This window comes from Trebonia kvetii, assembly GCF_007827045.1.
Classification (GTDB): Bacteria; Actinomycetota; Actinomycetes; order Streptosporangiales; family Streptosporangiaceae; genus Trebonia; species Trebonia kvetii.
On sequence record NZ_RPFW01000008.1, the window covers coordinates 171,261 to 228,792 of the forward strand.

47 protein-coding genes and 2 pseudogenes (2 of these 49 only partly in view) are annotated in these 57,532 nt (G+C 70.0%); 34 read left to right on the top strand and 15 right to left on the bottom strand.

Annotated features, from left to right (window positions below; all coding sequences use genetic code 11):
• The 3 genes from EAS64_RS35505 to EAS64_RS35520 form a co-directional block, all read right to left on the bottom strand.
• Positions 1-332, bottom strand: the 5' end (the start) of a protein-coding gene (locus tag EAS64_RS35505; RefSeq protein ID WP_145860301.1) for an ACP S-malonyltransferase. The gene continues 697 nt to the left of window position 1, outside the view; the window shows 332 of its 1,029 coding nt (coding positions 1-332); it begins with the start codon at positions 330-332; its stop codon lies off the left edge, out of view.
• A 230-nt stretch (positions 333-562) separates the two neighbouring features.
• On the bottom strand, positions 563-1,780 hold the full coding sequence (locus EAS64_RS35515) for a PucR family transcriptional regulator (protein ID WP_145860305.1): 1,218 nt from the start codon (positions 1,778-1,780) through the stop codon (positions 563-565).
• Between the two features lie 51 nt (positions 1,781-1,831).
• Positions 1,832-2,452, bottom strand: coding sequence for a TetR/AcrR family transcriptional regulator (locus tag EAS64_RS35520; RefSeq protein WP_145860307.1), 621 nt, complete (start codon positions 2,450-2,452; stop codon positions 1,832-1,834).
• Positions 2,453-2,537: 85 nt separating this feature from the next.
• Between EAS64_RS35520 and EAS64_RS35525 the strand changes: the two genes are divergently transcribed.
• Entirely contained in the window at positions 2,538-3,224 is a 687-nt protein-coding gene (locus EAS64_RS35525; RefSeq protein WP_145860309.1) for an SDR family oxidoreductase, read from the top strand.
• A gap of 90 nt (positions 3,225-3,314) precedes the next feature.
• Here the strand turns inward: EAS64_RS35525 and aceE are convergent, their stop codons facing one another.
• Positions 3,315-6,068, bottom strand: a complete 2,754-nt coding sequence (gene aceE / locus EAS64_RS35530) for a pyruvate dehydrogenase (acetyl-transferring), homodimeric type (RefSeq protein WP_145860311.1) — start codon at positions 6,066-6,068, stop codon at positions 3,315-3,317.
• Positions 6,069-6,491: 423 nt separating this feature from the next.
• Between aceE and EAS64_RS35535 the strand changes: the two genes are divergently transcribed.
• The 3 genes from EAS64_RS35535 to EAS64_RS35545 all read left to right on the top strand — a co-directional run bounded on the left by EAS64_RS35535 (position 6,492) and on the right by EAS64_RS35545 (position 8,551).
• Positions 6,492-6,923: a DUF3052 domain-containing protein gene (locus tag EAS64_RS35535; protein ID WP_145860313.1), complete on the top strand. Its 432-nt coding sequence runs from the start codon at positions 6,492-6,494 to the stop codon at positions 6,921-6,923.
• A 201-nt stretch (positions 6,924-7,124) separates the two neighbouring features.
• Entirely contained in the window at positions 7,125-7,586 is a 462-nt protein-coding gene (locus EAS64_RS35540; RefSeq protein ID WP_145860315.1) for a peroxiredoxin, read from the top strand.
• A 674-nt stretch (positions 7,587-8,260) separates the two neighbouring features.
• Positions 8,261-8,551, top strand: coding sequence for a hypothetical protein (locus EAS64_RS35545; protein ID WP_246116019.1), 291 nt, complete (start codon positions 8,261-8,263; stop codon positions 8,549-8,551).
• 31 nt (positions 8,552-8,582) lie between these two features.
• Here the strand turns inward: EAS64_RS35545 and EAS64_RS35550 are convergent, their stop codons facing one another.
• A complete protein-coding gene (locus EAS64_RS35550; RefSeq protein ID WP_145860327.1) occupies positions 8,583-10,025 on the bottom strand; it encodes a GH1 family beta-glucosidase in 1,443 nt (480 codons plus the stop codon).
• A gap of 89 nt (positions 10,026-10,114) precedes the next feature.
• Between EAS64_RS35550 and EAS64_RS35555 the strand changes: the two genes are divergently transcribed.
• The 5 genes from EAS64_RS35555 to EAS64_RS35575 all read left to right on the top strand — a co-directional run bounded on the left by EAS64_RS35555 (position 10,115) and on the right by EAS64_RS35575 (position 15,639).
• Positions 10,115-11,377, top strand: coding sequence for a LacI family DNA-binding transcriptional regulator (locus EAS64_RS35555; protein WP_145860329.1), 1,263 nt, complete (start codon positions 10,115-10,117; stop codon positions 11,375-11,377).
• A gap of 9 nt (positions 11,378-11,386) precedes the next feature.
• A complete protein-coding gene (locus EAS64_RS35560) occupies positions 11,387-12,379 on the top strand; it encodes an ABC transporter permease (RefSeq protein WP_145860331.1) in 993 nt (330 codons plus the stop codon).
• Positions 12,376-13,383 (top strand): ABC transporter permease, encoded by a 1,008-nt coding sequence (locus tag EAS64_RS35565; protein WP_145860333.1) that lies wholly within the window; start codon positions 12,376-12,378, stop codon positions 13,381-13,383. The genes EAS64_RS35560 and EAS64_RS35565 overlap by 4 nt, the downstream gene beginning before the upstream one ends.
• Complete coding sequence (locus EAS64_RS35570) at positions 13,383-14,411, top strand: ABC transporter ATP-binding protein (protein WP_145860335.1); 1,029 nt, start codon at positions 13,383-13,385, stop codon at positions 14,409-14,411. The genes EAS64_RS35565 and EAS64_RS35570 overlap by 1 nt, the downstream gene beginning before the upstream one ends.
• A 73-nt stretch (positions 14,412-14,484) precedes the next feature.
• The gene (locus EAS64_RS35575; RefSeq protein ID WP_222849851.1) at positions 14,485-15,639 is read left to right on the top strand and encodes an ABC transporter ATP-binding protein; all 1,155 of its coding nucleotides are present in this window, start codon (positions 14,485-14,487) and stop codon (positions 15,637-15,639) included.
• 37 nt (positions 15,640-15,676) lie between these two features.
• Here EAS64_RS35575 and EAS64_RS44150 read toward each other — a convergent pair whose 3' ends face one another.
• Entirely contained in the window at positions 15,677-15,910 is a 234-nt protein-coding gene (locus EAS64_RS44150; protein ID WP_187366415.1) for a hypothetical protein, read from the bottom strand.
• Here EAS64_RS44150 and EAS64_RS35580 point away from each other — a divergent pair.
• From EAS64_RS35580 to EAS64_RS35590, 3 genes are all read left to right on the top strand, one after another.
• Entirely contained in the window at positions 15,909-17,462 is a 1,554-nt protein-coding gene (locus EAS64_RS35580) for an ABC transporter substrate-binding protein (RefSeq protein WP_187366416.1), read from the top strand. The genes EAS64_RS44150 and EAS64_RS35580 overlap by 2 nt on opposite strands.
• 180 nt (positions 17,463-17,642) lie before the next feature.
• Positions 17,643-17,939, top strand: coding sequence for a GlsB/YeaQ/YmgE family stress response membrane protein (locus tag EAS64_RS35585; RefSeq protein WP_246116020.1), 297 nt, complete (start codon positions 17,643-17,645; stop codon positions 17,937-17,939).
• A 158-nt stretch (positions 17,940-18,097) separates the two neighbouring features.
• Positions 18,098-18,622 carry a CBS domain-containing protein gene (locus EAS64_RS35590; protein WP_246116021.1) on the top strand — a complete coding sequence of 175 codons (525 nt, stop codon included), beginning with the start codon at positions 18,098-18,100 and terminating at the stop codon, positions 18,620-18,622.
• A 45-nt stretch (positions 18,623-18,667) separates the two neighbouring features.
• On the opposite strand, the gene EAS64_RS44155 is transcribed toward EAS64_RS35590, so the two are convergent.
• The gene (locus EAS64_RS44155; RefSeq protein WP_187366417.1) at positions 18,668-18,829 is read right to left on the bottom strand and encodes a hypothetical protein; all 162 of its coding nucleotides are present in this window, start codon (positions 18,827-18,829) and stop codon (positions 18,668-18,670) included.
• Positions 18,830-18,966: 137 nt separating this feature from the next.
• Between EAS64_RS44155 and EAS64_RS35595 the strand changes: the two genes are divergently transcribed.
• The 3 genes from EAS64_RS35595 (at position 18,967) to EAS64_RS35605 (ending at position 22,307) form a co-directional block, all read left to right on the top strand.
• Positions 18,967-21,033, top strand: coding sequence for a transketolase (locus EAS64_RS35595; RefSeq protein ID WP_145860339.1), 2,067 nt, complete (start codon positions 18,967-18,969; stop codon positions 21,031-21,033).
• Positions 21,034-21,097: 64 nt separating this feature from the next.
• On the top strand, positions 21,098-21,829 hold the full coding sequence (locus EAS64_RS35600) for a GAF and ANTAR domain-containing protein (protein WP_145860341.1): 732 nt from the start codon (positions 21,098-21,100) through the stop codon (positions 21,827-21,829).
• Between the two features lie 4 nt (positions 21,830-21,833).
• Positions 21,834-22,307, top strand: a complete 474-nt coding sequence (locus EAS64_RS35605; protein WP_145860343.1) for an ATP-binding protein — start codon at positions 21,834-21,836, stop codon at positions 22,305-22,307.
• Here the strand turns inward: EAS64_RS35605 and EAS64_RS35610 are convergent.
• On the bottom strand, positions 22,240-22,623 hold the full coding sequence (locus EAS64_RS35610; RefSeq protein WP_187366418.1) for an STAS domain-containing protein: 384 nt from the start codon (positions 22,621-22,623) through the stop codon (positions 22,240-22,242). The genes EAS64_RS35605 and EAS64_RS35610 overlap by 68 nt on opposite strands.
• Before the next feature lie 247 nt (positions 22,624-22,870).
• Here EAS64_RS35610 and EAS64_RS35615 point away from each other — a divergent pair, with 247 nt between their 5' ends.
• From EAS64_RS35615 to EAS64_RS35625, 3 genes are all read left to right on the top strand, one after another.
• Entirely contained in the window at positions 22,871-23,149 is a 279-nt protein-coding gene (locus EAS64_RS35615) for a hypothetical protein (RefSeq protein WP_145860347.1), read from the top strand.
• A 430-nt stretch (positions 23,150-23,579) separates the two neighbouring features.
• Complete coding sequence (locus EAS64_RS35620; protein ID WP_145860349.1) at positions 23,580-24,101, top strand: hypothetical protein; 522 nt, start codon at positions 23,580-23,582, stop codon at positions 24,099-24,101.
• Between the two features lie 15 nt (positions 24,102-24,116).
• Complete coding sequence (locus EAS64_RS35625) at positions 24,117-24,824, top strand: GAF and ANTAR domain-containing protein (protein ID WP_145860351.1); 708 nt, start codon at positions 24,117-24,119, stop codon at positions 24,822-24,824.
• Positions 24,825-24,831: 7 nt separating this feature from the next.
• On the opposite strand, the gene EAS64_RS35630 is transcribed toward EAS64_RS35625, so the two are convergent.
• Positions 24,832-25,122, bottom strand: a complete 291-nt coding sequence (locus tag EAS64_RS35630; RefSeq protein ID WP_145860352.1) for a WhiB family transcriptional regulator — start codon at positions 25,120-25,122, stop codon at positions 24,832-24,834.
• 194 nt (positions 25,123-25,316) lie between these two features.
• Between EAS64_RS35630 and EAS64_RS35635 the strand changes: the two genes are divergently transcribed.
• From EAS64_RS35635 to EAS64_RS35655, 5 genes and pseudogenes are all read left to right on the top strand, one after another.
• Positions 25,317-25,892: a hemerythrin domain-containing protein gene (locus EAS64_RS35635; RefSeq protein ID WP_187366419.1), complete on the top strand. Its 576-nt coding sequence runs from the start codon at positions 25,317-25,319 to the stop codon at positions 25,890-25,892.
• Between the two features lie 10 nt (positions 25,893-25,902).
• A pseudogene (locus EAS64_RS48090) lies at positions 25,903-26,123 on the top strand (catalase); the annotation flags it as partial.
• Positions 26,123-26,209 (top strand): annotated as a pseudogene (locus EAS64_RS48015) (catalase); the annotation flags it as partial. The pseudogenes EAS64_RS48090 and EAS64_RS48015, both read left to right, overlap by 1 nt.
• Positions 26,210-26,313: 104 nt before the next feature.
• Positions 26,314-27,750 (top strand): SigB/SigF/SigG family RNA polymerase sigma factor, encoded by a 1,437-nt coding sequence (locus EAS64_RS45230; protein WP_222849852.1) that lies wholly within the window; start codon positions 26,314-26,316, stop codon positions 27,748-27,750.
• 67 nt (positions 27,751-27,817) lie between these two features.
• Entirely contained in the window at positions 27,818-28,225 is a 408-nt protein-coding gene (locus tag EAS64_RS35655; protein WP_145860356.1) for a hypothetical protein, read from the top strand.
• A 92-nt stretch (positions 28,226-28,317) separates the two neighbouring features.
• Here the strand turns inward: EAS64_RS35655 and EAS64_RS35660 are convergent, their stop codons facing one another.
• The 3 genes from EAS64_RS35660 to EAS64_RS35670 form a co-directional block, all read right to left on the bottom strand.
• Positions 28,318-30,318 (bottom strand): SpoIIE family protein phosphatase, encoded by a 2,001-nt coding sequence (locus EAS64_RS35660; RefSeq protein ID WP_145860358.1) that lies wholly within the window; start codon positions 30,316-30,318, stop codon positions 28,318-28,320.
• Between the two features lie 405 nt (positions 30,319-30,723).
• Positions 30,724-31,200 carry a hypothetical protein gene (locus EAS64_RS35665; protein ID WP_145860360.1) on the bottom strand — a complete coding sequence of 159 codons (477 nt, stop codon included), beginning with the start codon at positions 31,198-31,200 and terminating at the stop codon, positions 30,724-30,726.
• 131 nt (positions 31,201-31,331) lie between these two features.
• Positions 31,332-34,970 carry a hybrid sensor histidine kinase/response regulator gene (locus tag EAS64_RS35670; RefSeq protein WP_145860362.1) on the bottom strand — a complete coding sequence of 1,213 codons (3,639 nt, stop codon included), beginning with the start codon at positions 34,968-34,970 and terminating at the stop codon, positions 31,332-31,334.
• 365 nt (positions 34,971-35,335) lie between these two features.
• Here EAS64_RS35670 and EAS64_RS35675 point away from each other — a divergent pair, with 365 nt between their 5' ends.
• Positions 35,336-37,810, top strand: coding sequence for a PP2C family protein-serine/threonine phosphatase (locus EAS64_RS35675; RefSeq protein ID WP_145860363.1), 2,475 nt, complete (start codon positions 35,336-35,338; stop codon positions 37,808-37,810).
• Positions 37,811-38,239: 429 nt separating this feature from the next.
• On the opposite strand, the gene EAS64_RS35680 is transcribed toward EAS64_RS35675, so the two are convergent.
• Positions 38,240-39,274: an NAD-dependent epimerase/dehydratase family protein gene (locus EAS64_RS35680; protein ID WP_145860366.1), complete on the bottom strand. Its 1,035-nt coding sequence runs from the start codon at positions 39,272-39,274 to the stop codon at positions 38,240-38,242.
• A 348-nt stretch (positions 39,275-39,622) separates the two neighbouring features.
• Positions 39,623-40,375, bottom strand: coding sequence for a dienelactone hydrolase family protein (locus EAS64_RS35685; protein WP_246116023.1), 753 nt, complete (start codon positions 40,373-40,375; stop codon positions 39,623-39,625).
• A 340-nt stretch (positions 40,376-40,715) separates the two neighbouring features.
• On the opposite strand from EAS64_RS35685, the gene araA reads away from it, so the two are divergent.
• The 9 genes from araA to EAS64_RS35730 all read left to right on the top strand — a co-directional run bounded on the left by araA (position 40,716) and on the right by EAS64_RS35730 (position 56,054).
• Positions 40,716-42,230: an L-arabinose isomerase gene (gene araA, locus EAS64_RS35690; RefSeq protein WP_145860368.1), complete on the top strand. Its 1,515-nt coding sequence runs from the start codon at positions 40,716-40,718 to the stop codon at positions 42,228-42,230.
• A gap of 264 nt (positions 42,231-42,494) precedes the next feature.
• The gene (locus tag EAS64_RS35695; RefSeq protein WP_145860370.1) at positions 42,495-43,496 is read left to right on the top strand and encodes a LacI family DNA-binding transcriptional regulator; all 1,002 of its coding nucleotides are present in this window, start codon (positions 42,495-42,497) and stop codon (positions 43,494-43,496) included.
• Between the two features lie 253 nt (positions 43,497-43,749).
• The gene (locus tag EAS64_RS35700; RefSeq protein ID WP_187366420.1) at positions 43,750-45,045 is read left to right on the top strand and encodes a sugar ABC transporter substrate-binding protein; all 1,296 of its coding nucleotides are present in this window, start codon (positions 43,750-43,752) and stop codon (positions 45,043-45,045) included.
• 37 nt (positions 45,046-45,082) lie between these two features.
• Positions 45,083-46,063, top strand: a complete 981-nt coding sequence (locus EAS64_RS35705; protein WP_145860372.1) for a carbohydrate ABC transporter permease — start codon at positions 45,083-45,085, stop codon at positions 46,061-46,063.
• Complete coding sequence (locus EAS64_RS35710) at positions 46,060-46,902, top strand: carbohydrate ABC transporter permease (protein WP_145860373.1); 843 nt, start codon at positions 46,060-46,062, stop codon at positions 46,900-46,902. Before EAS64_RS35705 ends, EAS64_RS35710 begins: the two co-directional genes overlap by 4 nt.
• Positions 46,903-46,910: 8 nt before the next feature.
• Complete coding sequence (locus tag EAS64_RS35715; protein WP_145860376.1) at positions 46,911-48,932, top strand: glycoside hydrolase family 31 protein; 2,022 nt, start codon at positions 46,911-46,913, stop codon at positions 48,930-48,932.
• The gene (locus EAS64_RS35720; protein WP_222849853.1) at positions 48,919-51,261 is read left to right on the top strand and encodes a glycoside hydrolase family 127 protein; all 2,343 of its coding nucleotides are present in this window, start codon (positions 48,919-48,921) and stop codon (positions 51,259-51,261) included. The genes EAS64_RS35715 and EAS64_RS35720 overlap by 14 nt, the downstream gene beginning before the upstream one ends.
• 1,057 nt (positions 51,262-52,318) lie before the next feature.
• Entirely contained in the window at positions 52,319-52,798 is a 480-nt protein-coding gene (locus EAS64_RS46420) for an RICIN domain-containing protein (RefSeq protein WP_246116046.1), read from the top strand.
• 97 nt (positions 52,799-52,895) lie between these two features.
• Positions 52,896-56,054, top strand: coding sequence for an FAD-binding and (Fe-S)-binding domain-containing protein (locus EAS64_RS35730; RefSeq protein ID WP_145860378.1), 3,159 nt, complete (start codon positions 52,896-52,898; stop codon positions 56,052-56,054).
• Between the two features lie 303 nt (positions 56,055-56,357).
• Here the strand turns inward: EAS64_RS35730 and ku are convergent, their stop codons facing one another.
• On the bottom strand, positions 56,358-57,296 hold the full coding sequence (gene ku, locus EAS64_RS35735; RefSeq protein ID WP_145860380.1) for a non-homologous end joining protein Ku: 939 nt from the start codon (positions 57,294-57,296) through the stop codon (positions 56,358-56,360).
• Between the two features lie 87 nt (positions 57,297-57,383).
• Between ku and EAS64_RS35740 the strand changes: the two genes are divergently transcribed.
• Positions 57,384-57,532, top strand: partial view of a Rho termination factor gene (locus EAS64_RS35740; protein WP_145860382.1) — the 5' portion only. Its footprint extends 121 nt past the window's final position; the window shows 149 of its 270 coding nt (coding positions 1-149); its start codon is at positions 57,384-57,386; the stop codon falls past the right edge of the window.

Genomic DNA, 57,532 nt, shown 5'->3' on the forward strand with positions numbered 1-57,532 from the left:
AGTTCGCCCACGCTGTGCCCGGCGGCGGCGTCCGCGAACCCTCTTCTTTTTGGCGGTTCCGCCCCCATGGAACCTTGGGTGTCAGGGCAAAAAAAAGAGGGTTCGTCGCCCAGAAGGCCTGCGACCGCGATCGCGGCAGCGACGAGCAGCGGCTGCGCCACGGAGGTGTCGGTGATTTCTTCCGCGCTGCCGGTCGTGCCAAGCCTGATCAGGTCGCGTCCGGCGAGCTCCGACCAGCCGCCGAGTCGCTCGGCGAAACCGGGCAGCTCAAGCCAGGGAGCCAGGAAACCGGGGGTCTGCGCGCCCTGACCGGGCGCGGTAAAGATGAGCACACTGTCAACCTTGCCCTGTAGACACCCGCCAGCCGGATATCGAACTTCACGAACTTCCGCGTCGAACTATTGTAGCTACCCTCCAAAGAGGGTTCACCATCCAGTCACCGCCCGGTCACCATCGATGGTCCCTCAGTCCGGACCGTACCAGCGCAGGTACTGGCCGGTCACGCTGGCGATGGTGGCGAAGTCGCGATCGTGGTGCAGCAGCGTCAGGGGATTGCGGTTGGCTACGCCCGCCTGGCGGCGAGCCTGCCGAGGATGATGGCGGTCCACAGCGTGAACCCGTCCCGGCCGTCGGCCGGGGTATACCCGGTCAGCTCGGTGACCCGGCGCAGCCGGTAGCGGACCGTGTTCGGGTGGACGAAGAGCATCCGCCGCGTCGCCTCGAGGGACGACCCCTGCTCCAGGTACGTGGTGAGCGTGTCGAGCAGCGCCGTGCCGCCGGCCAGCAGCGGCTGGTAGGCGTGCGTCACGAGTATCTCCACCGCGTCCGCGTCGCCGTCCAGCGCGCGCTCGGGCAGCAGTTCGTCAGAGCTTGCCGGGCGCGGCGCGTCCGGCCAGGCGGGTGCCACCCGCAGCCCCGCCAGGGCCGCCCGGGCGGACATGTGCGCCGAGCGCAGGTCGCGCACGGACGGGCCGACGACGATCGGACCGGGCCCGAACAGCCCGGCGAGCTTCTCCGCCGAGGTCATCGGGTCGTCGGTGCCGCCGAGCACCACGATGAGGCGCCCGCCCTGCACCCCCGCGATCAGGTCGAGCCGTGTCCGCCTTGCCGCGGCGCGCAGCTCGTCGATGACCGGCTCGGCGTCGTCGCCGTCGATCGTGCCGGCGAGCACCGAGACGGGGGAGGAGGACCAGTTCAGCGCCGAGGCCCAGGAGTTCAGCGACTCCTGCTGCTCGCCGCGCACCAGCGAGTCGACGACGAGGGCCTCGAGCCGCGCGTCCCACGCGCCGCGCGCCTCCGCGGTCCTGGCGTACACCTGGGCGGCGCTGAACGCGATCTCCCGCGCGTACACCAGGACCGCCTCGCGCAGGTCGGTCTCGGCGCCGGGAGCCGCCAGGGTGTCGACCTGGCTCTCCACGACGTCGATGATGACCCGGACCATCTCCACGGCCTGCTGCAGCCGCACCGCACGGGCCAGCTCACGGGGGGCGGTGCCGAACACCTCGGTGGCGGCGGGACGAATCCGTTCCGGATGCTTGATCCAGTCGACGAACGACGCGATGCCCGCCTGCGCCACAAGACCGAGCCACGAGCGGTTTTCCGCGGTCATCTTCCGGAACCAGGGCAGGCGCTCGTCCATGGCGGTGATCGCCGCGGTGCCGAGCGGGCCCATGGACCGCTCGATCCGCGCCACCGTCTCCGGGTGCACCGGCACTCGCGCGTGCGTGCCGCGCGCCTCCCGGCGCCTGCTGCCCGGCCTGGCGGGCACTTCCTCCTGCATCCCACCAGCGTGCCATGGGCCGGCACCTGGTTGGCCGCATTCGCGGCCCGGTTAGCGCGGTGCCCCGTGCTCGCCGCCCGGCGCCCCTGCCGGTTCCGCGTCCGGCGCGAGCACGCCGATCAGGTCATCGGCCCAGGCCTCGTCGAGCGGCCGCGTGGTGGCGAGGATCCGGTACCAGATGGTGCCGAACACGATGTCGGCCACGGTGGCCGGATCTGGGCGCGCGGTAAGGTCGCCCCGCTCCCGTGCCCGCTGGGTGATGACCGCGAGCGCGTCCCTGCGGCGCTCGAGGAAGGAAACGCGGAACCGCTCGCCGAACTCGGCGTCGAGCTGCGCCTCCGCCATCAGCGCGCGCAGCAGGTCGGCGAACTGCGGATGGCCCGCCACCACGTAACTGGCCCGGAGGAAGGCGCGCAGGTCGGCGCGGTAGCTGCCCAGATCGTCGACGGGCACGTACATGTCTGCCTTGACCGCGCCGGCCTCGAGCAGCACGTCGGCCTTGGACGGCCACCAGCGGTAGATGGTCTGCTTGCCGACCCCCGCGCGGGCGGCGATGCCCTCGATGGTCAGCCCCGCGTAGCCGACCTCCACGGCCAGCTCCATCGCGGCGGCCAGGATCGCCTGCCGCGACGCCTCGCTGCGCGGCCGCCCCGGCGAGCGTGTGCTTGTCATGACCCGAATATACAAGACGTAGCGTCTCGTATAGTATCGAGACGTACCGCACCGAAATTAAGCGCCGCAGTGAAAGGGGAAGCACATGCGTGCAGTGGTCATGGGTGGCACTTCGGGAATCGGGCTGGCCGTCGCCGAGGCGCTTACGGAAGACGGCATCAAGGTGACGGTCACCGGCCGCGATCCGGAAAAGCTCGCCGCCGTCGACGGGCGTTTCGCGGCCGCCGAGCGGCTCGATAGCGGTGACCGCGAGGCGGTGACCTCGTTCTTCGACTCCCGCGGGCAGTTCGAGCACCTGGTGCTCGCCTTCAGCCCAGGCCCGGTGGGCCTCGGCCCGATCCGCGAGGTCAGCCTCGGCGACGTGGAGACGGCCTTCAGCGGCAAGCTGTTCGGCTACCTGCACGCGATCCGCCAGGCGCCGGTCACCGAGACCATCACGATGATCTCGGCCGCGAGCGCTAGGGCCGCTCTGCCGGGCACGGTCGCGCTCGCCGCGGTAAACGGCGCGATCGAGCGCATCGTCCCGCCGCTCGCGGCAGAACTCGCGCCGGTCCGGGTAAACGCGGTCTCACCGGGCGTCGTCGACACCCCGTGGTGGTCCTTCCTCCCGGACGACCAGCGGCAGGCGCAGTACGCCGCCGTGGCGGGCAGCGTTCCCGCCGGGCGCATCGGCACGGTCGACGACGTCGCGGCCGCGGTGTCCTACCTGGTCGGGTCGACCCTGGTGACCGGCTCTATCATGCCGGTCGACGGCGGCTTCACGGTCGCCTGACGCGAAAGCAGGAAGAGAGAAGATGGTGGATCGTTAGGAGCATCCCGGTGCTCCTAACGATCCACCATCGTTGACGCCATCGTTGACGTTCTAGCGCAGCGCCTCCGACACCGGCAGGTTGAGCTTGTACTTCTCGATCGCCTGCGCGGGCAGCGAGGGGTCCACCGCGCCGGTCCTGGCCAGCTGCGAAAGCACCGCGAGCACGATCGACTCGGCGTCCACATGGAAGAACCGCCTGGCGGCCGGCCGGGTGTCGGAGAAGCCGAACCCGTCGGTGCCGAGCGAGGTGTACGCCGGCGACGGCACCCAGCGGGCGATCTGGTCGGGCACCGCGCGCATCCAGTCGGAGACCGCGACGACCGGCCCGGGCGCCTCGGCGAGCGCCGTCGTCACGTACGGGACCCGGACCGGATCCGATGGGTGCAGCAGGTTGTGCGACTCGGCGGCAAGGGCGTCACGGCGCAGCTCGGTCCACGAGGTGACCGACCAGACGTCCGCCGCGACCCTCCATTCCTCGGCGAGCAGCCGCTGCGCGTTCAGCGCCCACGGCATCGCCACGCCAGAGGCGAGTATCTGCGCGCGGGGAGTGGACTCCGCGGCAGGGGCGAGCGAAACCGCCGCGTAGCGGTACATGCCGCGCAGGATCCCCTCCTCGAGACCCTCGACGGCGGGCGCGGGCGGCTGCGGGTACGGCTCGTTGTAGACGGTGAGGTAGTAGAAGATGTCCTCGCCGTCCGGGTGCTCTCGGGTCGAGTCGTACATGCGGCGCAGCGCGTCCTTGGTGATTACCGCGATCTCATACGCCCATGCGGGGTCGTAGGACACGCACGCGGGGGAGACGGACGCGAGCAGCTGCGAGTGCCCGTCGTTGTGCTGCAGCCCCTCGCCGGTCAGCGTGGTGCGGCCCGCGGTCGCGCCGAGCAGGAACCCGCGACCCAGCTGGTCGCCGAACGCCCACATGGCGTCGCCCGTGCGCTGCCAGCCGAACATCGAGTAGAACACGTACACCGGGATCATGTGCGTGCCGTGCGTGGCGTATGAGGAGCCTGCCGCGATCACCGAGCCCATCGCGCCCGCCTCCGAGATGCCCTCGTGCAGCAACTGGCCGCGCTCGGACTCCTTGTAGGACAGCATGAGGTTGCGGTCCACGGCCTCGTAGGTCTGGCCGAACGGGGAGTAGATCTTCGCGGTCGGGAACAGCGAGTCCATGCCGAACGTCCGCGCCTCGTCCGGGATGATCGGCACGAACCGCTCGCCGATCACCGGGTCCTTCATCAGGTCCTTGAGTATCCGGACGAAGGCCATCGTGGTGGCAACCGATTGCTTGCCAGAGCCGCGCTGGAAGTCCTCGAACACCGACGCCGGCGGCTGCGGCAGCGGCTTGGCGCGCACCACCCGGCGCGGCAGCACGCCGCCGAGCGCCGCCCGCCGCTCCTGCATGTACTTGATCTCGTCGGAGTCCGGGCCCGGGTGGTAGTACGGCGGCAGGTCCGCCTCGAGGGCCGCGTCCGAGATCGGCAGGTACAGCCGGTCCCTGAACTCCTTCAGCTCGTCCTTGGTGAGCTTCTTCATCTGGTGCGTCGCGTTGCGCGCCTCGAAGTCCTTGCCGAGCGTCCAGCCCTTGATGGTGTGGGTCAGGATCACCGTCGGCTGGCCGACGTGCTCGCGGGCCGCCTTGAACGCCGCGTACACCTTCCGGTAGTCGTGGCCGCCGCGGGACAGGCCGCGGATCTGATCGTCCGACAGGTGCTCGACCATCTTCCGCAGCCGCGGGTCGCCGCCGAAGAAGTGCTCGCGGATGTAGCCGCCGGACTCGACGCTGTAGGTCTGGAACTGCCCGTCCGGTGTGGTGTTCATCTTGTTGACGAGCACGCCGTCGGTGTCCTGCGCGAGGATCGGGTCCCAGTCGCGGCCCCAGATGACCTTGATCACGTTCCAGCCCGCGCCGCGGAAGAACGACTCGAGCTCCTGGATGATCTTGCCGTTGCCGCGCACCGGGCCATCGAGCCGCTGCAGGTTGCAGTTGATGACGAACGTGAGGTTGTCGAGCTCCTCGCGCGCCGCGAGGCCGATCGCGCCGAGCGCCTCCGGCTCGTCCATCTCACCGTCGCCGAGGAACGCCCACACGTGTGACCGCGACGTGTCGTGCAGCTCGCGGGCCAGCAGGTAGCGGTTGAACCGCGCCTGGTAGATCGCGTTCAGCGGGCCGAGGCCCATGGAGACGGTGGGGAACTCCCAGAAGTCCGGCATCAGCCGCGGGTGCGGGTAGGACGGCAGCCCGCCGCCCGGGTGCGATCGCTCCTGGCGGAACCCGTCGAGCTGGCTCTCGGTCAGCCGCCCCTCGAGGAAGGCACGGGCGTAGATGCCAGGCGCGGCGTGCCCCTGGAAGAAGACCTGGTCGCCGGATTCCCCGTGGTCCTTGCCGCGGAAGAAGTGGTTGAATCCCACCTCGTACAGCGAGGCCGCTGACGCATAAGTGGCGATATGTCCGCCAACACCCGCGCCGCCAGGCCGGTTCGCCCGCGACACCATGATCGCGGCGTTCCACCTGATGTACGCGCGGATCCGCCGCTCGACGTACTCGTCGCCCGGGAACCAGGGCTCGCGCTCGGGCGGGATGGTGTTGATGTAGTCCGTCGAGCGCAGGCCTGGCACGCCCACCTGCTGCTCGCGCGCCCGTTCCAGAAGGCGCAGCATGAGATACCTGGCCCGCCCGCGGCCGCGGGTGCGCGTGACCGAATCGAACGAGTCGACCCACTCCCGCGTCTCGTCCGGGTCGATGTCAGGCAGCTGCGTGGGCAGTCCGTCGCTGATGATGGAGTAACGCTGACGTCCGGAAGTCACGCCGCTACCCTCGCCTTCCGTAATCGGCGGCTGGTGGCCGCTTGTAGATCTCCTAGCTTGTACAAGTCAATCGTCGTACGTCTTGGCCTGTTTTTCATCTCTACCAAACGGTAACCGCTCGGGCCGGGTGGCAACGGCCCGCCCGCCACGCGGCCGGGGCCGCCGGCTCGCTGTCGACCGGCCCGTGGTCGCGCATCGCGACCGTACCGGTTACGGTACGTTGCAGAGCACGCCGCTGGGACGACTGCCGGCGCGCCTGGTGGAAGGTCAACAAAAGGGAGCGGATTCCTGCTCCAGGCAGATTGCCACTTGCGCACAGGCCCGACCCAGTGTGAACTGTCCCAACAAGAAGTACTGACGCGGCCCGCCGGCGCCCGAACGACGACCGGAGGGACCGCGGGGAAGGATTGGGGAGGAACGTCAGTGAGCGCGACCGCGCGCCAGGCGCAGGATGAACGCGGCCAGGCCGAGCGGCTCGGCATCAAACCGGGCCAGGTAGTTCAGGAACTCGGCTATGACACGGATTGCGATGAGCAGCTGCGCCAGGCGATCACGGCTGTCGAGGGCGTTGAGCTCGTCGATGAGGACTACGACGAGGATGTTGTCGACGTGGTCCTGATGTGGTTCAGGGAGGACGACGGCGACCTTGTGGACGCACTCGTCGACGCCCTGGCGCCGCTGGGAGACGGTGGCTACATCTGGCTGCTCACGCCGAAGGCGGGCAGACCAGGCCACGTCGAGCCAAGCGATATCGGTGAGGCGGCCCCCACGGCCGGGCTCGCCCAGACATCTAGCGTGAGCGCCGCCAAGGACTGGTCGGGCTCGCGCCTCGTCGCGCCGAAGGCGCGCAGATAGGCCCGGCGCTGAAGGCCCGCCGCCAGCGGGGTCTCGATAACCAGATACGGAACGGGTTCGGCTGACTCCCGTCGCGCCCGCGTTCGCCCCTGTGCGGGGAGAGCACGGGTGGTCGCCGCTGTCACGGCCTCCGGTGGCAGACTTAGCCGAGCAGGACGCGCGGGCCCTCCCCGCGCGACCATCCGTTGAAGGGATTCAGGCATGGCAGTTGAGATCGGCGACGAGGCCCCCGACTTCGAGCTCCCCGACCAGCACGGTACGCCGGTGAAGCTGTCCAGCTTCCGCGGCACCAAGAACGTGGTCCTGGTGTTCTACCCGCTCGCGTTCAGCCCGGTCTGCAGTGGCGAGCTGTGCGCGCTGCGCGAGGAGTTCCCCGAGGTCAACCGGGACGACGTGGAACTGCTCACCGTGTCTGTCGACTCGATGTTCAGCCACCGCGCCTGGGCAGACGCGGAGAACTTCCAGTTCTCCCTGCTTGCGGACTTCTGGCCGCACGGCGCGGTGGCGAAGCAGTACGGCGTCTTCGACGAGGCCAGGGGCCTGGCGACGCGCGGCACCTTCGTCATCGACAAGACCGGCGTGGTCCGCTGGTCCGTGGTCAACCCCATCCCGCAGGCCAGGGACATCGCCGACTACCAAAAGGCCCTGTCAGAACTGGCCTGACAACCAGCTAGTACGTCGGCGCGGAGACTTCCCGCGCAGGGAAATCTCCCCGCCGACGTCATGTCTCTTCTCGCGGCCAAGGGCCGGTACCACTTTCTTACTCGGCCAGAGCCGGTACCACGGCGGGCGCCTCCGATGGCCTCGCACCCGCGCACCCCGCCCCGCCACCCTCGCCAGCCACCGACTCCAGCACTCCCCTTCTCGATTTTCCCAAGTCGTACCGACCCAGACGGGGGACCGTGCCCGTTCAGGGCGCCGGCACCGTAAGCCCACACCCAGACGCACCACCGCCGCCCGCGCACCGCCGCCAGGAGCCTCGCCGCCGCCACCAGCACCCCACCGAGATCACAAATCGCGCCTGTCACAGCAAGGCGCGTGGCAGCCGGGATGATCACGGAACTTTTATTACAACGGAAATTCTCTACCCGGATCGGGTAGAGAATTTCCGCCAGGATCAGAAGTTCCGTGATCATCGCCCGTTTGGCGCCGGATTTTGCCGGTTTCCGGGAACGCTGCCCAGCCGCGCTGCTGGAAGGTAAGCGTTCTGTCACGAAGCCGGTAACGGGTGGTAACAGTTTGCTCCCGGGGGCAGACGGCCCGCGCGACCGTGGGTCATGCTTGAGGCGTGAACGAAAGGGCGAGCCGTGCCCTGCTATAAGTGCGGCACACGCCAAATGGACCCCGAGCCGGGTAAGCCGAGCCCATGGCACCAGGGAGTCGTCCGCGAGCAGCAGGTGCTGATCTGCCCGGACTGTTATTCAGCCGTGGCCGGCGACCTCGCCCGCTGCCCGCGCTGCGGCAGCGCGCGGCTGATTAAGCGCCTCGGCCAGGTCGAGTGCCTGGAGTGCCGAGCGACCAGGGACGCGGACGCCGGTCCCGCCGTCGCGGCGGCACCGTGCAGCGCGGACTCTGACCTGTCCGCCGAGGTGGCCAGGGCGCTGGAACGCATACTCGGCTCCCGCTAGCCGGCCCGGGGCGAGCCGGGCCGGCCCCAGGTCACACCGGCCAGGCGGCGGGCAGCGGCGGGACAGCGTTGTCGCTGGCCACGCGCGCGAAGAAGGCGGAACTCGCCTTGGGGATCCTGCGCTGGGTGGCGAAGTCGACGTACACGATGCCGAACCGCTTCTGGTACCCGTATGACCACTCGAAGTTGTCGAGCAGGGACCACACGTAGTAGCCGGCCAGCCGGGCGCCGTCGCTGGCCGCCCTGGCCACGGCCGCCAGGTGCAGGTGCAGGAACTTGATCCGCTCCAGGTCGTTGACCTCGCCGTTCGGGTCAACGTAGTCCTCGGCGGCGCAGCCGTTCTCCGTGATGTACAGCGGCAGGCCAGGCGCGTCAGCCGACAGCCGCATCAGCAGTTCATACAGGCCGTCCGGGTCGATCAGCCAGCCCATCGGGGTGCGCTCCATGCCCTCGGGTGAGTAGTTCACCACGTGGCCGTCGATGCCGGCCATCGGCCGTTCCTCGTTGCGCAGCAGGTTGTCCGGGTCGCCCGCCCGCAGGTGCTCGGGCTGGTAGTAATTCACGCCCAGGAAGTCGATCGGGGCGGAGATGGTCTCGAGGTCGCCGTCCTTGATCAGCTCGGCGGGCGGCACGATCGCGGCGGGCGCGTGCTCCGGGTAGCTGCCGAAGAGCACGGGCTCGAGGAAGATCCCGTTGTGGGTGGCGTCCGCGACAAGCCGGGCGCGCTCCAGTGCCTGCGCAGAGCCGTTGAGCGCGGAGCCGTCGGCGGCGACCCGCACCGGGGTCAGGTTGAGCGTGATGCCCACCTCGGCGCCCGGCGCCGCGGCGCGCACGGCGGCGGCGCCGAGGCCGTGGCCGAGCAGCAGGTGATGGGTGACCGCCGCGGCCACCGCGTCGTCGGTGAGGCCAGGCGCGTGCACCCCGATGCGGTGCCCGTTGTGCGCGACGACCAGCGGCTCGTTCAGCGTGATCCAGCGGATGATCCGGTCACCGAGCGCCTCAGCGACGACGCCGGCGTAGTCGGCGAAGCGGTACGCGGTGTCCCTGGACGCCCAGCCGCCGCGGTCCTGCAGTGCCTGCGGCAGGTCCCAGTGGAACAGCGTCGCCGCGGCCGAGATCCCGCGCTCGCCGAGGGTGTCGAGCAGCGACTTGTAGTAGTCGAGACCCGCCTGGTTGAGCTGCCCGGCGCCGTCAGGGAAGATTCGCGGCCAGGAGATCGAGAACCGGTACCCGGACAGGCCGAGCGAGCGCAGCAGGTCGGCGTCTTCGGGATAGCGGTGGTAGGAGTCGCAGGCAATGTCGCCGGTGTCGCCGCCGCGCACCTTGCCTGGCGTGCGGCTGAACGTGTCCCAGACCGAGGGACCGCGACCGTCGGCGTTGACGGCCCCCTCGATCTGATAGGCAGCCGTCGCGGCCCCCCAGGTGAACCCCGCCGGGAAGGCGAGCGGTTCGCCGGACGACGTGACATTGCTCATGTTTCCTCCTTGACGCGACCCTTTGCGGGGTTTAGCGTAAGCGCTTACATCGCAGGTTGTAAACGCTTACATTTGGGACAGGTTACGCCGTGGTAACGCTCTATGACGTCGCGCGACGAGCGGGGGTGTCTATCGCCACCGTCTCCCGTGTGCTGCACGGGAAGGAGCCGGTGCGCGAAACGACTCGTGCCCGGGTGCGCGCGGCCATCGAGGAGCTCGGTTACGTACCGGACGGCGCGGCGCAGTCACTAGCCCGCAGCCGCAAGGACGTGATCGGCCTCGTCTGCGTGGAGCACACCGGGCTCAAGCCGAATCAGTACGACATCGAGTCGATGAGTCTGCTCTTCTACGACGAGGTGATGCGCGGCGTTGAGGCGCGTATCAGGGAGCTGTCCTGGTCGCTGCTGATCACCTTCCTGCGGGAGGACGAGAACAGCGGCGCCACCCTCCCCGAGGACGAGCCGGTGGCCCCGCGGCTGCTCGCGCTCTCCGGCAAGGTCGACGGCCTGCTCATCGGCGAGGGCGTCGTGCCGCAGCCGGTGCTCGCCAGGCTGGCCAAGCGGGTTCCCGTCGTCGTCGTCGCCGGCGACACGGCGCAGCGCGGTGTGGACGTGGTGTCCGCGGACAACCTGTCCGGTGCGCACGCGCTGGTCGAGCATCTGGTCGCCGATCACGGCAGGCGGCGGCTGTTCCACGTCGACGGCCCGGCGACCGCGCCGGACGCCGCGGCCCGGCGGGTCGCGATGCAGGCGGTCATCGAGGCGCATCCGGGCACCCTGCTCACCGGCTCCTATAGCGGCAGGTTCACCGTGCACAGCGGCCAGGAGGCCGCCGAGCGGCTGCTGGCGGACACCCAGGCCGTGGGCAGGCCGCTGCCCGACGCGATCATCTGCGCGAACGACCAGATGGCCATCGGCGTGGTGCGCGCGCTCACCGCCCGCGGCGTCCGGATCCCCGAGGAGGTGGCGGTGGTCGGCTTCGACGACATCTTCCCCGCCAGCCTCACCGATCCGCCGCTGACCACCGTCCACCAGCCGATGCGCAAGATCGGCGAGCGCGGCTGCGACCGGCTGATCGAGCGGATCACCGATCCCTCGCTGCGCCCGAGGATTGAGCTGCTGCCCGCGGAACTGGTGCTCAGGTCGAGCTGCGGCTGCCCGTCGGGAACCGTGACGCGGCGCCAGGTAGCGCCCATTATCCGGCGAAAGCCCACAAACACGGTTAAGCTGCCGTCTCCGACGCAACGTGTGGCGCCGGTCACACTCCCCGACTATCCAGCCAGCTCGACCCGCCTGCCGGACTACGCCGGCCGGGCTGGGGACCTGACCAACGACGAGATCCTAGAAAGGTAGGTGGAAGGCATGCCGTTTATTGTTCGCCGCCTGGCCTTCTACTTCGTGGCGGCGTGGGTGGCGATAACACTCAACTTTTTCATCCCCCGCGCTATGCCGGGCAACCCGGTGCAGTCCATCATCGCGAAGTTCCCCAACCTGACGCCCGACGCGGAGAAGGCGCTCGCAATCATGCTCGGCGGCAGCCTGGCGAAGGGTTCGCTGTGGTCTCAGTACGTGACGTACCTGGGCCACGTGTTCACGTTCAACTTCGGCACTGACATCGCGAACTTCCCGACGCCGGTGACCACGCTGATCGGCCAGAGCCTCCCGTGGACGCTGACGCTGGTCGGCGTCGCCACGATCATCGCCTTCTTGCTCGGCACCGGGCTCGGCATCCTCGCCGGGTGGCGGCACGGCGGCTGGCTCGACCGCTCGCTGCCCGGCCTGATGTTCCTCCAGGCCATCCCGTACTTCTTTCTCGCGCTCGTGCTGGTGGACGTGGTGGCCGTCACACTGCACTGGCTGCCGCCCGGCCAGGGCTTCGACGGTAGGACAACCACGCCCGGCTGGCACTGGAACTTCATCGGCAGCGCCGTACAGCACGCCATCCTCCCCGCGTTCACCATCGTGGTTACCTCGGTGGCCGGCTGGATGCTGCAGATGCGCAACGTCATGATCACCACGATCAGCGAGGACTACGTGGTGGCCGCGCAGGCCAAGGGCCTGCCGAACCACCGGGTCATCTACACCTACGCCGCCCGCAACGCGCTCCTTCCCCAATTGCAGGGCTTCGGTCTCGCGCTCGGCTTCGTCGTCTCCGGCGCGCTTGTCATGGAGATCGTCTTCGCCTACCCGGGCATCGGCCTGCTGCTGCTGAACGCGGTCTCCTCCGACGACTTCCCGCTGATGCAGGCGATCTTCCTGGTGATCACCTTCGCGGTGCTCATCGCCAACCTGATCGTCGACCTGATCATCGTGTTCTTCGATCCGCGAGTGCGGGCAAGGGAGGTAGGGCGATGAGCGCAGTGGCCAATGTATGGCGCAACCTGCCGCTCAAGGCGAAGATCGGCGTCTGGCTCTTCGGCTTCTTCGTCCTCGCGGCGATCATCGGCCCCCAGGTTGCTCCGTACGACCCCTCGTACGCCAACCCGGACCCGGCCCTGCTGCAGGCGCACCCCTCGGCGCAGCACCTGCTCGGCACCACGCAGACCGGCCAGGACGTGCTCTCCCAGCTGCTCGTCGGCATCCGGATGACGATGGAGCTCGCACTCCTCGTCGGCGTGATCGCCACCGCCCTGTCGGTGATCGTCGGAGTCACCTCCGCGTTCCTCGGCGGAGTCTGGGACGAGGTCTTGTCACTGCTCAGCAACGTGTTCCTGGTGATCCCCGCGCTGCCGCTGCTGATCCTGCTGCTCGGCTACCTGCCAGGCAGGGGGCAGCTGCCTACGATCCTCGTGCTCAGCGGGCTCGGCTGGCCGTGGGGCGCGCGGGTGATCAGGGCGCAGACACTGATGATCCGCAACCGCGACTTCGTCGCCGCCGCGCGTGAGTCGGGCGAGAAGAGCTGGCGGATCATCGTGCTCGACATCATCCCGAACGAGATCAGCCTGATCGCGGCCAGCTTCGTCAACACCGTCCTCTACGCGATCGGCGCCTCGGTGGCGCTTGCCTTCGTCGGCCTCAGCGACCTCAACACCTGGTCGCTCGGCACCATCCTGTACTGGGCGCAGAGCCAGCAGGCGCTGCAACTCGGCGCGTGGTGGTGGTTCGCGCCGCCCGGCCTCGCGGTCGCGCTGATCGGCATCTCTCTGGTGCTGCTCAACACCGGGATCGACGAGCTCGGCAGCCCGCGGCTGCGTGCCTCGCGCGGCGCGGCGAAGATCGCCGGCCAGCGCATCTGGCCCACCGACCCCACCCCGGTGTACGCGCAGCTCACGGCCAGCCGCAGCCGGGTCGGTGCCTTCCTGCACTCCTTCTCGCGCGGGTCACTGCTCGACGAGACCCCCGCCGGAGGTGAGCTCTGATGAGCCCGATCCTCGAGATTCAGGACCTGTCCGTGGCGTACCGGACGCCGGGCGGCGACGTGCGCGCGGTCGAGCACGTGGACCTCACGCTGAATGCGGGCGAGGTGGTCGGCCTGTGCGGCGAGAGCGGCTCGGGCAAGTCGACGCTCGCCTATGGCGCCACCCGGCTGCTGCGCCCGCCGGCCCTGGTGACTAGCGGCAAGGTGCTCTATGGCGGCCGCCGGATCACCTCGGGCGGGCATCAAGCCGACCTGCTCACGATGAACCACAGGGAACTGAAGGCGATGCGCTGGCGGGAGATCGCGATCGTCTTCCAGAGCGCGATGAACGCGCTCAACCCGGTGCTCCGGGTTCAGGACCAGCTCCTGGACGCGGCCCAGTCGCACCTGCGGCTGCCGCGGGGCGAGGCGCGGGACAAGGCGGCGACCCTGCTGGACCTGGTCGGCATCCCGCGCGACCGACTCCGTGCCTACCCGCACGAGCTGTCGGGCGGCATGCGGCAGCGGGTGATGATCGCCATGGCGCTCGCCGCCGACCCCGAGGTCGTCATCATGGACGAGCCCACCACCGCGCTCGACGTGGTGGTGCAGCGGGACATTCTGGCGCAGATCGTGGAGCTCAAGGAGACGCTCGGCTTCGCGATCCTGTTCATCACCCACGACCTGTCGCTGCTGCTCGAACTCGCCGACAGGATCGCGGTCATGTACGCGGGTCGGCTGCTCGAGACGGGCACTGCTCACGCCATCATGCGCGAGCCTGCCCACCCCTACACCCGGGGCCTGCTCAACTCCTTCCCCTCGCTGCACGGCCCGCGCCGGGACCTGGCAGGCATCCCGGGCTCGCCGCCCGACCTCCGCGACCCGCTGCCCGGCTGCCCGTTCGTGCCGCGCTGTGCGCACGCCATCGATGCCTGCACCAGCGTGGACATGTCGCTGGCCCCGCTGCCGGGCATCCCCGGCATGGTCAGCCACCTCACAGCCTGCCCCATCGTGACCCCGGAAGTGAGCCAGGAAGGGGTGCTGTCATGAGCGAGCTTGCGAGCGAATCGGCAAGTACAGCGTGTCCGCGAATGCGGACTCCGGGCGCCAGCGAGGTGTCCTCATGAGTGAACCGATCATCAGCGGCGTGCCCGCTGCCGGCCTGGCCGGCGGGGAGGTGCCGGCCATCGGCTCCTCAGCCGCGCCGGCCATCAACGCGAGCGCCGAGCAGGTGGGGGAGCCGGCCGTCGTCCAGCCAGCCGCGGCCGGCCGCGGGCCGCTCGTCATGGAGGCAACCGACCTGAACAAGGTCTTCAGGCTCGGGCCCGGCGCCTCGCTGCACGCGGTGCGGAACGTCTCCTTCGGCCTCTACAAGGGCGCGGTCGTCGCGCTGGTGGGGGAGAGCGGTTCCGGCAAGTCCACGGTGGCCAAGCTGCTGGCCGGCCAGGAGCGGCCGACGAGCGGGCGGATCACGCTGGACGGCAAGCCCATCGACGTGCACGCCGGCCGCGCGTTCCGCCACTACAAGAGCCAGGTGCAGTACGTCTTCCAGGACCCGTTCAGCTCACTCAACCCGGTGCACACGGTCGGCTACCACCTGATCCGCCCGGTGAAGCTGCACCAGCCGGGGGTGAAGAACGTCAAGAACGCGGTGACCGCCCTGCTCGAGCAGGTCAGGCTGACGCCAGCTGCGCAGTTCATCGAGAAGTACCCGCACGAGCTGTCCGGCGGGCAGCGGCAGCGCGTCTCGTTCGCGCGGGCGCTCGCGGCGCAGCCGACCGTGCTGCTCGCCGACGAGCCGGTGTCCATGCTCGACGTGTCCATCCGCCTGGAGATGCTCAAGCTGCTCGACGACCTGCGCACCCGCCTGTCGCTTGCGCTGCTTTACATCACGCACGACATCGCCTCCGCCCGGTACTTCGCCGACGAGGTGCTCGTGATGTACGGCGGCCAGATCGTCGAGCGCGGCCCCGCCGAGGAGGTCACCCAGCATCCTGCCCACCCCTACACCCAGCTCCTCATCGCCTCCGCTCCCGACCCGGACAACCTGGGCAGCTCGCTCAAGTCCGGCAACGTCGTGCAGGGCGCGACCGTCGCGGGCAAGGGCGGGAGCGTCGGCCCGGCCCCGGTCGGCTGCCCGTTCAGCAGCCGCTGCCCGCTCGCCGACGACAAGTGCCGGCGGGACAACCCCGCCCTCCAGTTGCTTGCACCCGCCCGCGCGGCGGCCTGCTGGCATCTGGATGAAGCCGCCACGCCCAGGGCGGACGGCTCGCTATGAAACCGGGCCGCCCATCAAGGAACGCCCTGCCCTCCTTTCAATCAGTAACCCGAGAGGAAAGGTCAAAGTTGACTATCCAGAGAATCACTAGCAAGAGAGTGCTGGCGCTGACCGCGTCCGGACTCCTTGCTGCGGCTCTCGCGGCCTGCTCGAGCTCAACGAGCACGACGCCGCCCGCGAGCACGAGCAGTGCCCCCGCCACCGGGAGCAGTGCCTCCGCCCCGGCAAGCTCCTCCCCGGCGACCTCGGCCAGCAACGCAGAGGTCGTCATGGAGAGCTCGCCCGAGAGCAGCATCACGCAGGACTTCAACCCGTTCGTGTCCACCGCCGCTCCGCAGGGCATGGGCGCGACCGGGCTCGTCTACGAACCGCTGATCCAGTTCGACCTCGCCAACCCGACTCAGCAGTACCCGTGGCTGGCCACCAAGTACGCATGGAGCAACGGCGGCAAGACGATCACCTTCACGATCCGCCAGGGCGTGAAGTGGAACGACGGCACAGACTTCACCCCCGCCGACGTCGCCTTCACCTTCAACTACGTCAAGGCACACACCGACATCAACCTCGGTGGCCTGCAGATCACCAGCGCGACGGCTTCCGGCGACACGGTCACGGTCAACTTCCCGACCGCGCAGTACATGAAGCTGGAGCAGATCGCCGGCCAGGCGATGCTGCCGCAGGCGGTGTGGTCCAAGATCACCGACCCGGCCACGTTCACCGACTCCACTCCGGTCGGCACCGGCCCCTACGTCCTCGGCAGCTTCACCCCCGAGGGCTTCACCATGATCAGGAACACCCACTACTGGTCGAACGTCCCGGTGGGCCGGGTCTACTTCCCCGTCTACACCTCGAACACCGGCGCGCTGAGCGCGCTGTACTCCGACCAGATCGACTGGACCGGTAACTACATCCCCGGCCTGCAGCAGAACTTCGTGGCCAAGGACCCGGCACACCACCACTTCTGGGAGGCGGCGGGTTCGTCCAACGCCCTGTGGCCGAACCTGACCACGTGGCCGACCAACCAGCTCGCCGTCCGGCAGGCGATCGACGTGGCGATCAACCGCAACGTCCTGAGCTCCGAGGGCGAGTCCGGCCTCGAGGCGCCGCTGACCAACGCCTCAGGCATTACCCTGCCCACCTACCAGGCGTGGCTGGCCGCCGAGGTCAAGGACCGGACGCTCCCCGCGGCCGGCAGCGCCGCGCAGGCCCAGTCCATCCTGACCAAAGCGGGTTACACCAAGGACAGCGCGGGCTTCTTCGCGCTGAACGGCAAGGAAGTCAAGGTCACGATCGTCGACCCGGCGGCCTACACCGACTATGCGCAGTCCGGCGCGCTCATCGCGCAGGACCTGAAGGCGGCGGGCATCAACGCCACCTTCAACGGCATCACGGTGAACGCCTGGAACGCCGACATGGCGAGCCACAACTTCCAGCTGGCCCTCCACTGGAGCAGCGGCGGCATCACGCCGTACTTCCTGTTCGACACCTGGCTCGACCAGGGCCTGATCTCCGCGGGCCAGGGCGACTTCGAGCAGCTGAAGGACGCGACCATCCAGGCCGACCTGCAGAAGCTCAACGGTGACGAGACCGTGGCCGAGCAGACCGCTGACCTCGCCCCGATCGAGAAGTACGTCGCCGACAACCTGCCGGTGATCCCGACCACTACCGCGGCCGACTGGTTCGAGTACAGCTCGCTGCACTTCACCGGCTGGCCGACCCAGGACAACCCCTACGACAGCGGCCAGCCCTCGGGCACGAACAACGGCCCGGGCACCGGCAGCGACGAGGTCGTGCTGCTGAAGCTCCAGCCCGTTTCCTCATGACAAACAACTGACACAACACAAGAACAAACAGCTGACACAAACAACTCAATAGCCGCGGGAGGCGGTTCGCCGCCTCCCGCCAGCGACGGCCCGCCCATACCCTCCCCCCGGCGGGCCGTCGTGTTTTCTCAGCGCACGCAGAACGTGAATGAAAGCGTTTATGCCGGGTAGCCGGGACGCATGACAATTGCAGCCATAATCACCTGGCTGATCATCGGACTGGTGGTCGGCGCACTCGGGCATCTTCTCGTGCCGGGCAGGCAGCGGATCGGCATTCTGCTGACGCTGCTGTTCGGCATCGTCGGCGCGTTCGTCGGCGGCATTGTCACCGCCGCCATCCTCGGCGCCGGTCACCTCATCATTACCTTCATCGTGTCCGTGGTCGTGGCCGCGCTGCTGATCGCCGTGGTCAGCCACCCGTCAAGCCACCGCCACATCTACGGCAACCGCCGCCGCCGTCGTGGCGTACTGCGCTAACCGCGGGTCGCGCCTCGTGGGCCGCTAACCGCGGGCCGGCGCGCTCGCGGCGGCATGGTGCAAGTGCCCACGGCGAAAGGGGTCCCTCGGGACCCCTTTTCGGTTTACCGGCCTCCCTGGCAGGTAGCAAGAGTGCGACAGCCGGAAGGAGGGACATCATGACCAACAACGACGACATCGTGAGCCCGGACAACCGCACAGAGCCGGTCAGCGATGTCCTGCGGCCAGAGGCCGTCGCTGAGACGGTCAGCGACCTGATCCCGCCGCAGCGCGGCGCGGTCCGCGACATCATGACCCCGGCCCCCGTCGGCGTCTACTACACCCAGACGATCGGCGAGACCGCGCGGGTCATGCGCGACGCGCAGGTGGGCGCCGTCCTCGTCATCAACGATGGGGCGCTGGCCGGCGTGGTCACCGACAGGGACCTGGTGATCAGGGGACTCGCGGACGGCATCGCGCCCGACTCCCCTGTCGGCCCGCTGTGCAGCGGCGACCTGATCGGCGTGGCCGCGGAGGCGAGCCTGGAGCAGGCACAGCAGCTCATGCGCGAGCACGCGGTACGTCGCCTTCCCGTCATCGCCGACGGTCAGGTGGTCGGCATCGTGTCGATAGGCGATCTCGCCATCATGGCCGAGAGTAACTCGCCGCTCGCCGCGGTCAGCCGCGCCGAGGCCAACACCTAGCCAGGCGCGCGACCAGAGAGCAACACGCGCCGCCCGGGAGTCGCGTTACGAGTCCATGGGGCTGTCGCGCCTGCGGACCGGGACAGTCGGCTCGATGCGCGGCTCCTTGAAGGCCGGGTTGCGGGCCGCCATGGCGACCGCGGCTAGCCAGACGGCCAGTGACGCGACGATCAGCGCGCACGTGATCCAGATCAGCGTTGCCGACATTCCTGCCTCCCGTTTCTCGGGCTTCTTGGCGCGGCGACGCCCACTGCGCTACCCAGCGCGCGGGCGATTACCCGCTGCCGCCGCGTGTGAACGCGAACCCGGCGGGCAGCGATCTAGGCAGACCGGAGTGAGGCACCATGAGCACGTCGTTCCTGCTTGAGCAAGACGTCACGCGTGCCCTGCACGAAGTCGCGCAGCAGCTGCGCGTGGACTGCGTGCGGTGCAGCGCCGTCGCGTCGTCCGGACACCCGACATCCTCGATGTCGGCGGCCGACCTGGTGGCGGTGCTGATAGCTCGCCATCTCCGCTACGACTTCGCGGAACCGAAAGCCCCTGGCAACGACCACCTGATCTTCTCCAAGGGGCACGCGTCGCCGCTGTACTACGCGATGCTGCGCGCGGTGGGCGCCATCGGCGAGGACGAGCTGTTCCGCTACCGGACGCTGCGCAGCCGCCTCGAGGGACACCCGACACCACGGCTGCCGTGGGTGGATGTCGCCACCGGCTCGCTCGGCCAGGGCCTGCCGATTGGGGTGGGCATCGCCATCGCCGGCCAGAACCTGGACCGGCTGCCCTACCGGGTATGGGTGCTATGCGGCGATGGCGAGCTTGCCGAGGGGTCGATCTGGGAGGCCGCGGAGCAGGCCGGCTGCTCGCATCTGGACAACCTGACCGTGATCGTGGACGTGAACGGGCTGGGCCAGCGTGGCCCCACCCGCCACCGCTGGGACACCGCCGCCTACGCGGCGCGGTTCCGTGCGTTCGGCTGGCACACGCTGGAGATCGACGGACACGACATCGAGGAGATCGACCGTGCGTTCAGCGTCGCGGCGGCTCATCCAGGCGCGCCGTCGGTGATCCTGGCCAGGACGCGCAAGGGGCGCGGCGTCGCGGCCGTCGAGGACAGGGAGGGCGCGCACGGCAAGCCGCTCCCCGACGCCGCGGCAGCGATAAGCGAACTCGGCGGCGTTCGCGACATCCGGGTCGCGGTGGCACACCCGGACCCGCTCCCGTCACGCGTGGTGCCGCCCGGCCAGATTCCGCTAGCCCGCCCAATGTCGGCCCACGCAGTGCCGCTTCACGCAGTACCGCTTCACGCAGTGCCGCTCCACCCAATGACGCTCCACGCAGTGCCGGCTCGCATCCCGGCCCAGCCGGCGCAGGACCGGCGAGCCCGGCCGGTCACCCGGTGGCGGCCGCCCGCCTTCGCGTCCGGCTCCATGGCATCGACGCGGGACGCCTTCGGCCAGGCTCTGGCCTTGCTCGGCGACGTACGGCCCGACGTCGTGGTGCTCGACGGCGAGGTCAGCGACTCCACCCGCACCGGCCTGTTCGCGCAGGCCCACCCGGAGCGGTACTTCGAGTGTTACATCGCCGAGCAGCAGATGATCGCCACGGCAGTCGGCATGCAGGTACGCGGCTGGGTGCCGTTCGCGGCCACCTTCGCCGCGTTCCTGTCCAGGGCCTACGACTTCATCAGGATGGCCGCGATCAGCCGCGCGAGCATCCGCCTCGTCGGCTCGCACGCCGGCGTATGGACCGGCGAGGACGGCCCGTCTCAGATGGGCCTCGAGGACATCGCGGCGCTGCGCGCCGTGTATGGCAGCACCGTGCTCTGCCCGTGCGACGCGAACCAGACCGCCTGGCTGACCGGCGTGCTCGCCGACCTTCCGGGCGTCAGCTACCTGCGCACCTTCCGCGGCGAGGCGCCGGTGATCTACCGGCCAGGCGAGCGGTTCGACGTCGGCGGGAGCCGGGTGCTCCGCTGGTCGCCCGACGACCAGGTCACGATCGTCGCCGCGGGCATTACCGTGCACGAGGCGCTCGCGGCCGCGGACCTGCTCGCCGACGACGGCATCTCCGCACGGGTGATCGACGCGTACTCGGTCAAGCCGGTCGACGCCGCCACGCTGCGCACGACCGCGCGGGAGACCGGGCGGATCGTCACGGTGGAGGACCACTGGCCGGAGGGCGGCCTCGGCGACGCCGTGCTCGCCGCGCTCGCGGCAGGCGGCGCGCCGATGCCCGCGGTCAGGAAGCTGGCGGTCCGAACCATGCCGGGATCGGCGACTCCCGACGAGCAGCTGCAGCTGATGGGCATCGACATGGCCTCCATCGCCACCGCCGCGGCCGAGCTTGTCGGCACCGAAGCCGGTCCCAGTGCGAGGACCGCCGTCGGCAGCGGCGCGAGCATCGGCAGCTGACCTTGCCTGACGGCCGTTTCTTCCGGCCAGCGGGGGTAGCTGAATGCCAGGTAGGTGAGTAAACGTGTCAAGTGAAGTGCAAGATGATCTCGCGGGGCTGCAGAACGCCCTGCTGAACACCGACAGCGTCGAGCAGTTCCTGCATGAGCTCGCGGTGCTCGCTGCGCGGGCTGTGGGCGACGGCATGTCGTGCGGCTTGGCGCTGCGGCAGCGCGGCCGTCCCACGCCAGTCTCCGCCTGCACCGATCCGCTGGCGTCTGAGGCGGACCGGCTGCAGACCCAGGCGGGCGATGGCCCGGCGCTGCGGGCGCTCCGCGACATACGGCCGCAGCATGTGCACGACACCGCCACGGAGAACCGCTGGCCGCGCTTCTGCCGGCAGGCCGCCTCGCTCGGCGTCCGCTCCTGCTACGCGCTGCCGCTGGTCACCGGCGGCGAGGTGGCCGGCGCGCTGGTGCTGTACGGGCGGCGGCCCGGCGCGTTCGGGCCGGAGGAGATCAGGCGGGCGGAACGGTTCGCGAGGAACGCGGCGGGCGCACTCATCCTGGCGCTACGGCTTGCCGCCTGCACCGACCAGAACGACCAGCTGCGGTCTTCGATCGTGTCGAGGGCGGTCATCGACCAGGCGCTCGGCGTGATCATGGCCACCCAGCGGTGCCCGCAGGACAAGGCGTTCGCGCTGCTGCGCGGCGTCTCGCAGAACACCAACGTAAAGCTCCGCGACCTCGCGGCGAGCATCGTGTCGAACGTCACCGGCGAGCCGCCGCGGCCGACCGCTCCATTCGAGGACGGCTGAGGGGATGAAACCGCGGACGCGCGACTGGCCGGCCGGCGGCGAGAAGCCGGCCGGCGGCCCGCACTGGATCGCCGAGCGGAAGTTCCGCCGCGGCGACGCCCCGGAGGTCCGGCGGTTCGCGCAAGCGTTCGGCTGGCGGGCCAGCCTGCGCGGCGGGCAGTTGCCCGATTTCGTGCTCGCGGTCAACGAGGCCGCCGCCAGCGTCACCGCGCGCCGGCCAGGCACCGCCCGGGTGCGCCTGTGGTCGGCGGGCACCAGGGTGTACTGCGAGGTGCACGGCGACGCCATTATCAAGCGAGATATCGGCGGCGGGCGGCACGGCGAGGTAGAGGCGCTGCGGCGGTATGTGCTGCGCCGGGTCTGCGACTACTTCCGCGTCGCGTCCGGGCCGGATGACACGCGGGTACTGCTCACCATGGCAGTAAGGCGCGCAGCCCGGGACCCGTCTGGTCGGGCAGGGATGCGACGGCCACGCTGACGCTCGGGTACACGCCGATCAGCCGGTCGAGGCCGACCAGGTCGAGCACCCGGAGCACCGGTGGCGCGGTGACCACGAGCCGCAGCGTCGTGTCGGTCGTCGACGCCCGCCGCGACGTCCGCACCAAGGCCGACACCCCGGCCGAGTCGAGAAACGTCGTTCCTGTCATGTCAACCACGAGGCCGCGCGCCCCGGCGTCAAGCGTGGAGAGCAGCACGTCGCGCAGCCCGTCCGCGTTGGTGAGGTCGATCTCGCCGGACACCGTGACAACGGCGGTCCGGCCGGACCACGCCGCGGGAAAACGATCTTCGGACACGACAACCACCGCCACTTCACGAATAGGGAGGGCAGGCCGCGTCTCCGGACCCGAACGCAACGGCAGCCGAGGAATAGTCCACCGCAGGCAGCATTATGTCGGTCCCGCCGCCCGTCGACAAGCGACAAGCCCCGGCAAAGCCTACTGGAGTTACCGAACCCCTGTGCGCAACGTTTCCCACCCGCCATGCGGGTAGTTGACGGTCCGGAGGCGAGGCGGACGATGAACAAGGCCGATCCGCGGCAGGGTGCCCGCCGCTGGGCCAGTCCGTCTCGTCGCTGCCCTGGTCCGCGTTTCCCTCTCCCGCAACACCTCCCACGAAAAGCAGCGGAAGAAAGCCGAGGCCATCATGCGAATCGGGTCGATCCTCCTGATTATCTGGCTGGTTATCGGGCTGATAGCGGCAGCCCAGCGCAACTATTTCAACGAAAAGGTCAGCTGTGCGAGCGCCGGCACGGTCATCGTGACTATCCTCGCAGGCCCGCTCAACTATGTCGGCGTCAACCCGAAGCTCTCCTGCCATTAAAAGCGAAAGCAAAAAACAAAATACAAATTATCCCGAACGGGTTCCGCCAGCTCCCCATCCGTCAATTTCACGCGGCGGCGGGCGAAGCAATCGGGCTCCTCGCCCCTGGTCCGCTCCTGCTGGACCAGGGGCGAGGCATGCCAGGTCCCCGGTCCCCGGCCCCCGGCCCCCGGCCACAGTCGCCGCCCCGCGAGTTTCGCCGCGGCTGGGGCGTCAGCCGCGGCCCGGACGGGAATGTCATCGGTGCGCATTCCGCCGCCGTCTCACCGGCACGCCGGATCAATAAGGGGCGATTCGGTCAGGTGTATACCGATATCTGTCGTTTCCGAGTAGCCGTCGGTGACCCGGGTATCCGATGGCGGTAGCCGGAAGCGCGCGCCAGGCGAGGGGGCTCGGCCAGGCGAAACGCGGGGGACAAGGGAGAACGACCATGAGCACGCATGATTCCATTACCCGTTCCGGGCCGGGCCGCACCTGGCGCGCCCCCTGGCGGCTCGCGTGGCGTCTGCTGCGCGCCTGCGTGCCGTGGCGGCGAGCGGCCGCCCGCCCGGTGCGCCTCGGCAGGCGGGGGCGGCGCAGGCTGAGCGCGATCGAACGCGCACTGGCGGTGGAAACTCCGCAGCTCGCGTCGATGTTCCAGATGTTCGCTCAGCTCGCGGTGGGGGAGAGCCACGACGGCGCGGAGCGACTGCCGAGGTCGGTGCGATCCCTGCCGCGGCCGCGGCGCGCGCACCTCGCGCTGCTGTTCGCGTTCGCGAGCCTCGTGGCCCTGTGCGTCACCCTCAGCTTCCGTGTCACCCCCAGCTCGCGCAACTGCCCGGCCTCGACGACCTCGGCGTCGTCGACATCGCCCGGCTCGTCTCCGTCGCCCGCGTTCCGTGCCGGGGGAGCGGCCGCCTTCGCGCCGATGCGCATGGCAGGCTGCCGCGCGTACCCTGCTATCAGCAAGTAGACCTACGGAGGAGACGTGACCGCCGAGAACCTCGGGTATGAGGCGACCGAGCTCGCCAGCCTCAGCAACGGCGAGGCGAAGTCGCTGAGCAAGCTCGCCGAGCTGGCGGTCAGGCAGGTTCCCGGGTGCGCGGCGGCCCACGCCACGATCTGGCGCGACGGCGAGCTCGCCGCGGTCGCCGCCAGCCATCCCGACCCGGCGGGGCTCATCGACATGGAGCTGCTGGCAGGTCAGGGCCCGCTGCTCACGGCTGTGCGCGAAGGCCGGCCGGTGAGCTGCCGTGACGCGCTCGACGAGGAGCGCTGGCCGTGGTGGTCGGCCGAGGCGCTCCGCCGCGGCCTGCGCAGCTCTATCCACCTGGTCAGGCAGTCGGCCACGATCACCCTGGTGCTCGCACTGTTCGGAGTCCGGCCTGGGGCGCTCGACGCCGACGGGGTGCCGATGGCGGAGATGCTTGCGCGGTTCGGCAGCACGGTGTTCGCCAACAACCTCGCCTACGGGCAGGCGCAGCGGACCGCGACGCAGCTGAAGGACTCGGTCGCCGCCCGCGCGGTCACCGACCAGGCAAAGGGCATCCTGATGCACGCGCTCGGCTGCGACGCCGACGAGGCGCTGCGCTATCTGCGCCGTGAGTCGCAGCGGCGGCACGTCAAGGTCACCGAGGTCGCGGCGCGGGTCCTCGCCACCTACGGCTCGGGCGGCAGGGCCGTTCCGCCCAACTGAACCGGCGCTAGACCGTCACTCCTTGGTAGGCCAGCGGCCTGCGGGAGGCACGGCGGGTGCGTGCACGCCTGGCGCGAACGCGGTCATCGGGCGTGGTGCCGCCCCAGATGCCGTGCGACTCCCCGGTCCGCACCGCGAACTCGAGGCACTGCTGCCTGACCTGGCAGCCGTCGCAGATGCGCAGCGCCCGCTGGACCTGCGCGGTCGCGGCCGGACCGACCGCGATGGGAAAGAATAGGTCCGGGTCGGCGCCGAGGCAGGCGCCGACGGCGCGCCAGTCGGTGGCGTAGTCGATCATGGCAGGCCCGCTGCCCTGCGCGGCACCGGATATTCGCCGACGACGACGGAAACTTCCGCTAATTACGTCCTATGGCGGTAGATGCCGACAAACCTGCCTCGCCCTCAACGGCCTTTCGTTTGCGGCCACAGTGCCCGGGTAGCGGGTCGAGGTCGGGGAAAACAGCAGGTCACAGACCCGAGGGAGGGGAACAGATGCCAGACGTGTTCGAGGTGCTGAAGAAGGACCACGACGAAATGAAGGTCATGCTGGCCGAGCTCGAGGATGGACCGAAGGCCAGTGACGGCGCCACCGCCGAGCAGCTCGCGTTCCGCAGGCAGGCGCTCGACCAGGTGATCATCGAGCAGTCCAAGCACGAGGCCGCCGAGCAGCAGTACTTCTGGCCGGCCCTCGGCGGCCTTGGCTCCGGTGGCGCCCGCGTCATGCAGGACGGCCTCGAGCAGGAGAACGAGGCCGAGCCGCTGCTCGCCGAGCTCGGCAAGCTCGAGCCGGGCGACGAGGAGTTCGAGGAGCGGCTGACCGCTCTCATCTCCGCCGCCCGCGCGCACATCGCGTTCGAGGAGGCGCACGCGTGGCCGCTGCTGAAGGCCGCGATCAACCACGACCAGGCCCAAGCACTCGGCGATCGGATCGCCGCCGCCAAGAAGACGGCGCCGACCAGGCCGCATCCGCACATCCCGCCGCAGGCGGCGAGGACCGCGGGCCCGGTGGCCGGCGTAGCGGACAAGGTCAGGGACATCCTGACCGGTCGCGGCAAGAACCCGTCCTGATGATGCGAGCATGGGGAACGGCAACGAGACCCACCAGCAGGCCGGCGACGGGACGGCGCCGCTGACCACCGCCCAAGGCGTCCCGGTCAGCGACGACCAGAACACGCTGCGGGCGGCGGGGAGCGAGGCCCTGCCCTGCTCGAGGACTTCCACTTCCGCGAGAAGATCTTCCACTTCTTCTATCGCGAGCGGATACCGGAACGCGTGGTGCGCGCCCGCGGCTACGGCGCATGGTGCCCGGCATCGACTTCACCGACGACCCGCTGCTCCAGGGCAGGAACTTCTCCTACCCGGACACCCAGCTCAAGCGGCTCGGCAGCAGGCGCCAGTTCTACGTAAGCCAGACCGCTGTCGAGCGCACATCGCCGACGCGTTCGCCTTCGAGCTGAGCAAGTGCGAGCGGGCGGAGATCAGGGCGCGGATGGTGGCTGGCCTGCGCAATGTGGACGAGGACCTCGCCGCCGCGGTGGCCGAGGGTCTCGGCCTGCGCCAGCTGCCCGCCGCGCTCGAGCCGGCCCGCCAGCAGCGGCACGACCTGCCGCCGCCGCCCGCGCTGAGCATCCTCGGCCGTAGTCCGGGCGACTTCGTCGCGCCCGCGGTCGGCGGCGCGGACGTCAGCGACGGCACGCTGGTCCGTGCGGACCAGCAGATCGAGGGCGCGCCGTCGGTGCTGTACGACGCCCTCGCCATCGTCGCCGAACCCGGCGGCGCGCGGGTCCTGGCCGCCAGGCCTGCCGCCAGGGACTTTGTCACCGACGCCGTGGCGCACTGCAAGTTCGTCGGCTACACAGGCGGCGCCGCGGTGCTGTTCGAGGCCGCGGGGCTGCCCGCCGACCCGTCCGCCGAGGACGAGGGGTTCATCAGCCTCAACGAGCATCCGGCGGCGGAGTTCATCGCGCGGTGCCGTCGGCTGCGGCACTGGGACCGCCGTTCGCAACGATGTGACGGAGGTCACATGTCATCAAGTTTAGAACCCTCTCTGCGGGCACAATCGCCTCCGTCCGGCCATTCCTCACCCCCGGAGACAGCCATGACGACGAAGGCAACGTCCACCGCACCGATCCTCGGCACGCAGGCCGAACTGGCCCAGCTCGCCGACGACGAACTGCTGATCCGATTCCGGGCGCTGCCCCGCGACAGCCACGAGCGCTCCGTCGCGTGCGAGATCCTCGTTCAGCGCTACGAGCGCCTTGTCCGTTCCTGCGTGCGGCAGTACCGCGGCAGCCCAGAACCGGTCGAAGACCTGATGCAGGTGGGGTACGTCGGCCTGCTCAAGGCGATCAACAACTACGACCCCTCGTTCGGCAGCGGCCTGTCGGCCTACGCGGCGCCGTGCGTGAGCGGCGAGATCAAGCGGCACTTCCGCGACAAGCGCTGGCAGGTGCACGTCCGCCGCTCCGCGCAGGAGCTGCTGCTTGAGATGCGCAAGGCGACCGAAGCGCTCACCCACACCCTCGGCCGCACCCCCACCGACGAGGAACTGGCGGAGCGGCTCGGCTGCAGCCCCGAGGACCTGCTCGAGGCCAAGCAGGCGGACATGGTGTTCAGTGCCTACTCACTCGACGCCCCGCTGTCCGACAGGGACGACCCGGCGCAGCTCAGCGACGTCCTCGGTGACGAGGACGCCGAGATGGAGCACGCGATCGACATGGAGGCCGTGTCGACGCACTGGGACGAGCTGCCCGAGCGGGAGCAGCGCATCCTCGTGATGCGCTTCTACGGCAACCTGACCCAGGCCGAGATCGGCGCCAGGCTCGGCATCTCGCAGATGCACGTGTCCCGGCTGCTTACCCGCGCGCTCGGCCACCTGCGCAGCCGCCTGCTCGACAGCCCAGACGACCTCGTGCGGTCCGCCTGACATCCCTTCCCGCGCTCAGGAGACCTCATCAGACGGCGGCCCGAGACCGCCAGGAAAGGACACCCCGATGAAAACCGGAGCAGGGCTCGCCCTCATCTGCGTAGGCGCCATCCTCGCCTTCGCGGTGACGACCAACACCTCGGTCTTCAACCTGCACACGGCCGGCTGGGTGCTCATGCTCATCGGCGTCATCGGCCTGCTGCTGCCGAACCGCACCTACGGCTGGCTCGGCCGCAGGCTGCTCGTCCGCCGGTCCTACCCGAGCGGCAGGGTGGAGCGGATCCCCGTCCCGCCGTACGTCGCACGCAACCCTGGCACGTCCCGGATGGAGCTCGGCCTGCCGCCGCGGCCGACCCTCCTGGACCAGGAGGACGACCCGATCGAGGACGCATACCAGAACGCGGGGTCGCGCCAGGCTGGCGGTGCCGCCGGGGGCACCACCGAGATCGTCGAAGACCTCTACGAAGAGCCGTAACCCCTGGCCGCGGGTACGGAGGTCGTCCCCCTGGAGGTGTTCGTGAGCGTGGCGCCCGATACGATGGCGATTTCTGCCATCGGGCGCCACGCTCACGAGACGCGTACCGCGAGTATCGTGACGTCGTCCTTGAACTCGCCCGAAGAGAACGTGGTGACGAGTTCCTGGACGGCGTGCACGATGTCCGCGGCGGAACGTCCGGCGAACGCCGCGAGCGCGTCTGACAGCCGGTCCTCGAAGAAAGTCAGGTCGGCGCTCCTGGCCTCGGTCACCCCGTCGGTGTAGAAGAACAGCACGTCGCCTTGGCGCAGCTCCACGTCGAGCCGGCCGGGCAAAGAGTCGGGGAAGAGGCCGAGCGGCATCCCGTCTGCCTCCAGGATCTCCACCCGCCCGTCGGCGCGGACCACCGCGGGCCCTGGGTGGCCGCAGCCGGCGATCTGCGCCTGGAACCGCCGCCCCCGCTGCCGCAGGAAGGCGAGTGAGGCGGTCACGAAGCGGTCCTGGTAGTCCTCGTCGACAAGCACCTGGTTCGCGGCGGCGAGCACCTCGCCGGGGTCCGCGTGCACGGTGGCGAGCGCGCGGATCGCGTGCCGCGCCGCGGCGGTCATCGCGGCGGCCTCCTGGCCCTTGCCGCACACGTCGCCCACCGCGATGGCCCAGCCGTCGCGGGCCTTGAACACGTCGTAGAAGTCGCCGCTGATCTCCTGGAACTGCGTGGCGCCGACGTAGGCGGCCGCGAACTCAAGACCGGGCGCGCGGGGCAGCCCGGCGGGAATCAGGCTCGCCTGCAGCGCCTCTGCGACCTGCGACCGCTGCCGGAACACCCGGTCGACCCTGATCGCGATCGCGAGGTGCCTGCCGAGCTCCTCGGCGAGGCCGAGGTCGGCGACGCCGAACGGCCCCTGTGCGGCCTGCCTGGCCAGGGTCAGCGTGCCGTACCCCGTCGACCCGTCGAAGATCGGCACGCTGATCACCGAGGTCGCGCCCAGCATCATCAGCAGCGGCGTCCCGTCCGGACCGCGGCCGAGTCCGCCCGGATCGTCCACATGCGCGAGGAGCACCGACTTGACCGCCGCGTGCACCTGGGCGGGCATCGACTCCGGGTCAGGGTCGATGCCGCGCGCCAGCCGCGCGAGCTGGTCCCAGTGCCCGCCGCGCGGGCCCGCGACGAACTGGCGCAGCAGCCTGCCGCCGCGCTCGACGTCGATGATCACCCAGTCGGCGAGCTCGCTGGCGAGCAGCCTGCCGCTCCGCTGCAGGGTCACCGCCTCGCTGAACGTGCTGTTGTCGAGCAGCACCCTGGTCACCGCGGTCACCATGTCAAGCCGCTTGATCACGGCGGCGATGGCGTCGTCCGCGGCGGTCTTGGCGGTGTCAGTCGTGGCGGTGTCGGCCTTGGCGGTGTCAGTCGTGGCGGTGTCGGCCTTCGCGGGGGCGCGCTTCTTCGCCGTGCTCGGGCTTCCGGCCTTGCCCGTCCCCTCGTCCACTGCCGCCGCGCGGTGAGCCACCGCGCCGGCCATGCCGGGCCGCGCAGGGCCGGGCTGGGCGGTGATGATGAGCACCGGCGGGTCACCGGGCAGGTCGGCCGCGGCCGCCCCGAGCGTGAGGTCGACGGGGCCGTCGGCGGTGAGCAGGCGGCAGCCCACCGTCCGCGGCTTGCCAGTGCGCAGTACCGCGGCGAGCTGCGTCTGCAGCGCCGCGCGGAACGGCAGGTCGACGAACGCGGTCAGCGCCTTGCCGGTCGCGTAGCCGGGCGGGACACCGAGCAACGCTGCCGCGCCGTTGTTCGCCCGCCTGATCGTCCCGTCCTGCTCGAGCAGGAACAGCGGGGCGGGAGCCTGCTGGAAGACCGCGTGCAGCAGCCGCCGCTCCGCGCGGACCGACTCCGGGAGGCTGTCGCCCGCCTGCTCGTCCTGGCGCGGACCGTCGGGGGCCGCGGCGCCGATAGCGTCGATCGCGGCGTCGAGTTCGGTGAGCGCCGCCTCGATCAGCGTGCCGAGGTCTGCGCCTGGCAGTCCGGCCGCCTGGCGGAGCGCGTCACGGCGCGACGCGATGCTCTCCGCCGACTCTTCCGGCCATCCGCCCTGCGGCATCTCCCCGCCATCCTGCGTAATTGCTCTCGGTCAAGGGAACCCTATGCCAACGAGAACGCGCATGCGACGCCAAGCAAACGTCCCGCGGATTGGTCTATGGCCCGCTGCGTGCCTGTTTCGCCTGGCCTTCGCCGGGTAGCCGACCTCATTCAGACACACGAGCGGGTGGACGGCTACGGCTACACCAAGGTACTGCTGCAACCCGCTGCCTGATAGGGCCGCAAGACACCGGCGGACGCGTGCATTGGGGGCGCGCGCGTCCGCCGGGCTACTCGGCACCGGCACGCCGGGAACGCGCCGTTCACCGGACGGCAAGCGAGAGCTCCCTGTGCGCCGGTGGCGGGAGGAAGTCGCGGCGCCTACCACGCCGGTGAGTTCATGACCCTGGTGGGGTGGCGGTCGCGGTCACCGGCTGACGCCGCGGCCGGAGCGCCGGCGCCTGGCGGTAAGCACGAGGCCCAAGCCTCCCAGCGCCATCGCCCCGCCGGCGACGGCCATCGGCAGGTTGCACGCAACGCCAAGGCTGCCGCCGGTGTCCGGCGCGCCGGACGGCGCGGCGCTGCCCTGCGGCTGGCCGCCGGGCCCGGCGGTCGAGGTGGCGGAGGCGCTCGACGTCGCGCCCTGCGAGGGCGTGGGCCCCGGGCTGCCCCCGGTCACCGCGATCGAGAGTCCGACCGGCGGGGGAGTGGAGTTGATCGTGCAGCTGAGCGTGAGCGGCACGGCCAGTTCAGCGAGGTGCATGGTCAGCGTGAACTTCGCCGGCACTTCGAGGTGATCGGTTCCGGCCTTGCTGAGCTTCAGCGTGCCGGAAAGCTTCAGCTCCTGGGCGCTCAGGTCGATCGGTTGGTTCAGCGAGATCTTCCCCGGCTGCGCGCCGGTCACCGGCAGGCTGCCACCGTAGTCGACGCTGGTCGTGCCGGGAAGCCAGAACGCCGAGCCGAACGTCGGAGTGGTGTAGGTGACTGTTCCGTCTTGCCGACCGTCCGCTTCCCCGAGGCCGTGATGGTGGCCGGTCAGCTCCTGGTCAGCCAGCGTTCCATGCAGGTGAGCAGCTCGTCGGTGTCGACCGGCTTGGTGACGTAGTCGTTGGCGCCGGCGGCCAGGCTCTTCTCCCGGTCGCCAGGCATGGCGCGCGCCGTGACGGCGATGATGGGCAGCCGCCCGAGCTTGGGTATCTGCCTGATCGCGGTCATCGTGGCGTAGCCGTCCATCCCCGGCATCATCACGTCCATCAAGATGAGGTCGGTATCCGGCGCGGCGTGCAGCGCCTCGATGCCCTGGCTGCCGTCCTTCGCCTGCGTCACCCGCAGTCCGTGCAGTTCGAGGGTGCTGGTGATCGCGAAGACGTTCCGGGCGTCGTCGTCGATCACGAGCACGTGCTTGCCGCGCAGCTGCGGATGGTCGGTCAGCGTGGTCAGCGCCGACGGTGTGGCCGCGCTCGCACCCGCCGACGGCCCTGTGGCACGCTGCGCGGCCTCGCCGGCCAGCGGCGGCACCAGTCCCGGCTGGGCGGCCGACAGGTGCAGGGTGATCCGCTCCCGCAGCTCATCGAGCGAACCGAACAGCTCGAGCTGGGGATAGTCGAAACGCAGCGCCGCGACGCGGCTCCGCGAGCCGGCGGCCGCCTGGGCGGGCGCGTGCGCCAGGACCGGGATCTCGCGCAGGTCCGGCTTCTCCTGCGCCCGGTCGAGGAACTCCACGGCGGCCGGCATGGCCAGGTCCACGACAACGCAGCGGAAGTCGTCCGCGACCAGCAGCTCCACCGCCTGGCCGGGGCTGGTGGCGGTGCCCACCCGCGCCCCGCCGGCCTCTGGCAGGTCGGAGACGGCGCTGTGCGCGAGCAACGTCAGCAGCCCGCCGCTCGTCGGCTCGAACACCAGGACCTTCCTGTCCTCGGTGTCCCCGTCCTGGTGCTGGAACCAGGATGAGGCGGGCCGTCGCAGGCCGGCGGCGGATTCGGCCGTCCTCGCGCCGGTCCTCGCGTCCGCTGTCGCGGGCGTCTCGTCGCCCGCTGGCCCCGGCTCCGCCGCGACGGGCCTGCCCTCGGGAGCGGGATCGGCAGTCACTCGGCCAGGCCAGGCGGTCAGCGCGTCGAGGCCGGCCGGCTCATCGAGGCCGGCCGCCGGGCTGGAGCCGGCGAACGCGGCGTCCAGCGCGGTGGCGGGCACGGGGATCTCCGGCAGCAGCGCGGGCACGGTAAGCGTGAACGTGCTGCCGCGGCCGAGGTCGCTGGTGGCGCTGATCGCGCCGCCGAGCAGCGCGCTGACCTCGTTGGCGATGGACAGGCCGAGGCCGGTGCCGCCGTACCGGCGACTCAGGGTGCCGTCGCCCTGCTGGAACGCGCCGAAGATCACCGCGAGGTTCTCCGGCGCGATGCCGATCCCGGTGTCGGTGACCGAGAACGCCACCATGGAAAGTTCAGGCTCGGCGTCAGGCCCGTCGCTGCCGGTGCCCGCGGGCGCCGTGGCGGTGACCCGCAGCGTGACGCGGCCGCGGGCGGTGAACTTGACCCCGTTGGAGAGCAGGTTCCCGAGCACCTGGCGCAGCCGCTGCCTGTCTGTCTCCAGTTCCGCCGGGGCGGACGCGTCGACGGAGACCTCGAAGTCGAGCCCCTTCTCCGCCGTCAGCGGCCGGAACGTGGCCTGGACGTCCTCGATGAGCGTGGCGAGCGTGAACCGTTCCGCGCGCACGTCCATCCGGCCCGCCTCCACCTTGGACAGGTCGAGGATGTCGTTGATGAGCTGTAGCAGGTCAGAGCCGGCCGAGTGGATGACGTTCGCGTACTCGACCTGCTTGACGGTGAGGTTCCCGCCCGGGTTCTGCGCGAGCAGCCGCGCCAGGATCAGCAGGCTGTTCAGCGGCGTGCGCAGCTCGTGCGACATGTTGGCGAGGAACTGCGACTTGTACTGCGAGGCGAGAGCGAGCTGCCTGGCCCGTTCCTCGATCTCCTCCCTGGCCTGCTCGATCTCGGAGTTCTTCGTCTCGATGTCCTGCTTCTGCGCGGCGAGCAGCGCGGCCTTGTCCTCCAGGTCCGCGTTGGACCGCTGCAGCTCTTCCGAGCGCGCCTGGAGTTCGGACGAGCGCGTCTGCAGCTCCGCGGTCAGCCGCTGCGACTCCTCGAGCAGCAGGTCGGTCCGCGAGTTGGCGATGATGGCGTTGACGCTGATGCCGAGCGTCTCCGCGAGCTGCTCGAGGAACGCGAGCTGTATCGGGGTGAACCTGCTGAACGAGGCAAGCTCGACCACGCCGAGCACCTGGTCCTCGAACAGGATGGGCATTACCGCGAGGCTGGCGGGCGACGCCTCGCCGAGCCCCGAGGAGATCTTGATGTAGCCGGGCGGTATGTCGTCGACCACGATCGGCCGCCTGCTCTTGGCCACCTGCCCGATCAGCGACTGGCCGATCCGGTACTGGATCGGCGCGTCCTTGTCGGCCCGCAGGCCGTACCCGGCGATCAGCCGCAGCCGCCGGTCGCCCGCCCAGTCCTCGGTGAGGAAGAACGTCCCGTGCTGCGCGCCGAGCAGCGGCGCGAGCTCCTCCATGATCAGCTCGGCGACCACCTCGAGGTCCCGGTGCCCCTGGAGCATCGAGCCGATACTCGCCAGGTTGGTCTTGAGCCAGTCCTGGTCCTGCGATGCCTGCACGGTGTCGCGCAGCGACCGCACCATGGCGTTGATGCTGTCCTTCAGCTCGGCGACCTCGCCCGCGGCCTCGACAGAGATCGTCTGCGTCAGGTCGCCCGCCGCGACCGAGCTCGTCACCTCGGAGATCGCGCGAATCTGCCTGGTCAGCGTCCCGGCGAGCTCGTTGACGTTCTCGGTGAGCCGCTTCCAGGTGCCCGACACGCCCTCGACCTCGGCCTGGCCGCCGAGGCGGCCCTCCCTGCCGACCTCGCGGGCGACCCGGGTGACCTCGGCGGCGAACGAGGACAGCTGGTCGACCATCGTGTTGATGGTGGTCTTCAGCTCGAGGATCTCGCCGCGGGCGTCGACGTCGATCTTCTTGGTCAGGTCCCCCTGCGCGACGGCCGTGGTGACCTGAGCGATGTTCCGCACCTGGCCGGTCAGATTGTTGGCCATGGAGTTGACGTTGTCGGTCAGGTCCTTCCAGGTGCCAGACACCCCGTGCACGGTCGCCTGGCCGCCGAGGTTGCCCTGGGTGCCGACCTCGCGGGCCACCCGCGTCACCTCATCGGCGAACGCGGAAAGCTGGTCGACCATCGTGTTCAGCGTCGTCTTCAGCTCGAGGATCTCGCCGCCCGCGGTCACCTCGATCTTCCGCGTCAGGTCGCCCTTGGCGACCGCGGTGGCCACCTCGGCGATGTTCCGCACCTGCGAGGTCAGGTTCCCCGCCATCGCGTTGACCGACTCGGTGAGGTCCTTCCAGGTGCCGGACACGCCCGGCACGTTTGCCTGGCCGCCGAGCTTCCCCTCGGTGCCGACCTCGCGCGCGACTCGGGTCACCTCGGAGGTGAACTGGTCGAGCTGGTCGACCATGCGGTTGAACACGGCCGCGATCTCGTCGACAAGCGGGTCGCCGGTGGGTGCGAGACGGGTGCTGAAGTCGCCGCCGCGCACCGCCATCAGCCCCGCGAGCAGCTGCTCAAGCGCTGTCCTATCGAGACGTGGTCGCTCGTGGTCAACGTCTGTCATGAGTAGCTCCAGACCCAGCGGGCGATGGGGGACAGGATTCGGCTGACCGTTCTACGATAGCCGTCGGCCGATGGCCAATTGCCCCAAGATTGCGGATATAACCGCGCGCTGCCTGCCTGTTTAGCGCAGATCCGGCCAGTGACCTGGACCGTCGCTGCCGCCCGTGACCGCACACAAGTCCTTGCCGCGGCCGTCCGCAACCGACCCTAACCGGACGGCCAGTCCCCGTGCCCGCGAGCAGCTCGGGCGCCCCTCGCGCAATACCGCCGTACGCTGCGGCGGAACCCCTCGCTGTATAGGGTGATAGCTGGTGCCGGGCGGTGTACGGTTTGCCGCATCGTGGCGTTACCGGCGGGAGGCAGTTCGTGGGCGAAGCGTTCGGGACGGGCGGTGAGAACCTGCCGAGGCTCGCCGCGATCGTCGAACGCCAGCGGCGCGAGCTCGCCGCGCTCCGTGCCGAAGGGAGCGTCGCCGACGTCGTGGCGATGGCCAGGGGCGCGCTCATGGAGCGGTACCAGTGGACGGTGGGCCAGGCGGCGCGGCAGCTCGCCGATATGGCCGCCGCGGCGGGGCTGCCCGAGCCGGAGATGGCGGCCGCGGTCCTCAGCCAGGAGCCGCCGCCTCGCCTCGACATGCCAAGCGAGGACGACGCGGGTGAGGAACACGGCCAGGGCGGGCGAGAGCTTGCCGATCCGACGCCGGGGGAGTGGCTGGCGGCCGGAATGGCACTCGGCCCGGCCGACGACGTGGTGGCCATCGCCGCCGCCGAGCGCGCGAGGGATGGCGCGGAGCTTGTCGGGGTGCTCGCGGCGCAGCTGCGGGCGCGGTTCGGCGCGTCGGCCGTCGCCGTGTGGCTGCTCGACGCCGACGGCGCGCTCGAACTGCTCGGCCAGGACGGGCTCGGCGGCACCGAATCGAGCCGCTGGCGGCGGCTGCCGCCCCAGTTCGACTGCCTCGAGCAGCGGGTGATCGCCAGCGGGGCGGACCAGTGGCTGCCGGCCGGCCTCGCGGCGGGCGACCCGCTGCCGGCGGCCGCGCCGTGGGGCAGAGGCGCGGCCCGCGCCACGCTCGCGCTCCCCGACCGCTCCGGCATGCTGCTCGGCGTGGTGGAGGCGTGGTGGCCGACGCCGCGGTTGGCGTTCGACGTCAGCATCAGGACCGGGGCCGCGTCGGTGCTCGCCGGCTTCGCTGATGTGCTCGCGCTGCGGCTGGCTTACGGCCCGGTGGGCTCCACCGCGCCGTCGCCCGCGGTGTTCCTCGGCCTTGACCAGATTTCCGAGTCGGCGCTCGTCGTCAGGCCGCTGCGCGACTCAAGCGGTACGGTGACCGACTTCCGCGTGGTGCACATCAGCCCTGGCTACGTGGATCCGGCGGGCCGCACGGCGGCCGCCCTCGCCGGCCTGACCCTGCTTGAGGCATACCCGGCGTCGGTGGCGGGCGACGGCCTGTTCGCGATGGCCGAGCGCGTGCTGCGCAGCGGACGCGCAGAGCACGTATCAGGAGTGGTCGCCGCCGCGCTCACCGGCGACAGCGACGCCGTCCACGTCGCGGGGCTGCACGCGGTGCCGTTCTTCGCGGGGGTCCTGCTCGCCTGGCGCGCGGCGGGTGAGGCGGAACGCCACGCCGGCCTGCTCGGACAGGCGCAGCGCCTGGCCCGCATCGGCGGCTGGGAGGAGGACCTCGCGACGGGAGCGGTCCGCTGGACGCAGTCCACCTACGCCCTGTTCGGGCTCGATCCCGAGCACGCGGTGCCGATTCCGACCGCCAGCCTGCACAGTTTCGTGATCGCCGCGGACCGTGCGCCTGTTCGCAGGTTCCGCCAGATGCTGCTTGACCGGCGCGAACCCGCCGTCGCGGTGTTCCGCATCGTCCGCCCTGGCGATGAGGCCGTCAGGCAGATCCGCATCTTCGCCGAGCCGTTGCTCGCCGGTGACGACGTGGTGGGGCTGCGCGGCGCGTTCCAGGACGTCTCCGAGCACTACCACACCCAGGTGGCGCTCGCCGCGACCCAGGATCAGCTCGCCGACAGCGAGCAGCGCGCCGAACAGGAACAGCAGCTCGCACTCCGACTGCAGCGTGCGATCATGCCGGAGGACGATTCCCCGGTGGAGACCGCGGGCGTGGACGTCGCGGTGCGCTACCGGCCGGCCGAGCAGGGGCGACTCGTCGCGGGAGACTGGTACGACGCGCTATTGCTTCCCGGCGGCCATCCCCCCGGCGGACGGGCCCCCGCAACCTCCGAGGGGTCGCGCGATGGACGCGGCGGAGAGGCGCAGGCGCACGGGGCAGGCCCGGAACTGCTGCTCGTGGTCGGCGACATCACCGGGCACGGCATCGACGCGGTCACCGGCATGATCGCCGCGCGCAACGCGCTGCGTGGCCTGGCGGCGACCGGCGCGGGCCCCGCCGAACTGCTCAGGCACCTCAACTACGCGGCCTGTCACCTCACCGAGGGCATCGCGGGGACCGTGATCTGCGGTCGCTACGATCCCGAGACGCGGGTGCTGCGCTGGGCCAGGGCGGGCCACCTGCCGCCGGTCCTGGTCAGGGACGGCGCGGCCGAGATGCTTCCGCTGCCTGGGGGCGTCCTGCTCGGCCTCGACCCGGACGCCGAATACGAAGAGGCCACCCTTGACATGTACAGCGGCGACGCCCTTCTCCTGTTCACCGACGGCCTGATCGAGCGCCGCGCCGACTCAATCAGCGACGCCCTGCGCGAATTCACCGCCGCCGCCGTCCCCGCGGGCCCCGACGCCTCCTCCCACGCCGACCGGGTCCTGCGCGGTGCGATCTCCGACACCGGCGACGACGCCTGCCTGGTAGCCATCCGCATCCTCTAATCCACCCGCCCCCATCCCGCCCTCCGCGCCCCACCCCATCCCGCCCTCCGCGCTCCGCGCCTGGCGCCCCCGCACCCTTCACGCGCGACCTCGGCCCGTCGCCACGCACCACCTCGGCCCGTCGCCACGCGCTGCGATAACAGCAAGAAGCCTTCCTGGTCCGACTGCTCGGTGCCTCTGCGACCCGCCGCCCCGCCCGCCAGCACACGGGTACCCGCGTCCAGCGCCCATTGCTGATAACAGCTAGAAGCCGTCAAGCGGGCACAATCCCGGCGAGAAACCATCGCCGATCATGGAAATTGGTTCTCCTGATGGAAACAAAACCCCCGATTCGGGGGAAAAGTTTCCATCGTAATCCGAATTTCCATAATCATGTTCGAGTAACCGAGGCCGACGTGACCGCCGGGATCCGTGTGGTGATCGGGACGCCTACCGCTGCCAGGCGGCCAGCTCCGCTGCCTGGTCGAGCAGCCAGCAGGCCGCAGGTCCCTCCTCGCGCGGTCGCGCGGCGGGCTCGGCGGCGATTCCGCGACGGAACCAGTCAAGGGTCTCGGCCAGGCCTTCATCGAGCGGCACCCGGGGCTCGAAACCGAGCGTCAGCTGCGCGAACGTGACGTCGGGCTTCCTGGTCGCCGGCTCGTCTGGCGGCAGCGGAACGGAACGGATGTCCGACGACGACCCGGTGAGCGCGATGATCCTGCTGGCGATCTCGCCGAGGGTGATGTCGCGCGGACTGCCGATATTGAGGGGTCCGCCGATGTCGCTGTCGGCGAGCAGCAGCAGGCCGCGCACCGTGTCGTCGGCGTGGCAGAGCGAGGTGACCAGATCGGCGCCGCCGATCAGGGTGACCGGTTCGCCGCGCAGCGCCTGGGACGCGAGGGTGACGAGCATCCGTCCATCGTCCGGCCGCATACCGGAACCGTAGCTGTTGAAGACCCGCGCGATCGCTGTGCTCGCGACGCCCTCGCGCTGGTATGCCGAGGTGAGCGTCTCCGCGTACCTGGTGGCCTCGTCGAACGCGTTGCGCGGCCCGGCAGCGTCGAGCGGGCCGGGAGAGTCGCCCGGCGACGCGCTGACCCACGGGTCGCCATGCGTCTCCGTCGCCGAGGCCAGCACGAACCGCGCACCCTTGCGCGCGGCGAGGACGAGCGCGTTGCGGGTGCCCACGCTGCCGCGGTCGAGTGCCTCGAGCGGGTAGCGCGGGTAATCGGCGGCCGCCGCGGGTGAGCGTAGATGAACCACGAGGTCCACCTCGCCTGGCACGTCGAATGGCTCGGTCACGGCGGTGAGCCGGAACTCGAGCCTGGGGCCGCCGCGCGGTACCGCGATTCCGGTCGGGCCTTCGGTCACCAGGCCGGCCATGCAGACGACATCGGTCTCCCGCTCGAGCAGGTGCTGGCAGAGCCGCCGACTCAGGAAGCCCGTGCCGCCAGTGACCACTGCTCGCCGGAACCTGCCGCTCATCTGTGCTCCTCCTCGTCTGCCCCGCCGCCTCGGTCCCGCCGGCTCGGTCCCGCCGGCTCCGCCCTGCGGTCTCTTCCCTGCCGGTTCTGCCCAGCGGTCTCTGCCCGCGACAGCTCTGCCCGCGACAGCGACTCCGCGTCACAGGCCGAAGCGGAAGCACCGAGCATAAGGGGAACCAGAGGGATGACCCCGCACTCGATGCTCGCCCCCGCGCGACGCTGCCCGCCAGCCCCGCGCTGGCGTGGGATGGCAGCGTCGTCCGCCGGGCTCTGTGATCACGGGGGCGCGGCTACCCGAGGAAAATCCCCCCAAACAGGAATTTCCCGGCAGAAGTTGATTCCCGTAGCGTCAGGCCAGCAGGTGACGCGCGAAGAACCGCTCGGAGTCCTCGATCTCGAACTCGGGCGTGGCCCCGTGACCGCCGGGGTTGACGTGCAGCGTCTTCTCCGCCGAGCCGATGGCGTCGAACAACGCGAGACCGTAATCCCGCGGCACGATCACGTCGTCCCACTGCAGCAGGACCTGGACGGGGACCGTGATCCGCGCGGCGTGGGCGGCCAGTGTCTCGTGGCCCATCAGGCCGAGGACGGCCGCCCCGATCCGCGGCTCGGCCGCGACGAGCGGCACCCCGATCGAGCTGCCGAGCGACACGCCGAAGTAGCCGAGCGGGCCCGAGCCGATCCAGTCAAGCGCGGTGAGTGCGTCGATGGTGGCCTGCCACTCGGGAACCGCGAGGTCCGCGATGACCGCACCGCGGCGCGCGTATACGTCAAGCAGCGGTTTGCCCGCCGCCGTCAACTCCTCGATCTCGGCGTTGAACGGTTCGTACGAGACGGGGACCTGTCTGCCGCCCCATCCGGGCGCGTCGATGGCGGCCACCGCGACGCCAAGACGGGTCACGTAACGGCGGGCGCGGGCGGTGACCGCCGGTGCCGTCTTGTGCGCGCCGCCCCCGTGGCCTATCAGCACCAGCGGCCGCGGCCCGGCCGCCCCGGCCGCCGCCCACACCACCCCGGGCACGTCCCCGACGGTAAACAGCCGCTCCGTCACGCCCTCGGAGGTCGTCTCCTCGCCGAACCGCATCGCCGTGCCTGACCGCATTGCCGCCGCCTCCCGGGGTCGTCCGTCCGTCGCTCCCAACCTCCCCCACTCCTGTTCCTGCCGCAACCGCCCAATCCGCGCCGCTGCCGCTAGCCGCATCCTCGGAACCGCCGATCCGCGTCCCCGCCACGACCGCAACCGCCGCACCAACCGCCGCACCCGTATCCATCAGTCGAATCGGTTCGAATTTACACGCTACGCCTATTGACGCCCCCGAACGTGGCGGAGTACCTTCTGGCCATGCGCCTCTCCGACCTCCGGGAGTGGCAACTCATTCCGATGTCGAACCGCTTCGACATGCAAACAACGGAACGACGACCAGGGGAAGGACCAGCCGCTGATGTCCGCAGCCAACTCCCTCGGCGACCGCGAGGTCTGGTTCCTGACCGGGAGCCAGCATCTGTACGGCGAGGAGACGCTCCGTCTGGTGGCGGCTCAGTCCAGCCAGATCGCCGCCACCCTGCATGCCGCGCACGACGTCCCGGTGCGGGTCGTGCACAAGCCGGTGCTCACCGACCCGGAGTCGATCCGCCGGGTGATGCTCGAGGCCAGCGCCGACGACACGGTGATCGGCCTGATCGCGTGGATGCACACGTTCAGCCCGGCCAAGATGTGGATCGCCGGCCTGAACGCGCTCGGCAAGCCGCTGCTGCACCTGCACACGCAGGCCAACGTGGAGCTGCCGTGGGCGGACATTGACTTCGCCTTCATGAACCTGAACCAGGCGGCGCACGGCGACCGGGAATTCGGCTACATCCTGGCCAGGCTCGGGGTGCGGCACAAGACCGTCGTGGGCCACGTGTCGGACCCGCGTGTCACCAGTGCGGTCGGCACCTGGGCCAGGGCGGCGGCCGGCTGGGCCGCGACCCGGTCGTTGAAGCTGGCCAGGTTCGGCGACAACATGCGCTACGTCGCGGTGACCGAAGGCGACAAGACCGAGGCGGAAGCCGTCTTCGGCGTCCAGGTCAACAGCTGGAGCGTCAACGACCTGGTGGCGGCCGTCGATAATGCCAGCGATGCCGACGTGGACGCGCTCGTCGCGGAGTACGAGGACGCCTACGATGTCGCCGGGGAGTTGCGCGGGGACGGTGCACGGCACAAGTCGCTCAGAGAGGGCGCGGCGATCGAGCTGGGCCTGCGCTCGTTCCTTGAGCGGGGCGGGTTTGGCGCGTTCACCACCAGCTTCGAGGACCTGGGCGGGTTGCGCCAGTTGCCGGGGCTCGCGGTGCAGCGGCTGATGGCCGATGGCTACGGGTTCGGCGCCGAGGGCGACTGGAAGACCGCCATCCTGGTCCGTGCCGCCAAGGTGATGGGCGCGGGGCTGCCGGGCGGCGCGTCGCTGATGGAGGACTACACCTACGACCTGACGCCGGGGCAGGAGCGGATACTCGGCGCGCACATGCTCGAGGTTTGCCCCACCCTCACGACCGCGCGGCCGCGCCTTGAGGTTCACCCGCTGGGCATCGGCGGCCGCGACGACCCGGTGCGCCTTGTCTTCACCGCCGACCCGGGCCCCGGAGTCGTCGCAGCCCTGTCCGACGTAAGAGACAGGTTCCGCATCGTCGCCAACACGGTCCAGGTCGTGGAACCGACGGCGCCGTTGCCGAACCTGCCGGTAGGGCGCGCGGTATGGAAACCCGCACCCGACTTCCGCACCTCCGCCGCCGCCTGGCTGACCGCCGGCGCCGCCCACCACACCGTGATGTCCACCGCTATCGGCATCGAGGCATTCGAAGACTACGCGCGCATGGCAGGCACCGAACTGCTCATCATCGACGACACGACAACCCTGCGCGACGTGGAGCAACGGATCACATCCAACGCCGCCTACTACCGCCTCGCCCGCGGCATCTAACCCCGCGGCATCTAACAGAGCATCCCAACAGCGCACCCGACAAGTACTCAACGAGTAGTAAAGCAATCGAATCGGTTGTACTGCGCACAAGTGCGCCATGGCATCAACCGGCCCAAGCAGCACCCTCATCAACAGGCGAAGAACAAGAGAACCCCTTGCCAGAGGCCATTTCGCGGCGCACGGCAGGCAGCGAAACGGGGTTCTTGTGCGGGTGACCGCAGCCTATTACCATGGTCGAAACGGTTCGAAAGGGACAGGATTCCAGTGGCGACGATCGAGGACGTGGCGCGTCGCGCGGGCGTTGCGCGCAGCACGGTCTCCTATGCGCTCTCCGGTAAGCGAAGCATCTCACGGGAAACCCGCGAGCGGATCGAAGCCGCCATCACGGAGCTGGGATTCACGCCGAACGCGGGGGCGCGAGCCCTCGCCACCTCGCAGACGATGGTCATCGGGCTGTTCGTGCAGTTCTTCGAGGACGAGTTCTCGCCCGCGATGCTGCAGTACGTGCTGCCGATCTCGGACGCCGCCCGTGAGGCCGGTTACGACATCCTCATGGTGACCGAGTCGGACGGCGCGCACGCGGTCCAGCGCATCTCCAGTTCGGGGATGGTGGACGGCGTGATGCTGCTCAACGTCGCCTACGAGGACACCCGGCTGCCTGTCATGCACAAGATGCGCCAGCCGGGCGCCATGGTCGGCCTGCCGCGCGACCCGGACGGGTTCGACGTGTTCGACCTCGACTTCCCCGAGTCGGGCCGGATCCTCGTCGACCACCTGGCCGAGCGCGGTCACCGGGAGATCATCCTGATCACGCCGCGCGGCGACGTCTACGAACGCGGCGGCGCCTACGCGTGGCGGTTCAGGGACGCCGCGCTCGAGCGGGCGGCGAGCTACGGCATCCGGGTCAAGTCCTACTTCGGCGAGACCACCCAGCCCGCCATCAACCAGCAGCTCAACGAGATTCTCGACGCGAGGCAGGAGACCGCGATGATCGTGCACAACGATGCCGTGATCGCCGCACTGCCGTCCGTCTTGTACTCGCGGGGCATCAGGGTCCCCGACGACCTGTCGGTCGTCGGCGTTTTCTCAGAAGATTTCGGGAGGCTGTTCTCGCTGCCGTACACGGCGGTCGAAACGTCACCGAACAAGCTGGGCCGCCTCGCGGTCCAGGCCCTCGTGCAGCGGATGCTCAGCCCGGAGATCGCCACCGCGACAAGGGTGGAGCTCGTGCCGCCGCACATCACCGACCGGGGTAGCACCCGCTAACCAGCACCGCACGGCGAACAATCCGGAGGCCGGACGTCTCCTCGACTGTCGAACCGGTTCGACAACCCAGAGAGACGCCGCACACCGGTATGCGAACCAGGCGAAAAACTCAATAAGCCACTAATAACATCAGCACCACCAATAACGGCAGCACCACAAATCAGCACGACAAGCACGACAAGCACGACAAGCACCTGGAACCCCAAGACCCCCCGGCTTCCGCTGGCACCGGAAGCTGGTCATTCAGAGAGGAATGACCGTGCAGGCATCTCGCAAGGCGCGGGCCGTCGGCGCTGCGCTGCTCACCCTTGGCACCGTGGCAGCACTCGCCGCATGCTCGAGCGGTTCAAACAGTAGCAACACAGGCACACCGGCAGGCACCAGCACAGGCAGCGGCAGCACAAGCAGCGGCGGCACCTACAACTTCTGGGACCCGTACCCGCAGTACAACGCCACCTCCGACTGGACGAAGCTCATCGAGTCCTGCGGCACGCAAAACGGCGTCACGATCAAGCGCACCGGCTACGACACCACCGCGCTGACCACTCAGGCGCTGCTCGCCGCCCAGCAGGGCAACGCCCCGGACATCCTGCTGGTCGACAACCCGGTCGTCTCCACCCTCGCCAAGGCAGGCGCGCTGACCACGACCGCGCAGAACGGCCTCTCCACCGGCGAGATCGCGCAGAACATCGAGGGCGCGGGCGTCATCAACGGCAGCACCTACGGCGTGCCGATCGGCGCGAACACCCTGGCGCTTTACTACAACCCCAAGGTCCTCAGCGCGGCCGGCGTCGACCCTAGTTCCATCACCAGCTGGTCCACCCTCACCGCCGCGCTCGCCAAGGTCAAGGCGATCGGCAAGACCGGCATCACCTTCTCCGGCATCAACACCGAGGAGGGCAGCTTCCAGTTCCTGCCCTGGTTCTGGGGCTCGGGCGCGAACCTGACCAACATCGACTCCCCGCAGGCGGTCGCCGCGCTGACGCTGTGGACCACCTGGCTGAAGGACGGCTACGCGCCCAACTCCGTCATCCAGGACACCCAGACCACCGCCTGGCAGGAGTTCCAGACCGGCAACGTCGCGTTCGCCGAGAACGGCACCTGGCAGAAGGCGACCGCGGCCACGATGGGCGCCAAGGTCATCCAGATCCCGGCGGAGAACGGCGGCTCGGCCCCGGTGCCGACCGGCGGCGAGTTCTTCACCATCCCGGTGCAGAAGGACACGTCGAGGTACGCCACCTCGGCCAAGATCGTCCAGTGCCTGTCCTCCACAAGCAACATCGTCAAGACCGACAACACGCTGAACTACGTCGCGCCCACCAAGGCGGGCCAGCAGGCACAGGCGTCGGCCGACAGCAGCCTGAGCGACTGGATCTCCGCGGTCGGCGTGGCCAAGGCCCGCACCGGCGACAACCTGGGCACCAAGTACCCGCTCATCTCCCAGCAGCTGTGGACCGCCGTGCAGAAGGCGGAAAGCGGTGCCGCCACGCCGTCGGCCGCCCTCGCCGCCGCGCAGTCAGCGGCCACCGCGGCCATCAACAAGGGCTAACCGCCAACTACACCCGGACAGCAGTCACGTGAAAACCATGACAGGCTCCACGGAAAGCGAGGCCGGGGCGGTCAACGCCGCCCCGGCTCCGCGTCGGCAGGCCAAGAAGAACCAGGCCAGGAAGAACAAGGCACAGCGACGCAAGGCACAGCTCGCCGCCTGGGGCTTCATCGCCCCGGTGGTCATCTACCTGGCCGCCTGCTACGCCTATCCCCTCTACCGCAACATCGACCTGTCGGTCCACAGCTACACGGTCACGTCCTTCGTCACGGGCAACGCGCCGTTCGCGGGATTCTCCGAGTACACCGGGATCTTCAGGAACTCGACGTTCGCCCCCGCACTGGTCAACACCACGATCTTCGTCTTCGTCTCGATCGCGTTCCAGTTCGCGATCGGGCTGGCGCTCGCGGTGTTCTTCGCCAAGCGGTTCCGGCTGAACACGCTGCTGCGGGCGCTGTTCCTTGTCCCGTGGCTGCTGCCGCTACTGGTGTCCGCCTCCACCTGGTCGTGGATGCTCAACAGCGACTCCGGCATCGTCAACGCGTTCCTGAAGGCGGTCGGCGCCCAGCCGATCGACTGGCTCACCTCGCCGACCTGGTCGCTGATCGCGGTGCTCATCGCGAACATCTGGATCGGCATTCCGTTCAACCTCGTCATCATGTACAGCGGCCTGCAGTCCATACCCGACGACATCTTCGAGGCCGCCTCGATCGACGGGGCGGGCGGCTGGCAGCGCTTCTGGCGGATCACCTTCCCGCTGCTGCGTCCGGTGTCCGCGATCACGCTGCTGCTCGGCTTCGTCTACACGCTCAAGGTCTTCGACATCATCTGGATCATGACCAGGGGCGGCCCGGCCACCGCGTCGACGACCCTGGCGATCTGGTCGTATCAGCTGTCCTTCGGCTCGCTGCTGCCCGACTTCTCCTCGGCGGCGGCGGTCGGCAACGTGCTGATCGTCATCGCGTTCGTCTTCGCCCTCGTCTACATCCGCGCCCGCCACCGCCTGGAGACGACATGACAAGCGACGTCAGACACAACGCGAAGAAGCGCCGCTCCTGGTGGCTTACCGCGCTCGGCGCGGTGTTCACGGCGCTGATGCTGTTCCCCGTCTACTGGATGATCAATGTCTCGCTCACGCAGGCGAGCAACATGCGCAAGAGCCCGCCGAACCTGATCCCGGTCGACGGCACCCTCGACGGCTACACCGTCGTACTGCGCCAGCAGCTGCCGTACCTCGGCACCAGCCTGCTGATCGGCGTCGGCACCGTCGCGCTCACCCTGCTGCTCGCCGCCCCGGCCGGCTACTCGCTTGCCAAGCTGCGGCCGCGAGGTGGTGGCGTCCTCAGCTTCCTGCTGCTCATCGCCCAGATGATCCCGGCGATCGTGATGGCGTTCGGCTTCTACGCGATCTACATCAAGCTGGGCCTGCTCGGGAGCGTGTGGGGCCTGATTCTCGCCGACTCGACGATCGCGGTCCCGTTCGGCGTGCTCATCTTCACCGCCTTCATGAGCCGGATCCCCGACGAGCTGCTGCAGGCCGCCCGCATCGACGGCGCGGGCACGCTGCGCACCTTCGCCTCGATCGTGCTGCCGGTCAGCAGGAACGCGATCGTCACCGTCTCGCTGTTCGCGTTCCTGTGGGCCTGGTCGGACTTCCTGTTCGCCAACACGCTGGACAGCGGCGGCTCGCTGCAGCCGATCACGCTCGGCATCTACGCCTACATCGGCAACAACAACCAGCAGTGGAACGCGATCATGGCCACCGCCGTCGTCGCGTCCGTCCCGGCCGCCGTGCTGCTCGTCCTCGCGCAGCGTTACGTCGCCGCCGGGGTCACCGCCGGCGCGGTGAAGGACTAGAAAACGACATGGTCAGCTTCACAGACGACGACGGCGTACTCGAAATCCGCCACCGCCACGAGGTCATCCGCGTCCAGGCCTGGGGCGCCGACAGCGTCCGCGTCCGCGCCGCCCAGTACCGCATCCCAGGCGAAAGTCACGGCGCGCTCGCTGACGCACCCCCAGGCGGCCACGCATCCGTATCAGACAAGCCGAAAATCGAGATATCCGGAACGGTTGCGGCCTACACCACCGGCGACCTGCGCCTCGAAGTGTCGTTTGCGGCCCGCAACGGCTACCCGGAACCGCTCCTGTGCTTCCGCAGGCAAGACGGCACCGAACTTCTTTCCGAGAGCAGGCAGCACTTCTGGATGCCCGGCGCCCGCGCCTACGCGGGCAACCGCAGCGGCGCCTACGAGATCCACCAGCAGTTCGCCGCCTACGACGGCGAGCGCCTGTACGGGCTCGGCCAGCGCACCCACGGCCGGCTCAATCTCAAGGGCCTGGCGCTCGACCTGGTGCAGCGCAACGGCGAGGTGAGCATACCGTTCGTGCTGTCGGACCGCGGCTACGGCCTGCTGTGGAACTGCCCGGCGGTCGGCCGCGTCGAGTTCGCGGACAACGCCACCCGCTGGAGCGCGGGCCAGGCGCGGGAGATCGACTACTGGTTCACCGCCGCCCCGGCCCCCGCGCAGATCCTGGAACGGTACGCCGACGTCACCGGCCACGTCCCCGAGCTGCCCGGCTGGGCGAGCGGCTTCTGGCAGTCCAAGCTCCGCTACCGCACCCAGGACGAGCTGCTGGCGGTCGCCCGCGAGTACCACCGCCGCGGCCTGCCGCTGTCGGTGATCGTCGCCGACTTCTTTCACTGGTCCGCGATGGGCGACTACCGCTTCGACCCGGCCGAATGGCCCGACCCGGCCGCCATGGCCACCGAGCTGCGCGAGCTTGGCACCGAGCTGATGGTCTCGATCTGGCCCACCGTCTCGCCGCTGAGCGAGAACTACGCCGAGTTCTTCGACCAGGGCCTGCTCGTCGGCGCCGACCAGGGCGCGGAATTCCAGCAGACCATCCAGGACAAGGGCATGGCCGCCCCGATGCCCGTCGCGTTCTACGACCCGACCAACCCGCGGACAAGGGACCGGATCTGGGAGCTGATCGCGAGTAACTACCTGGCCGACGGCATCCGCGTCTACTGGCTCGACGCGAGCGAACCAGAGCTCAACCCGGCGCAGCCCGCCAACCTGGCCTTCCACGCCGGCCCAGGCGCCGAGGTGGCAGGCATCTACCCTCGGGACAACGCGAGGTTGTTCGCCGAGGGAATGGCCGCCGCCGGGCACGACCCGACGGTGCTGCTGTGCCGCTCCGCCTGGGCGGGCTCGCAGAAGTACGGCACGGCGGTCTGGTCCGGCGACGTCCCGGCCACCTGGGAGTCGCTGCGCCAGCAGGTCCGCGCCGGGCTGAACATCGCGATCAGCGGCATCCCGTGGTGGACCACCGACATCGGCGGCTTCCACGGCGGCGACCCGGCCGACCCTGCCTACCGGGAGCTGATCGTCCGCTGGTTCCAGTACGGCGCGTTCTGCCCGCTGTTCCGCCTGCACGGCGACCGGCTCCCCAGGGTGCCGACCGGGTACGCGATGACCGGCGGGCCCAACGAGGCCTGGTCATACGGCGACGCCGCTTACGAGCGGATCGCCGCGACCATGCGGTTGCGCGAACGGCTGCGCCCCTACGTCCACACGCAGATGCGCGCCGCGTCCGAGCGCGGTCTGCCGCCGATGCGGCCGCTGTTCGTCGACTTCCCGCACGACCCGCGGGCGTGGCAGGCCGAGGACCAGTTCCTGTTCGGCCCGGACCTGGTCATCGCCCCGGTGCTCGAGCCGGGAGCCACCGAACGCGAGGTCTACCTGCCCGCGGGCCGCTCCTGGACCGAGGCCGCGACCGGTGCGCTGCACCCGGGCGGCGCCACCGTCATGGTTCCGCTCACCCTCGACCGCATTCCCGTCTTCGTCGCGCAAGGAGCAGAGGTTCTCGATGTCGTCCGCTAAGCAGGGCGGTCCGGTGCGGCCGTCGACCTCGGTCTGGCGCCCGCTCGGGCCAGGCGAGATCACCATCACCGGCGGCATCTGGCAGCACAAGCAGCAGGTGAACGCGGACACGACTCTCGGCCACTGCCTGACTTGGATGGAACGCGTCGGCTGGATCGGCAACTTCGACCGCACCGCCCGGTACGTCACCGGGGCGGCTGCCCTGGCCGACGACGGCCTTGCCGGTGCCGTCGACGCTGGTGCGGTCGACGCGGAACACGCGGGCATCGAATTCGTCGACTCCGAGGTGTACAAGCTGCTCGAGGCGATGGCCTGGGAGCTTGGCCGCGAGCCGAATCCGCTGCTCGAGCGCCGCTACCAGGCGCTCGCACGGCGCGTCGCCGCCGCGCAGCAGCCCGACGGCTACCTGCACACCAGCTTCGGGCGGCCGGGGCAGCCTGCCCGCTACTCCAACCTGGAGACGGGGCACGAGCTGTACTGCTTCGGTCACCTCTTCCAGGCGGCGGTCGCCCGGCTGCGCACCGGCCACGACGACCTCATACCGCAGGTCGCGCGCCGCGTGGCCGACCACGTGTACGAGGAGTTCGGCCCGGACGGGCGGGTGGCTGTCTGCGGTCACCCGGAGATCGAGATGGCCCTGGTCGAGCTCGCGCGGGCGACCGGTGAAGACCGGTATCTGAAGCTCGCCACGCTCTTCATCGAGCGGCGTGGCGCGGGGACGCTCGGCCCGCACCCGTTCGGGCAGGGGTATTTCCAGGACGACAAGCCGGTGCGCGACGTGAGGACCCTGCGGGGGCACGCGGTGCGCGCGCTCTACCTCGCCTCCGGCGCGCTCGACGTGGCGACGGAGACCGGCGACACAGAGCTGGCCGCCGCGATCCGCGCGCAGTGGGCGAGCGCGGTGGCCCGCCGCACCTACATCACCGGCGGTATCGGGTCACATCACCTGGACGAGGCGTTCGGCGCCGACTTCGAGCTGCCGGCCGACCGCGCGTTCTCCGAGACCTGCGCGGGCATCGCGTCGGTCATGCTGAGCTGGCGGCTGCTGCTCGCCGCCGGCGAGGACAAGTACGCGGACCTGATCGAGCGCACCCTGCTCAACAACGTGCTGGCCTCGCCGCGGGCCGACGGGCGGGCCTTCTACTACGCGAACACGCTGCACCAGCGGACGCCTGGCGCCGTCGCGGGCGACGAGAGCCAGCTCAGTCACCGGGCGGAGGCGGGGCTGCGCGGGGCCTGGTTCGACGTCTCCTGCTGCCCGACGAACGTGGCGCGCACCCTGGCGAGCGTCGCCATGTACTTCGCCACCGCCAGCGACGACGGCATCCAGCTGCACCAGTACGGCGACTACCGGGTGTCCAGCGAGCTGGCCTGCGGGCCGGTCACGGTCCAGGTGTCGAGCGACTACCCCGCTCACGGCGAGATCGTGATCACCGTGGCCGAGACGCCGCCCGCGGAGCTGTCCATCCGGCTGCGGGTGCCCGGCTGGGCGGGCGGCGCCGCCGAGACGAGCGAAGAGCCGGCGGCGCGGACCGACGGGCACCTGGAGTTCCGCCGGGTCTTCCGCGCGGGGGAGTCGCTGCGCGTGGTCTTTCCTGTACGCGCCCGGGTCACCTACCCCGACGTGCGCATCGACGCGGTGCGCGGCACGTTCGCGGTGGAGCGCGGTCCGCTCGTGTTCGCGCTCGAATCCCCGGACCTGCCGCCCGAGTGGACCGTCAATGAGCTGGCCGCCGACCCGGACAGCCTTGCCTCCGACGAGGCAGGCGTCACGATCGACGTGTACCGGCACGGCCAGGACGGCCAGGCGTGGCCGTATTACGCCCGGCCGCAATGCTCTGCCGGACAGCACGGGGACGGGGAACGCGCGCGCACCCGGCTGATCCCGTACCACCAGTGGGCCAACCGCGGCCCGGCGACGATGCGCACCTGGCTGCCGCTGGCCAGCAGCGCGACACCCTCTGGCTCGTCCCCGCATCCCTCCTCCGCGCGCCCCGCGGCGCCCCCTGTCCCGTCCCCGGCGAAAGGAGCCGAGGACTTAACAAGGAACACCCGCCCCTCGGTTCTCAGGAGACGTGTTGGAGCATCACCTGATCACCAGCCCCCTCTCTCGCCCCCGTCCTCGCTCCCTGACTCGCGCCGGCCGGATCACCGCCGCGGTGGCCCTGGCGACCGCCGCGGCCGGCGCGGCCGTCACCGCCGGGGCCGGCGCCGCGCCGGCCAATGCCGCGACCACCCTGGTGGTCGACGCCAACCAGTCGTTCCGCACCGTCACGCACGTCGCCTCCGGCGGCCTTTACGGGCTCGACACGGCGACAGTTCCGGCTGACAGCCTCGTCGAGCCGCTCCATCCGAACACGTTCGTGCAGATGGCTCCGGGCGGCAAGCAGCTGCCCAACGGCGAGTCAGCCCCGGGCGGCGACGCCCTCGTGGTCGCGCCCGAGGCGGCCAAGGCGGGCGCCAAGGTCGTGGTCCGCATGCCCGACTGGTACCCGAACTTCCCCTACCAGTGGGTGAGCTGGAGCAACTGGCTCAGCGCGGTCGACACCCAGGTCAAGGCGGTCGTCGCGTCCGGCGACGGCAACATCTCCGCCTTCGAGCTGTGGAACGAGCCGGACTGGACGTGGAACACGTCCGCCGCCGGGGCGTTCGACGCGGGCTGGGCGCGCACCTTCAAGGAGGTCCGCGCCGACGACTCGTCCGCCGTCATCCAGGGTCCAAGCTACTCCGCGTGGAACAGCGGCTGGATGAGCACGTTCCTCACCGACGCCAAGGCAAGCGGCACCCTGCCGAACATCATCAGCTGGCACGAGCTGAGCGGCCAGGCGAACATCGCCGCCGACGTGGCCGCCTACCGCGCGCTTGAGAAGAGCCTCGGCATCGGCCCGCTGCCGATCGCGATCGAGGAGTACGGCGAGACGAGCGAGGTCGGCGTGCCCGGCCCGCTGGCCGGCTACATCGCCAAGTTCGAGCGGGCCGGCGTCAGCAACGCCGAACTGGCCTTCTGGAACCACTACGGCACCCTCGGCGACACCCTCACCGACACCGGCGCCTCGCCGAACGCCGCCTACTGGCTCTACCGCTGGTACGGCTCGATGACCGGCAACATGGTCACCACCGTGCCGCCCGCGCAGACCGGCCTGGACGGCGCCGCCGCCGTCAATTCGGCGGGCAACCAGGTTAGCGTCATCTTCGGCGGCGGCAGCGGCTCAACGGCCGTCACCGTTAACGGGCTCAGCTCGCTGTCCGCGTTCGGGTCGACCGCGCACGTTGTCCTCGAGCAGACCGCCTCGCCCGGGCGGACCACCGCCGTCGTCGGGCCGACGATCATCTCCAGCGGCAACTACACCATCTCCGGCGGTTCCATCACCGTCTCGATCAGCTCGATGAACGCGGCCAACGGCTACCACCTGCTGATCACGCCGGGCAGCAGCCCCGCGTTCTCCGGCTCCTACAAGATCAAGAACGTCAACAGCGGCCTGGTGCTCGACACCAGCGGCAGCGGCACCGCCCAGGGCACCGCCGCCGTGCAGGCCACCTCCTCAAGCAGCCCCACCCAGTCGTGGACCCTGGTCTCCGAGGGCTCCAACGTCTACGAGATCCAGAACAAGGCCAGCGGCCTGCTGCTCGGCATCACCAACGAGAGCGTCACGGCCGGCGCGGACGCGCTCATCTGGGGCAACAACGGCACCTCCGACCACCTGTGGACCCTGGTCTCCGCGGGCAGCGGCGAGTACAAGATCGTCAACTACAACAGCGGCCTGCTGCTCGGCGTGACCAACGCCAGCACCGCATCGGGCGCCGCGGTCCTGCAATGGACCGACAACGGCACCGCCGACCACCTGTGGACGCTGACCGCGGGCTGACCGGGTCTACCGCGGCCCCGGGCTCCAGCCCGGGGCCGCGGCCCCATCACTAGGCGATTTCCCGCATGACCGCCGCCCGCCCGGGTAGCGCGGCGGCATGGCGATCACTGACTTGGCAAACGACCTCGCTGGCACCGGCGCCGCGGACCTCCGCCGGCTGGAGGCTGACCTGGCCGCGGCGGTCGACGGCGAGGTCAGGTTCGACGCAGGCACTCGCGCCGCCTACTCCACCGACGCGTCCAACTTCCGCCAGGTGCCGATCGGCGTGGTGCTGCCGCGCACCGTCGACGCGGCCGAGGCGGCGGTGGCGGCCTGCCGCGCGCACGGGGTCCCGCTGCTGTCCCGCGGCGGCGGCACCAGCCTGGCCGGCCAGTGCACCAACACGGCGGTGGTCATCGACTGGTCCAAGTACTGCCACCGCGTCCTTGACATTGATGCCGACGCCAGGACCTGCACGGTCGAGCCCGGAATCGTGCTCGACGTGCTCAACAACGAACACCTCAAGCCGCACGGCCTGCGCTTCGGCCCGGAGCCCGCCACGCACATGAACTGCACGCTTGGCGGGATGATCGGCAACAACTCCTGTGGCGCGACCGCGCAGCGCACCGGCAAGGTCGTGGACAACATCGAGGCACTCGAGGTGCTGCTCTACGACGGCACCCGGTTCTGGTGCGGCCCGACGAGCGACGAGGAGTACGCGGCCATCGAGCGCCGCGGTGACCGGCAGGCGCGCGTCTACCGTCGGCTGCGCGCGCTCCGCGACCGCTACGCGGACCAGATCAAGGCGACATATCCGAATATTCCGCGCCGCGTTTCCGGCTACAACCTCGACTCGCTGCTGCCCGAGCACGGCTTCGACGTCGCGGGACTGCTCGTCGGCAGCGAGTCGACGCTGGTCACCGTGCTGCGCGCCAGGCTCAAGCTGGTCGAGGTGCTCCCCGAGCGGTCGCTCGTGGTGCTCGGGTACCCCAGCGTCGACAAGGCCGCCGACGCGGTGCCGCGCATCCTGGCGCAAAAGCACCAGCCGATCGCCCTGGAAGGCCTCGATCACCGGCTGATCACCGACGAGCAGATCAAGCACATGAACCCGCAGGCGCTCAAGGAGCTGCCCAAGGGCACCGCGTTCCTCATGGTCCAGTTCGGCGGGCACACCCGCGCGGAGGTCGACGAGGCCGCCGAGGGGATGCTCGGCGCACTGCACGAGACCGAGCATCAGCCCGACGTCTCCTTCTACGACGACCCCGCCATGGAGGACGAGCTGTGGGCGGTCCGCGAGGCCGGCCTCGGCGCGACCGCGCACGTGCCCGGCCACCGCGACACCTGGGAGGGCTGGGAGGACTCCGCCGTCCACCCGGATCAACTCGGCGGCTACCTGCGGGACCTGCAGAAGCTGTACGACGAGTTCGGCTACAGCGACGAGACGGGACCGAGCCTGTATGGTCACTTCGGCCAGGGCTGCGTGCACACCCGCATCCCGTTCGGGCTGTACAGCACCGAGGGCGTCGCCACCTACCGGCGGTTCATGGAGCGCGCCGCCGACCTGGTGGTCAGCCACGGCGGCTCGCTGTCCGGCGAGCACGGCGACGGGCAGTCCCGCGGCGAGCTGCTGCGCCGGATGTTCGGCGACGACCTGGTAGGCGCGTTCGAGGAGCTCAAGCAGGTCTTCGACCCGGGCAACCTCATGAACCCCGGCAAGGTCGTCCACCCGGCCCGGCTCGATGAGCACCTCAAGCTGGGCGGCGACTGGTCGCCCGCCACCCCGCAGGACCTGTTCTTCCGCTTCCCGAACGACGGCGGGTCCTTCGCGCAGGCCGCCGGCCGCTGCGTCGGCGTGGGCAAGTGCCGCCACCACGACAACAAGGGCGGCTCGGTCATGTGCCCGTCGTATCAGGTCACGCTGGAGGAGGAGGACTCCACCAGGGGACGGGCCCGGCTGCTGTTCGAGATGCTCAACGGCCACGGCGACTCCCCGGTCGGCGACGGCTGGCGCAGCGACGCGGTCAAGGACGCGCTCGACCTGTGCCTGTCCTGCAAAGGCTGCAAGGCCGACTGCCCGGCCGACGTGGACATGGCCACCTACAAGGCGGACTTCCTCGCCCACCACTGGCAGGGCCGCCAGTGGCGCCGCCCGCGCTCGGACCTCGCGCTCGGCTGGCTGCCGCTGACCGCCCGCGCCGTCACCAGCCTCGGGCTTGCCCCGGTCGTCAACGCCGTGACGCACACGCCCCTGCTGCACGGCCTCGCCATGAAGCTCGGCGGCCTGGAAGACCGCGAGGTGCCGCTGTTCGCCGCCCAGACCTTCGAGCAGTGGTTCCGGGCTCGTGATGGACACGCCGGCGACGGACAGCACGGCACGGTCATCCTCTGGCCGGACTCGTTCACCAACTACTTCCACCCGCACGTCGGCCAGGCCGCCGTCCAGGTGCTCGAATCGGCCGGCTGGCGCGTGGAACTGCCGCCGCAGCCGGTCTGCTGCGGCCTGACCTGGATCTCCACCGGCCAGCTCGCCACCGGCAAGAAGATCCTGGCCAGGACCGTCAAGACCCTCGCGCCGCACGTCAGGAACGGCGGCTTCGTCGTCGGCCTGGAACCGAGCTGCACCAGCGTGTTCCGCGGCGACGCCGCCGAGCTGTTCCCCGACGACCAGGACGTGCACCGCCTCCGCGACCACACCCTCACCCTCGCCGAGCTGCTGGCGGAGCACACTCCCGGCTACACGCCGCCCGCGCTGCGCCGCAAGGTGATGGCCCAGGTCCACTGCCACCAGCACGCCGTGCTCAACTGGGACGCCGACGAGAGGCTGCTCGGCCTGGCCGGCGCCGAAACCGAGCACCTGGAGACCGGCTGCTGCGGCCTGGCGGGCGACTTCGGCTTCCAGGCGGGCCACGGCGAGATCAGCCGCGCCATCGCCGAGCGCGCCCTGCTCCCCAGGCTCCGCGAGGCGAACCAGGGCGCGGTCATCCTCGCCGACGGCTTCAGCTGCCGCACCCAGATCCACGAGCTCGACAGCGGCGACCGCGAGGCCATGCACCTGGCCGAGCTCCTCGCCACCGCGGGCAACCTCGGCTACGACCACCCGGAACGCGACGCCGCACCGCGCCAGGCCGAGCCGGGCCCGGCCGCCAAGGCCGCGGTCCTCGCCGTCACCGCTGCCGCGGTCGCCGCGGCGGCCGGAGCCGGCGCCGCTACGATAATCAGGCTGCGCGCCTGGCGTCAGATTTGCCGCAGATCTGGGGAGCCGTCGGGTGCGGGCTAGACGCTGCAGCGGCGTGCCAGGTACCGGCGACTGGCCGGCACGGTTGCCGCGATGCGCGACGCCGGTGGCACGCCAGCCGTGCTCGATATCGCCGGAGCCAGAGGCGGCACGGACGGCATGGACACCGCGATCGCCGACGTCGGCCGCGTAGGCCGCTGAGGCCGTAGTGCGCCGAACCGCACTGCGGCCTTGCGCTTGCCCTCGAGGTCCGGCTCGTACAACAGCGGTACCGGATGGCCAACCTGGGTGATGCGGCGACCCCGCTGGTTCAGCCCGGCTGGCGGCGGTGACGGTCTGGTGCCGCTATGCGGCCGGCTTGCGGTGCCGTTGTGTGGCCGTGGTGTTCTTCTTCGCCTGCGCCTGCTTGCCGCCCGTCTTCCCGGACTGCGACTTCACGCCGGCCTTGGACCCGCCGGATGCCTTGCCCGGCTTGCTGGGGCCGGACGGCTTGCCGCGCCCCGTTTTCTTCGCGGCGTCGACGCTGGCCTGCAGCGCAGCCGTCAGGTCGGACGCGTTGGTCGCCGACGGCGGCCCGGCGGCCGGCTGGAACTCCTGCCCGTTCTTCTTCGCCTCGATGAGCTCGTTAACCCGGTCGGTGTAGGTGTCGCGGTAATCCGACGGCGTCCACGGCCCGCTCATCGCCTCCACCAGCTGGCGGGCCATGCGCACCTCTTGCTGCGACAGCTTGACCCGGCCCGGCAGGTTACCGATTTCCGCTCGCGGGTCACGGACCTCATCGGCGAAGAACAGGGTCTCAAGCGCCAGCAGGCCGCCGTCCGCGCGCACCGCGGCCAGGTACTCCTTGCCGCGCATGACGAAGCTCGCGATGGCGGCCTTGCCGGAGTCTTCCATCGCATCCCGCAGCAAGGCGTAGGGCTTGGCGGCTTCCCCGCCGCCCGGACCGAGGAAATACGTCTTGTCGAAGTAGATCGCGTCGATCTCGTCAAGGCCGACGAAGGCGTGAACGTCCATCGACCGGGACCGGCCAGGCGCGACGGAATCAAGCTCGTCCTGCTCCAGTATCACGTAGTTCCCACCGCCGACGTCGGCTCCCTTGACGATGTCGGCGTACCCCACCTCGTCCCCGGTGCGCTCGTTGACCCGCTGGTACCGGATGCGGTCGGCGGTGCCCTCCTCGAACTGGTGAAACGCCGGCCGGTGCGGCTCGGTCGCCGAGTACAGCTCCACCGGAATCGCCACCAGGCCGAACGACAGTACCCCCGACCAGATCGCCCGCGCCATACGCTGCTCCCTCCAGCCGTTACTCAGTCATGTCAAGGCAGGTCACCGCCCAGATCGTGGAACGTGCGGCGGCAACCCTCACCCTCGGTGACCCTGGCTTTGTGCCGAGCCACCGAGACCAGCCTCTCCCCGCGCATAGGGAAACTAATCCTGGGGCGGGACAAGCGCCGTGACCCAGGCAGCCAGCTCAGGACACCGGCGTTTGGCGGACTGGCAGAGGGTAGCCGCGGCGGCAC

Bases quoted from the DNA above. Each gene is read 5' to 3' on its own strand.
- EAS64_RS35515 (WP_145860305.1), bottom strand. From the start codon at position 1,780: ATGCAGGAGGAAGTGCCCGCCAGGCCGGGCAGCAGGCGCCGGGAGGCG.
- EAS64_RS35520 (WP_145860307.1), bottom strand. From the start codon at position 2,452: ATGACAAGCACACGCTCGCCGGGGCGGCCGCGCAGCGAGGCGTCGCGG.
- EAS64_RS35525 (WP_145860309.1), top strand. From the start codon at position 2,538: ATGCGTGCAGTGGTCATGGGTGGCACTTCGGGAATCGGGCTGGCCGTC.
- EAS64_RS35540 (WP_145860315.1), top strand. From the start codon at position 7,125: ATGGCAGTTGAGATCGGCGACGAGGCCCCCGACTTCGAGCTCCCCGAC.
- EAS64_RS35545 (WP_246116019.1), top strand. From the start codon at position 8,261: ATGGACCCCGAGCCGGGTAAGCCGAGCCCATGGCACCAGGGAGTCGTC.
- EAS64_RS35550 (WP_145860327.1), bottom strand. From the start codon at position 10,025: ATGAGCAATGTCACGTCGTCCGGCGAACCGCTCGCCTTCCCGGCGGGG.
- EAS64_RS35560 (WP_145860331.1), top strand. From the start codon at position 11,387: ATGCCGTTTATTGTTCGCCGCCTGGCCTTCTACTTCGTGGCGGCGTGG.
- EAS64_RS35565 (WP_145860333.1), top strand. From the start codon at position 12,376: ATGAGCGCAGTGGCCAATGTATGGCGCAACCTGCCGCTCAAGGCGAAG.
- EAS64_RS35570 (WP_145860335.1), top strand. From the start codon at position 13,383: ATGAGCCCGATCCTCGAGATTCAGGACCTGTCCGTGGCGTACCGGACG.
- EAS64_RS35575 (WP_222849851.1), top strand. From the start codon at position 14,485: ATGAGTGAACCGATCATCAGCGGCGTGCCCGCTGCCGGCCTGGCCGGC.
- EAS64_RS35580 (WP_187366416.1), top strand. From the start codon at position 15,909: ATGGAGAGCTCGCCCGAGAGCAGCATCACGCAGGACTTCAACCCGTTC.
- EAS64_RS44150 (WP_187366415.1), bottom strand. From the start codon at position 15,910: ATGACGACCTCTGCGTTGCTGGCCGAGGTCGCCGGGGAGGAGCTTGCC.
- EAS64_RS35585 (WP_246116020.1), top strand. From the start codon at position 17,643: ATGACAATTGCAGCCATAATCACCTGGCTGATCATCGGACTGGTGGTC.
- EAS64_RS35590 (WP_246116021.1), top strand. From the start codon at position 18,098: ATGACCAACAACGACGACATCGTGAGCCCGGACAACCGCACAGAGCCG.
- EAS64_RS44155 (WP_187366417.1), bottom strand. From the start codon at position 18,829: ATGTCGGCAACGCTGATCTGGATCACGTGCGCGCTGATCGTCGCGTCA.
- EAS64_RS35595 (WP_145860339.1), top strand. From the start codon at position 18,967: ATGAGCACGTCGTTCCTGCTTGAGCAAGACGTCACGCGTGCCCTGCAC.
- EAS64_RS35605 (WP_145860343.1), top strand. From the start codon at position 21,834: ATGAAACCGCGGACGCGCGACTGGCCGGCCGGCGGCGAGAAGCCGGCC.
- EAS64_RS35620 (WP_145860349.1), top strand. From the start codon at position 23,580: ATGAGCACGCATGATTCCATTACCCGTTCCGGGCCGGGCCGCACCTGG.
- EAS64_RS35630 (WP_145860352.1), bottom strand. From the start codon at position 25,122: ATGATCGACTACGCCACCGACTGGCGCGCCGTCGGCGCCTGCCTCGGC.
- EAS64_RS35635 (WP_187366419.1), top strand. From the start codon at position 25,317: ATGCCAGACGTGTTCGAGGTGCTGAAGAAGGACCACGACGAAATGAAG.
- EAS64_RS45230 (WP_222849852.1), top strand. From the start codon at position 26,314: ATGGTGGCTGGCCTGCGCAATGTGGACGAGGACCTCGCCGCCGCGGTG.
- EAS64_RS35655 (WP_145860356.1), top strand. From the start codon at position 27,818: ATGAAAACCGGAGCAGGGCTCGCCCTCATCTGCGTAGGCGCCATCCTC.
- EAS64_RS35660 (WP_145860358.1), bottom strand. From the start codon at position 30,318: ATGCCGCAGGGCGGATGGCCGGAAGAGTCGGCGGAGAGCATCGCGTCG.
- EAS64_RS35670 (WP_145860362.1), bottom strand. From the start codon at position 34,970: ATGACAGACGTTGACCACGAGCGACCACGTCTCGATAGGACAGCGCTT.
- EAS64_RS35680 (WP_145860366.1), bottom strand. From the start codon at position 39,274: ATGAGCGGCAGGTTCCGGCGAGCAGTGGTCACTGGCGGCACGGGCTTC.
- EAS64_RS35685 (WP_246116023.1), bottom strand. From the start codon at position 40,375: ATGCGGTCAGGCACGGCGATGCGGTTCGGCGAGGAGACGACCTCCGAG.
- araA (WP_145860368.1), top strand. From the start codon at position 40,716: ATGTCCGCAGCCAACTCCCTCGGCGACCGCGAGGTCTGGTTCCTGACC.
- EAS64_RS35700 (WP_187366420.1), top strand. From the start codon at position 43,750: ATGACCGTGCAGGCATCTCGCAAGGCGCGGGCCGTCGGCGCTGCGCTG.
- EAS64_RS35705 (WP_145860372.1), top strand. From the start codon at position 45,083: ATGACAGGCTCCACGGAAAGCGAGGCCGGGGCGGTCAACGCCGCCCCG.
- EAS64_RS35710 (WP_145860373.1), top strand. From the start codon at position 46,060: ATGACAAGCGACGTCAGACACAACGCGAAGAAGCGCCGCTCCTGGTGG.
- EAS64_RS35715 (WP_145860376.1), top strand. From the start codon at position 46,911: ATGGTCAGCTTCACAGACGACGACGGCGTACTCGAAATCCGCCACCGC.
- EAS64_RS35720 (WP_222849853.1), top strand. From the start codon at position 48,919: ATGTCGTCCGCTAAGCAGGGCGGTCCGGTGCGGCCGTCGACCTCGGTC.
- EAS64_RS46420 (WP_246116046.1), top strand. From the start codon at position 52,319: ATGAACGCGGCCAACGGCTACCACCTGCTGATCACGCCGGGCAGCAGC.
- EAS64_RS35730 (WP_145860378.1), top strand. From the start codon at position 52,896: ATGGCGATCACTGACTTGGCAAACGACCTCGCTGGCACCGGCGCCGCG.
- ku (WP_145860380.1), bottom strand. From the start codon at position 57,296: ATGGCGCGGGCGATCTGGTCGGGGGTACTGTCGTTCGGCCTGGTGGCG.